This is a genomic window from Micropruina sp., from assembly GCF_047602085.1.
In the GTDB taxonomy this organism is placed as follows: Bacteria; Actinomycetota; Actinomycetes; order Propionibacteriales; family Propionibacteriaceae; genus Micropruina.
This window is the reverse complement of the sequence record NZ_JASGID010000007.1, coordinates 517,112-563,033: the sequence shown is the minus strand read 5'-3', so window position 1 is coordinate 563,033 and position 45,922 is coordinate 517,112. Positions and strand designations below refer to the sequence as shown.

39 protein-coding genes and 1 pseudogene (1 of these 40 only partly in view) are annotated in these 45,922 nt (G+C 67.9%); 11 read left to right on the top strand and 29 right to left on the bottom strand.

What is annotated here, in order from left to right; translation table 11 throughout:
- A partial coding sequence (locus QM721_RS15060; RefSeq protein ID WP_415123426.1) for a PucR family transcriptional regulator ligand-binding domain-containing protein occupies window positions 1-1,116 on the bottom strand: 1,116 nt, incomplete at its 3' end.
- A gap of 450 nt (window positions 1,117-1,566) precedes the next feature.
- On the opposite strand from QM721_RS15060, the gene gabT reads away from it, so the two are divergent.
- The 6 genes from gabT to QM721_RS15030 are packed head-to-tail and all read left to right on the top strand — an operon-like array spanning window position 1,567 to window position 9,583.
- Window positions 1,567-2,922, top strand: coding sequence for a 4-aminobutyrate--2-oxoglutarate transaminase (gene gabT, locus QM721_RS15055; RefSeq protein ID WP_415123424.1), 1,356 nt, complete (start codon window positions 1,567-1,569; stop codon window positions 2,920-2,922).
- A gap of 33 nt (window positions 2,923-2,955) precedes the next feature.
- Entirely contained in the window at window positions 2,956-4,314 is a 1,359-nt protein-coding gene (locus tag QM721_RS15050; RefSeq protein ID WP_415102336.1) for a flavin monoamine oxidase family protein, read from the top strand.
- On the top strand, window positions 4,311-5,198 hold the full coding sequence (locus QM721_RS15045; protein WP_415123422.1) for a universal stress protein: 888 nt from the start codon (window positions 4,311-4,313) through the stop codon (window positions 5,196-5,198). Before QM721_RS15050 ends, QM721_RS15045 begins: the two co-directional genes overlap by 4 nt.
- A complete protein-coding gene (locus QM721_RS15040) occupies window positions 5,195-6,736 on the top strand; it encodes an APC family permease (RefSeq protein ID WP_415102332.1) in 1,542 nt (513 codons plus the stop codon). Before QM721_RS15045 ends, QM721_RS15040 begins: the two co-directional genes overlap by 4 nt.
- Complete coding sequence (locus QM721_RS15035) at window positions 6,733-8,196, top strand: NAD-dependent succinate-semialdehyde dehydrogenase (RefSeq protein WP_415123420.1); 1,464 nt, start codon at window positions 6,733-6,735, stop codon at window positions 8,194-8,196. The genes QM721_RS15040 and QM721_RS15035 overlap by 4 nt, the downstream gene beginning before the upstream one ends.
- A gap of 19 nt (window positions 8,197-8,215) precedes the next feature.
- Window positions 8,216-9,583, top strand: coding sequence for an aldehyde dehydrogenase family protein (locus QM721_RS15030; protein WP_415123418.1), 1,368 nt, complete (start codon window positions 8,216-8,218; stop codon window positions 9,581-9,583).
- 64 nt (window positions 9,584-9,647) lie between these two features.
- Here QM721_RS15030 and QM721_RS15025 read toward each other — a convergent pair whose 3' ends face one another.
- On the bottom strand, window positions 9,648-10,805 hold the full coding sequence (locus QM721_RS15025; RefSeq protein ID WP_415123416.1) for a trans-sulfuration enzyme family protein: 1,158 nt from the start codon (window positions 10,803-10,805) through the stop codon (window positions 9,648-9,650).
- A 416-nt stretch (window positions 10,806-11,221) separates the two neighbouring features.
- Window positions 11,222-11,749 (bottom strand): DUF1697 domain-containing protein, encoded by a 528-nt coding sequence (locus tag QM721_RS15020; protein ID WP_415123414.1) that lies wholly within the window; start codon window positions 11,747-11,749, stop codon window positions 11,222-11,224.
- Window positions 11,750-11,814: 65 nt separating this feature from the next.
- Here QM721_RS15020 and QM721_RS15015 point away from each other — a divergent pair, with 65 nt between their 5' ends.
- Window positions 11,815-12,684, top strand: a complete 870-nt coding sequence (locus QM721_RS15015; RefSeq protein WP_415123412.1) for a 3-methyladenine DNA glycosylase — start codon at window positions 11,815-11,817, stop codon at window positions 12,682-12,684.
- 282 nt (window positions 12,685-12,966) lie between these two features.
- Here QM721_RS15015 and QM721_RS15010 read toward each other — a convergent pair whose 3' ends face one another.
- The 14 genes from QM721_RS15010 to hisI all read right to left on the bottom strand — a co-directional run bounded on the left by QM721_RS15010 (window position 12,967) and on the right by hisI (window position 29,395).
- Complete coding sequence (locus QM721_RS15010) at window positions 12,967-13,992, bottom strand: CU044_5270 family protein (RefSeq protein ID WP_415123410.1); 1,026 nt, start codon at window positions 13,990-13,992, stop codon at window positions 12,967-12,969.
- A gap of 2 nt (window positions 13,993-13,994) precedes the next feature.
- On the bottom strand, window positions 13,995-14,492 hold the full coding sequence (locus tag QM721_RS15005) for an RNA polymerase sigma factor (protein ID WP_415123408.1): 498 nt from the start codon (window positions 14,490-14,492) through the stop codon (window positions 13,995-13,997).
- Window positions 14,493-14,595: 103 nt separating this feature from the next.
- Window positions 14,596-15,171: an SgcJ/EcaC family oxidoreductase gene (locus QM721_RS15000; protein ID WP_415123406.1), complete on the bottom strand. Its 576-nt coding sequence runs from the start codon at window positions 15,169-15,171 to the stop codon at window positions 14,596-14,598.
- Window positions 15,172-15,514: 343 nt separating this feature from the next.
- Complete coding sequence (locus QM721_RS14995; protein WP_415123404.1) at window positions 15,515-16,987, bottom strand: glutamate synthase subunit beta; 1,473 nt, start codon at window positions 16,985-16,987, stop codon at window positions 15,515-15,517.
- Window positions 16,980-21,494, bottom strand: coding sequence for a glutamate synthase large subunit (gene gltB / locus QM721_RS14990; RefSeq protein ID WP_415123461.1), 4,515 nt, complete (start codon window positions 21,492-21,494; stop codon window positions 16,980-16,982). Before gltB ends, QM721_RS14995 begins: the two co-directional genes overlap by 8 nt.
- Window positions 21,495-21,798: 304 nt before the next feature.
- Window positions 21,799-22,860: a prolipoprotein diacylglyceryl transferase gene (gene lgt / locus QM721_RS14985; RefSeq protein WP_415123402.1), complete on the bottom strand. Its 1,062-nt coding sequence runs from the start codon at window positions 22,858-22,860 to the stop codon at window positions 21,799-21,801.
- Between the two features lie 66 nt (window positions 22,861-22,926).
- The gene (locus tag QM721_RS14980) at window positions 22,927-23,556 is read right to left on the bottom strand and encodes an SCO family protein (RefSeq protein WP_415123400.1); all 630 of its coding nucleotides are present in this window, start codon (window positions 23,554-23,556) and stop codon (window positions 22,927-22,929) included.
- On the bottom strand, window positions 23,553-24,374 hold the full coding sequence (gene trpA / locus QM721_RS14975; protein ID WP_415123398.1) for a tryptophan synthase subunit alpha: 822 nt from the start codon (window positions 24,372-24,374) through the stop codon (window positions 23,553-23,555). Before trpA ends, QM721_RS14980 begins: the two co-directional genes overlap by 4 nt.
- A complete protein-coding gene (gene trpB, locus QM721_RS14970) occupies window positions 24,371-25,609 on the bottom strand; it encodes a tryptophan synthase subunit beta (RefSeq protein ID WP_415123459.1) in 1,239 nt (412 codons plus the stop codon). The genes trpA and trpB overlap by 4 nt, the downstream gene beginning before the upstream one ends.
- A gap of 371 nt (window positions 25,610-25,980) precedes the next feature.
- On the bottom strand, window positions 25,981-26,763 hold the full coding sequence (gene trpC / locus QM721_RS14965) for an indole-3-glycerol phosphate synthase TrpC (RefSeq protein ID WP_415123396.1): 783 nt from the start codon (window positions 26,761-26,763) through the stop codon (window positions 25,981-25,983).
- 2 nt (window positions 26,764-26,765) lie between these two features.
- Window positions 26,766-26,972: an HGxxPAAW family protein gene (locus tag QM721_RS14960; protein WP_415123394.1), complete on the bottom strand. Its 207-nt coding sequence runs from the start codon at window positions 26,970-26,972 to the stop codon at window positions 26,766-26,768.
- 27 nt (window positions 26,973-26,999) lie between these two features.
- Complete coding sequence (locus QM721_RS14955; protein ID WP_415123392.1) at window positions 27,000-27,482, bottom strand: hypothetical protein; 483 nt, start codon at window positions 27,480-27,482, stop codon at window positions 27,000-27,002.
- Window positions 27,483-27,536: 54 nt separating this feature from the next.
- Complete coding sequence (locus QM721_RS14950; protein WP_415123390.1) at window positions 27,537-29,048, bottom strand: anthranilate synthase component I; 1,512 nt, start codon at window positions 29,046-29,048, stop codon at window positions 27,537-27,539.
- On the bottom strand, window positions 29,045-29,395 hold the full coding sequence (gene hisI, locus QM721_RS14945; protein ID WP_415123388.1) for a phosphoribosyl-AMP cyclohydrolase: 351 nt from the start codon (window positions 29,393-29,395) through the stop codon (window positions 29,045-29,047). Before hisI ends, QM721_RS14950 begins: the two co-directional genes overlap by 4 nt.
- Window positions 29,396-29,491: 96 nt before the next feature.
- Between hisI and QM721_RS14940 the strand changes: the two genes are divergently transcribed.
- Window positions 29,492-30,121 carry a TIGR03085 family metal-binding protein gene (locus QM721_RS14940; RefSeq protein ID WP_415123386.1) on the top strand — a complete coding sequence of 210 codons (630 nt, stop codon included), beginning with the start codon at window positions 29,492-29,494 and terminating at the stop codon, window positions 30,119-30,121.
- Window positions 30,122-30,238: 117 nt separating this feature from the next.
- Here the strand turns inward: QM721_RS14940 and QM721_RS14935 are convergent, their stop codons facing one another.
- The 6 genes from QM721_RS14935 to QM721_RS14910 all read right to left on the bottom strand — a co-directional run bounded on the left by QM721_RS14935 (window position 30,239) and on the right by QM721_RS14910 (window position 36,038).
- Window positions 30,239-30,646 (bottom strand): hypothetical protein, encoded by a 408-nt coding sequence (locus QM721_RS14935; RefSeq protein ID WP_415123384.1) that lies wholly within the window; start codon window positions 30,644-30,646, stop codon window positions 30,239-30,241.
- Window positions 30,643-31,014 (bottom strand): DUF6973 domain-containing protein, encoded by a 372-nt coding sequence (locus QM721_RS14930; RefSeq protein WP_415123382.1) that lies wholly within the window; start codon window positions 31,012-31,014, stop codon window positions 30,643-30,645. The genes QM721_RS14935 and QM721_RS14930 overlap by 4 nt, the downstream gene beginning before the upstream one ends.
- Entirely contained in the window at window positions 30,980-32,419 is a 1,440-nt protein-coding gene (locus tag QM721_RS14925) for a hypothetical protein (RefSeq protein ID WP_415123380.1), read from the bottom strand. Before QM721_RS14925 ends, QM721_RS14930 begins: the two co-directional genes overlap by 35 nt.
- 415 nt (window positions 32,420-32,834) lie before the next feature.
- Window positions 32,835-33,140, bottom strand: coding sequence for a hypothetical protein (locus tag QM721_RS14920; RefSeq protein WP_415123378.1), 306 nt, complete (start codon window positions 33,138-33,140; stop codon window positions 32,835-32,837).
- Window positions 33,141-33,909: 769 nt separating this feature from the next.
- Window positions 33,910-35,123 (bottom strand): IS3 family transposase gene (locus QM721_RS14915; RefSeq protein WP_415123376.1). Its coding sequence is split into 2 segments (ribosomal slippage): window positions 33,910-34,848 and window positions 34,851-35,123, totalling 1,212 coding nucleotides; the frame shifts between segments, so codons are not numbered across the junction.
- 480 nt (window positions 35,124-35,603) lie between these two features.
- Complete coding sequence (locus tag QM721_RS14910) at window positions 35,604-36,038, bottom strand: hypothetical protein (protein WP_415123374.1); 435 nt, start codon at window positions 36,036-36,038, stop codon at window positions 35,604-35,606.
- 99 nt (window positions 36,039-36,137) lie between these two features.
- Here QM721_RS14910 and serC point away from each other — a divergent pair, with 99 nt between their 5' ends.
- Together serC and QM721_RS14900 are read left to right on the top strand one after the other, a co-directional pair.
- Window positions 36,138-37,217 (top strand): 3-phosphoserine/phosphohydroxythreonine transaminase, encoded by a 1,080-nt coding sequence (gene serC, locus QM721_RS14905; RefSeq protein ID WP_415123372.1) that lies wholly within the window; start codon window positions 36,138-36,140, stop codon window positions 37,215-37,217.
- 14 nt (window positions 37,218-37,231) lie between these two features.
- The gene (locus QM721_RS14900) at window positions 37,232-38,401 is read left to right on the top strand and encodes a phosphoglycerate dehydrogenase (RefSeq protein ID WP_415123370.1); all 1,170 of its coding nucleotides are present in this window, start codon (window positions 37,232-37,234) and stop codon (window positions 38,399-38,401) included.
- Window positions 38,402-38,610: 209 nt separating this feature from the next.
- Here the strand turns inward: QM721_RS14900 and gatB are convergent, their stop codons facing one another.
- The 3 genes from gatB to gatC are packed head-to-tail and all read right to left on the bottom strand — an operon-like array spanning window position 38,611 to window position 41,914.
- A complete protein-coding gene (gene gatB / locus QM721_RS14895) occupies window positions 38,611-40,098 on the bottom strand; it encodes an Asp-tRNA(Asn)/Glu-tRNA(Gln) amidotransferase subunit GatB (RefSeq protein WP_415123368.1) in 1,488 nt (495 codons plus the stop codon).
- On the bottom strand, window positions 40,095-41,621 hold the full coding sequence (gene gatA, locus QM721_RS14890) for an Asp-tRNA(Asn)/Glu-tRNA(Gln) amidotransferase subunit GatA (RefSeq protein ID WP_415123366.1): 1,527 nt from the start codon (window positions 41,619-41,621) through the stop codon (window positions 40,095-40,097). The genes gatB and gatA overlap by 4 nt, the downstream gene beginning before the upstream one ends.
- Complete coding sequence (gene gatC / locus QM721_RS14885) at window positions 41,618-41,914, bottom strand: Asp-tRNA(Asn)/Glu-tRNA(Gln) amidotransferase subunit GatC (protein WP_415123364.1); 297 nt, start codon at window positions 41,912-41,914, stop codon at window positions 41,618-41,620. Before gatC ends, gatA begins: the two co-directional genes overlap by 4 nt.
- 109 nt (window positions 41,915-42,023) lie before the next feature.
- Between gatC and QM721_RS14880 the strand changes: the two genes are divergently transcribed.
- Window positions 42,024-42,644, top strand: a complete 621-nt coding sequence (locus QM721_RS14880; RefSeq protein ID WP_415123362.1) for an amino acid-binding protein — start codon at window positions 42,024-42,026, stop codon at window positions 42,642-42,644.
- Window positions 42,645-42,946: 302 nt separating this feature from the next.
- Here the strand turns inward: QM721_RS14880 and QM721_RS14875 are convergent, their stop codons facing one another.
- The 3 genes and pseudogenes from QM721_RS14875 to QM721_RS14865 form a co-directional block, all read right to left on the bottom strand.
- Window positions 42,947-43,156, bottom strand: a complete 210-nt coding sequence (locus QM721_RS14875; RefSeq protein WP_415123360.1) for a hypothetical protein — start codon at window positions 43,154-43,156, stop codon at window positions 42,947-42,949.
- A gap of 214 nt (window positions 43,157-43,370) precedes the next feature.
- A pseudogene (gene ligA / locus QM721_RS14870) lies at window positions 43,371-45,469 on the bottom strand (NAD-dependent DNA ligase LigA).
- A 317-nt stretch (window positions 45,470-45,786) separates the two neighbouring features.
- A protein-coding gene (locus tag QM721_RS14865; RefSeq protein ID WP_415123358.1) for a hypothetical protein crosses the window boundary here: on the bottom strand, window positions 45,787-45,922 show its final stretch. It continues 317 nt past the right edge of the window; 136 of the gene's 453 nt are visible here — the last part of the coding sequence; the start codon falls outside the window, past its right edge; it ends in the stop codon at window positions 45,787-45,789.

Here is a 45,922-nt window from a genome sequence, read left to right as displayed (position 1 = left end):
CTCGAACAGCGCGGCGAACTCGTCCAGCAGCGCCTGCTCCGCGTCGGCGACGGCGATCACCAGGCCGTCGGGTCCGGGGCCGTGGAACACGGAGTGGTCCGCGGACTGCCGTTCCAGCCAGTCGGACGCGACCTGGGCGCGCGCGGCGGGGACGGTTGCGACGGCCACCACGACAGGTTCTGGCGGCAGCGGCGTCCAGAGCTCGCGGACGACCGGCGCGGCCACACTCGGGTCGTCGGTGAGCAGGCTCCGCACCAGTCCGCTGCGCAGAGACTGACGGGCCTGGTTGAGCCGGACTGTTTGCTCCAGGGCGAGGCCGGCCATCGCGATCACCGAGGTGACGACGCCGCGGCTCTCCGAGTCCAGGCCGCCGGCAGCGATCGCGATCGCGCCGCGTAGCTGCCCGCCGGGTCCGAGCGTCTGCAGGGTGAAGCTCGCCCCTGCGGCCTCCAGCGACGACCCGGCCCGGACGCCGCGGCGCAGCATCGCACCGACCTCGCCAGTGACCTCGCTGAGTGCGGCGGGCGTGAGTCCGCCCGCTGGATGATCCCGGACGAGCGTGCCCGTAGCGTCGAACAGGCCGACCCACGACTCCAGCTGCCGCGCGAGTTCGGCGAGGGTCGCGCCCAGGCCGTCCGGTTGCAGCGCCGCCAGCGAGATCGCCCGTTGCGCGGCGAGTGCCCAGCTGCGCCGGGCGTAGGCCTGCGCAGCGACGGCCTCGGCATTCGCCCTGGCCAACGCGATGAACGGCGTCCGGTACGGCACCTCGAACAGCGGCATCCGCTGGTCGGTACAGGCGTGCAGCAGGGCATCCGGAATGCCGTCACGGACCACTTCGGTGCCGAAGCCGAGCCCTCGGACGCCGCGCCGGGCCAGCCGTGCGACATAGGACCGATACGGGTCCGGGTCGTCACCGTCGAACTGGGTGCCGGTGGTAAGCAGCAGCAGGTCGTCGGTGAGGAAGGGTGTCGGATCGGCCAGGTCAGAGCCGTGCACCCAGCGCAGCGGTGCGTCCAGCACGCCGGGCGGCAGCTCGTCCTCCGTTGTAGCCAGCCGCAGGCCCAGGTCGCGGCGATTGAGCAGCGCACGCAGGGTCGGTTTCGGTACGGCCGCCATGGCCACCCCCTCCAGGAACACGCCGATCAACGATCAGCGCTGGTTGAGCGTGTCGAAACCCTCGCAGGTGTTGAGCGTGTCGAAAACATCGCAGGATGAGTGTGTCGAAACCATCGCAGGATGAGTGTGTCGAAACCATCAGAAGAAGAGGGTGGTGAAAACCTCAGAAGAAGGGGGGGGAAAAAACACGCGGGGTAGGGGGGTGAAAAAAAACGAGAACCACCGAAAAAAAGAGGTGTGAAAACACACGACCAGCGAAACACACGGGTCTAGACACGCCCGACCAGCGGAACTCACGGGTCTCGACACGCTCGACCAGCGGAACTCACTGGTCTCGACACGCTCGACCAGCGAGAGTCGGCACCCCATGTACGTTGTGTACAGGAATATCCCCTCAATATACATTGTGGCGAATATCGCCACGGAGGTGCGGCGCCCTAGGCTCCGGACATGTCACTTGGACTCGACACCCATGTTTCGCTGGGCGGACCCACGCTTGCGCAGCATCGCCGCCTCGTCACCTCGATTCCAGGACCCCGCTCGCAGCAGCTGCTGGCCCGGAAAGCGGCTGCGGTCGCAGCCGGGGTGGGACACACCGTGCCCATCCAAGCGGTCGCAGCCGGCGGCGGCGTGGTCGTCGACGCCGACGGCAACTCGCTGATCGACCTGGGGTCCGGCATCGCGGTCACCACGGTCGGCAACGCGCACCCGACGGTGGCCGCCGCGATCGCGGCGCAAGCCGCGCAGTTCACCCACACCTGTTTCATGATCTCGCCGTACGAGGGTTACGTGGCGGTCGCCGAGGCGCTCAACCGGCTCACGCCGGGCGACTTCGACAAGCGCAGTGCACTGTTCAACTCGGGCGCCGAGGCGGTCGAGAACGCGGTCAAGATCGCCCGCAAGTTCACCGGCCGGCAGGCTGTGGTCGCCTTCGATCACGCCTATCACGGCCGCACCAACCTGACCATGGGGCTGACCGCGAAGTCGATGCCGTACAAGAGCGGTTTCGGCCCGTTCGCCGCCGAGATCTACCGGGCACCGATGTCGTATCCGTACCGGGACGGACTCTCGGGTGCCGAGGCGGCGTCCCGGGCGATCTCGCTCATGGAGAAGCAGATCGGTGCCGACAATCTCGCCGCGGTCATCATCGAGCCGATCCAGGGCGAGGGTGGCTTCATCGTCCCGGCCGAGGGTTTCCTTCCGGCAGTCGTCGACTGGTGCCGCGCCAACGGCGTGGTGTTCATCGCCGACGAGGTGCAGTCCGGTTTCGGACGCACCGGGGTGATGTTCGCCAGTGAGACGTTCGGCATCGTCCCCGACCTGATCACGACCGCCAAGGGCATCGCGGGCGGCATGCCGCTGGCCGGGGTGACCGGCCGCGCCGACATCATGGACGCTGCCCACACCGGCGGTCTGGGCGGTACCTACGGCGGGAACCCGGTCGCCTGCGCGGCGGCACTCGCCGCGATCGAGGCCTTCGAGACCGAAGGGCTGCTGGCCCGCGCCACCGAGATCGGTGACCTGCTGCGGTCCCGGCTGACGGCGCTGCAGGCGTCCGACCCGAGGATCGGCGACGTGCGCGGGCAGGGCGCGATGATGGCGATGGAGTTCGCCGATCCCGCCACCAAGGCCCCGGACGCCGCGCTCACCGCCGCCGTGGCCAAGGCCGCGATCGCCGAAGGTGTGATCGTGCTGACCTGCGGCACCTACGGGAACGTGATCCGGTTCCTGCCGCCGCTCACCATTCCCGACGATCTGCTGCACGAGGGCCTCGACATCGTGGCCGCCGCGCTCGCCGCCCACTGACCCGGGCGTCAACAACGAAGGAGAACCGCGCAATTGAATGAGATCACCCGTGACGTCGTCATCGTCGGTGCCGGCGCCGCCGGCCTGACCGCGGCCAACGAACTGAGCAGGTCGGGCCGATCGGTCGCCGTCCTGGAGGCCCGCGACCGGATCGGTGGACGGCTGTGGACCGACGTCCTCGACGGTGCCATGCTCGAGATCGGCGGCCAGTGGGTCTCGCCCGACCAGGACGCACTGATCGAGACGATCGACGAACTGGGACTCCAGACCTACCAGCGCTACCGCGAGGGCGACTCGGTCTACATCGGCCCGGACGGCACCCTGGTCCGGTTCACCGGCGACGTCTTCCCGGTGGGTGCCGACACCGCACGGGTGATCGCCGAGGTCACCCAGCGCCTGGATGCGATGGCCGCCGAGATCGATCCCGACCGGCCCGAGGCGCATCCGAAGGCGGCCGAGTGGGACGCGATCACCTGGGAGGCGTGGCTGCGGGCGCAGACCGACGACGACGAGGCCGTCCGGAACCTCGCCTTCGCCACCGGCTCGGCGATGCTGACCAAACCCACGCACGCCTTCTCGCTGCTGCAGTCGCTGCTGATGGCGGCTTCGGCCGGCAGCTACTCGAACCTGGTCGACGCCGATTTCATCCTGGACAAGCGGGTCGTCGGGGGCCTGCAGCGGGTGCCGCTGGCGCTGGCCGAACGGCTGGGCCCGGACGTGTTCCTGAACCAGCCGGTGCGGACGCTCGCCTGGGGTGAGGACGGGGTGACCGCGATCGCCGACGGCGTCACCGTGCATGCCCGCAGGGCGATCCTGGCGCTCGCACCGGTGCTCTATCCGCGGATCTCGTTCGTTCCGCCGCTGCCGCGATTGCAGCACCAGATGCACCAGCATCTGTCGATGGGTTTCGTGATCAAGGTGCATGCCGTCTACGACCGGCCGTTCTGGCGCGAGCAGGGCCTCTCCGGCACCGCGTTCAGCCCCTATGAGCTTTCTCATGAGGCGTACGACAACACCAACCACGGCGACGAACGCGGCACCCTGGTCGGGTTCGTCTCCGACCGGAACGCCGACGACGTCTTCCAGGTCAGCGCCGAGGAGCGCAAGCGGCGCATCCTGGAATCGCTGTCCCACTACTACGGACCCGAAGCGCTCAACCCGATCGTCTACTACGAGAGCGACTGGGGCAGCGAGGAATGGACCCGCGGCGCCTACGCCGCCAGCTTCGACATGGGCGGACTGCACCGCTACGGCGCAGACCTGCGCACCCCGGTCGGCCCGATCCGGTTCGCCTGCAGCGACCTGGCCGGCGCAGGCTACCAACACGTCGACGGCGCCATCCGGATGGGGCGCCTGGCGGCCCGGCAGATCATTGAGGAGGCCACCGCATGAGCCCCCGCATCGTCGTCGGCTACACGGCGACCAAACGTGGCCGCGACGCGGTGGCCTTCGGCGCCCGGCTGGCCGCGGCCACCGGGTCGGTGCTCGATGTGGTCGTGGTTCTGCCGGCGACGGGACGCAGCGTGATCACGCCCCCGGACGCCTCCTACGACCGGCACCTGCACGACCTCGCGCAGCAGTGGCTGGCCGACGCGATCGGCCGGGTTCCGGACGCGGTGACCGCCCGTCCCCACGTCCATGCCGCTGACTCGTTCGCCCAGGGGCTGATCGAGTTTGCCCACGACCGCGGCGCCGACTACCTCGTGGTCGGTGCCGGCGGCGGTGGGCTGCGCGGGCGGCACCGGCTCGGGCCCACCAGCACCGAGCTGCTGCACTCCTCCGACGTTCCGGTGGTGCTGGTGCCGCGCGGCGCCCGCAAGCTCGCCGCCGACACCGCGGTCACCCGGCTCACCGTCGCGGTCAGCCCGCGTCCCGGTGACGAAACGTTGATGTCCGACGCGGCGGCCCTGGCGTCCGCGACCGGGGCGCCGATCCGCTTGCTCTCGCTGCTGCCGATCGATCTACCGAGACCGACCGGAGACGCCGCCCGCCCGCCCGCCCGACCGACCGAGGCCGATGAGGTGCTGGCCGCGACCAACACCAGCCTGCCGCCGGGCATGGCCGCCGAGGTCGTCGTTGCCGACGGCGACAGCATCGAGGCCGCGGTCGCCGCTCTGGATTGGCAGCCCGGCGAACTGCTGCTCGCCGGATCCGGACGGCTCGCCCAGCCGCGCCGGCTGTTCCTCGGCTCCACCGTCGCCAAGATGCTCCACGAAGTCCCCGTCCCGGTGGTCGTCGTTCCCCGTGCCCATCACCAGGAAGGGGACGGCGCATGACCAGCGACACCTCCACCACCGAGTCGGCCGACCACGGCATCTCCCAGAAGGGCCTGAGCGCCGGCAGCGTCGGCCTGATCGGTGCCGTGGTGATCGGCATCTCGTGCATCGCGCCGGCCTACACCTTCACCGCCGCAGTCGGGCCCACCGCGTCCGTGGTCGGGCTGCAGGTGCCGGCGGTGATCCTGGTCGGCTTCCTGCCGATGCTGCTGGTCGCCTTCGGCTACCGCGAACTCAACCGTGAGATGCCCGACTCGGGCACCTCGTTCACCTGGGCCACCCGGGCGTTCGGCCCGTGGATCGGCTGGATGGCCGGCTGGGGGCTGGTCGCCGCGACCATCCTGGTGCTGTCCAACCTGGCCGGCATCGCCGTCGAGTTCCTGTTCCTGCTGATCTCGCAGCTGACCGGCAACGAATCCATCGCTGAGCTCGCCGGCGTCACCTGGATCAACATCGTGGTCTGCCTGCTGTTCATGCTCGGCGCGACCACCATCTCCTACCGCGACATGCAGACCACGCAGAAGCTGCAGTACTTCCTGGTGAGCTTCCAGATGATCGTGCTGCTGTTCTTCGCGATCGTCACCATCGTCCAGGCCGTCAACGGTCGTGGCTTCGACTCGACCGCGTTCCAGTTCTCCTGGTTCAACCCGTTCGAGCTGACCTCGTTCAGTACGTTCGCAGCCGGGTTATCGCTGTCGATCTTCATCTTCTGGGGCTGGGACGTCACCCTCACCATGAACGAGGAGACCAAGGATCCGGAAAAGACGCCGGGCCGGGCCGCCACCGTCACGGTGTTCACCATCGTCAGCCTCTACCTGCTGCTCGCCGTGGCGATGATCATGTACTCCGGCGTCGGGGACGGCGAGTTGGGGCTGGGCAACGTCGAGATCCAGGAGAACGTGTTCTTCCACTTGTCCGGGCCGATCCTGGGACCGCTGGCGTTCCTGGTCTCCCTGGCGGTGCTGACCAGCTCGGCCTCGTCCCTGCAGTCGACCTTCGTCTCCCCCGCCCGGACGCTGCTCGCGATGGGCCACTACGGTGCACTGTCGCCGAAGTTCGCCGCCGTCAGCCCCCGCTTCTTCACCCCCGGGTACGCGACCATCGCGTCCTCGATCGTCGCGTCCGCCTTCTACGCGGTGATGCGGGTGCTCAGCGAGGACGCGCTGTGGGACACGATCACCGCGCTGGGCATGATGATCTGCTTCTACTACGGCCTGACCGCGTTCGCCTGCGTGTGGTATTTCCGCAAGCAATGGTTCGATTCGGCGCGGCTCTTCTTCTTCACCCTGTTCTGCCCGCTGCTCGGCGGGGCGATCCTGCTGATCCTCTTCGTCACCACGCTGGTCGATTCGCTGGATCCCGGTTACGGCAGCGGGTCGAACGTCGGGGGTATCGGCCTGGTCTTCATTCTCGGGGTGGCGGTGATTCTGGTCGGCGTGGTCGTGATGATTTGGCAGTCCATCAAACGCCCGGCCTTCTTCCGCGGCCAGACCCTGTCGATGGACGCGCCCGCCAGCCTACGAAAGGTACGCCGATGACCGCGACCGAACAGACCCTGCTCAGCCAGGTACCGACCGGCTTGTTCATCGGCGGTGAGTGGGTGGCCGCCGAACAGGACCGCACTCTGGCGGTCGTCGATCCGGCCACCGGCAGTCCCCTGCTGGAGATTGCCGACGCCTCCCCGGCGGATGCGCTGCGGGCGCTCGACGCCGCCGTCGCCGCGCAACAGGAATGGGCGGCCACTGCGCCGCGCCGGCGCAGCGACATCCTGCGGCGGGCGTTCGACCTGGTCCACGAGCACGCCGACGACCTCGCGCTGTTGATGACGCTGGAAATGGGCAAGCCGCTGGCCGAGGCTCGCGGCGAGGTGACCTACGGCGGCGAGTTCCTGCGCTGGTTCAGTGAGGAGGCGGTGCGGATCTCGGGCCGCTACGGGCTGAACCCGGAAGGCACCGGACGGATGCTCGTCTCGCAGCGTCCGGTCGGGCCGTGCCTGTTCATCACGCCGTGGAACTTCCCGTTGGCGATGGCCACCCGCAAGATCGCCCCGGCTTTGGCCGCTGGCTGCACGGTGGTGGTGAAACCGCCGGCCCTGACCCCGCTGACCACGCTGTACTTCGTGAAGCTGCTGGTCGAGGCGGGGCTGCCCGCCGGCGTGGTGAACGTGTACACGACCGACGCGTCGTCGGCGACGACCGCTCCGCTGATCACCGACCCGCGGCTGCGGAAGCTGTCCTTCACCGGTTCCACCGAGGTCGGACGGCGGCTGCTCGCCCAGGCGGCGGACCGCGTCCTGCGGGTGTCGATGGAGCTCGGCGGCAACGCGCCGTTCCTGGTCTTCGACGATGCCGATCTCGACCAGGCGGTCGACGGTGCGATGCTGGCCAAGTTCCGCAACATCGGGCAGGCCTGCACAGCTGCGAACCGGTTCATCGTGCACGAGTCGGTGGCCGAAGAGTTCGCCGCCCGGGTGGCGGCCCGGGTGGCCCGGATGAAGGTCGGACGTGGCACCGAGGACGGCGTCCAGATCGGTCCGCTGATCGACGGCCGCGCGGTGGCGAAGGCCGATGAGCTGGTCCGGGACGCGGTCGACCGCGGTGCCACCGTGCTGACCGGCGGGAACGTGCTGCCCGGCCCCGGCACCTTCTTCGAACCGACCGTGGTCGCCGGCGTCCGCTCCGGTAGCTCGATCCTGCACGAGGAGATCTTCGGCCCGGTGCTGGCGATCGCCACCTTCGCCGACGAGGACGAGGCCGTCCTGCTCGCCAACGACACCGACTACGGCCTGGTCAGCTACGCCTTCACCCGCGACCTGGCCCGGGGCCACCGGCTGATCGACCGGTTGGAGACCGGCATGATGGGCCTCAACGTCGGGGTGGTCTCCAACGCGGCGGCCCCGTTCGGCGGGGTCAAGCAGTCCGGCATCGGCCGCGAGGGCGGGCCGGAGGGCATCCATGAATTCCTGTCCACCAAGTACACGCTGATCCCCGCCGACTGAGCGGAACGAAGGGACCACCATGAGCGACTACACCGTCGTCAATCCGGCCACCGGGCAGACCCTGGCGAGCTACCCGACGGCTACCGACGCCGAAGTCGAGGCCGCCCTCGCCGCCGCCGACGCCGCCTACCGAGGCTGGGGACGAAGCTCCTCCCCCGCCGAGCGGGCCGAGTTGCTGCGGGCCGTGGCTCGCCTGCACCGGGAACGCCGCGACGAGCTGGCTGCGATCATCGTCCGCGAGATGGGCAAACCGATCGAAGCCGCGCTGGGTGAGGTCGACTTCGCCGCCGACATCACCGACTACAACGCCGACCACATCGACCAGATCACCGCCGACCAGCCGCTGACCATCGACGGTGACGGCACCGCGGTGATCCGCCGTTCGCCGCTGGGGGTGCTGCTCGGCATCATGCCGTGGAACTTCCCCTACTACCAGGTCGCCCGGTTCGCGGCGCCGAACCTGGCGATCGGCAACACCATCCTGCTCAAGCACGCCCCGCAGTGCCCCGAGTCGGCGGCGGCGATCGCTGCGATCTACGCCGAGGCCGGGTTCCCGGCCGGCGCCTACGCCGACCTGCGGCTGACCAACGAACAGGCGGCGGCCGTGATCGCCGACCGCCGCGTTCAGGGCGTGTCGGTGACCGGATCGGAGCGCGCCGGCGCCGCGGTCGCCGAGGTCGCCGGACGGCACCTGAAGAAGGTCGCGCTGGAACTCGGCGGATCCGACCCGTTCATCCTGCTCAGCACCGACGATCTGGACGCCACCGTGCAGGCCGCCGTCGATGCCCGGCTGGACAACACCGGCCAGTCGTGCAACGCCGCGAAGCGGTTCATCGTGGTGGACGACCTGTACGAGGCATTCCTGGAGAAGTTCGCCGCCGGCATGGCGGCGGCGACGCTCGGTGATCCGTTCGCCGAGGACACCGTGCTCGGTCCGCTGTCCTCGCTGGCCGCCGCCGAGCGGCTGGAACAGCAGGTGGACGCCGCGCTCGGCCAGGGCGCGACCCGGGTCGTCGGTGGAGACCGGGACGGTGCCTTCTTCCCGGCGACCGTGCTGACCGGTGTCACCTCCGAGATGGACGCCTACCGCGAGGAGTTCTTCGGCCCGGTCGGTGTGGTCTACCGGGTCGCTGGCGAGGACGAGGCCGTCGAGGTCGCCAACGCCACCTCGTTCGGCCTCGGCTCGTACGTGTTCACCACCGACGCCGACCAGGCCGCCCGGGTGGCCGACAAGATCGAGGCCGGCATGGTCTACGTCAACCTCGTCCTGGCTGATGAGCCGGCGCTCCCCTTCGGCGGCGTCAAGCGCAGCGGCACCGGACGCGAGATGGGCCTGCTCGCCGCCGACGAGTTCGTCAACAAGAAGCTGATCCGCATCGGCGCCTGATTGAGCGCTGGTCGAGTCCGTCGAGACCTCGAAGCCGCCGCTGCGGCAACGGGTTCCGACACGCTCAACCGGCGCTGGTCGAGAGCTGCGTCACGCTGCCGAGGGCCTGTTGCAGATCGGCCCACAGATCGGCCACGGCCTCTAGCCCGACCGAGAGCCGCACCAGGTTCTCGGGCACCGCCTCGGGTTCGGCCGGAATCCGGCGCCGGCGTTCGATCAGCGACTCGACGCCGCCCAGGCTGGTGCCCGGCACCCACAGCCGGACCCCCGCGACGAGGGCGTCGGCCGCCGCCCGGCCACCGGCCAGTTCGATCGACAGCATGCCGCCGAAACCTCTCATCTGCGTTTTCGCACGCCCGTGCCCCGGGTCGCCCGGCAGACCCGGGTAGCGCACCAAGCTGACAGCCGGGTGCTCACTGAGCCGCCGCGCCAACACCCCGGCACTGGCCTGCTGCCGCTCGATCCGCACCGCCAAGGTGCGTAGGCCGCGCAGCGCCAGCCAGGCCTCCATCGGCCCCAGAATGCCCCCGTGCAGCCCGCGGTGCGCACGCAGCCGCAGTTCCAGTTCGTGGTCGGCGGTGACCAACAGCCCGAGCACCACGTCGGAATGCCCGGCCAGGTACTTGGTGCCCGAGTGCAGCACCACCGCGGCACCCAGCGCGAGCGGGTTCTGCAGCAGCGGGGTGGCGAAGGTGTTGTCGACCACGACCCGCACCCCGAGCCCTCCGGCCGCCGCGGTCAGGGCCGGCAGGTCGGCCACCTGCATCAGCGGGTTGGTCGGCGACTCGATGAACAGCCAGTCGGCACCGTCCAGGCTGGCCAGCACCGCGTCGGTGTTGCTGACATCGACCAGGGTGAGGCTGAACCGGCCGGCAGCGGCGAGTTGCTGGCCCAGCGACAGCATCGCGCCATAGCAGGCGTCGGCCATCACCACCCGCGACCCCGGCTCGACCAGGGCGAACAACGCCGAGCCGGCCGCCATGCCCGAAGCGAAGCACAGGGCGGCGCCACCCTCCAGTGCGCCCACCGCCGCCTCCAGGTCGCGCCAGCAGGCGTTGTTCATGCGGCCGTAGACGCCGTCGTCGAAGCTGCCGAACGGTTCGGCCGACACGTAGGTCGAGGAGAGTTCAACCACAGGGCTGACCGGCGCACCGGCCCGGCGTGGCGGACGCCCCGCGACCACCGCCATAGTCTCGGCCGACCAGGGCTGTTGCTGATTCATCGTGACCTCCTGGTGCCATCTCACCAGATCGAGGCCGGCTCAGTTCGCCTTGTCCCACCAGCGCGGCACCCGGAGCGCACACCGAATCTGTCACCCGGCTGCTGACTGATCGGCACGTCGATCGCAAACCGGTCCGACCCCGGCAGGTAGTCCTTCTGCAGCCAGCGGCCGTAGGGTCGCCGCCCGGCTCTGGACGATCTCGACCGCGTTCGCCAGCCGGCGATCGGGCAGCCCGCCGGCCGGACGACGAAGGCCCTGTCTATTCGCTGGTCGAGCTTGTCGAGACCTCTCCTATGCCGCTGCGGCAAGGGGTTTCGACAAGGTCAACCAGCGCTGGGCGGATTGATCAGTACTTCCCGATTGAGAGCACTCCTATTGAGGTCTCGACAAGCTCGACCAACGAAAACAGCACGTCCCTACAGTTTCGCCGCCAGCTTGCCGACGGTGTTCACGTTGCGTCCCGTCACCAGCAGCGGCCTGGCCAGGCGGGGCAGCTTGGTGGCCAGTGGCGAGCGGGCCATGCCACCGCCGAAATCGACCCACAGCTCGTGCCCGGCCAGCCGCACGCGCTCGTCGACCGCCACCTCGGCCAATCGCTGCTCCAGCTCGGCCGGCGCCGGGCCGTCCATGAAGTAGACGATCACGTGCGAGGGGTTGCTGTCGGGGAACGGGTTGGTCTCGACGAGCCGCCGCAACTCAGACTTGGAACGCAGCAGGACCTCGACGTTGAACCCGGCGTCGGCGGTGATAGCCCGCTCGAGTCGCTCGCGCACCGACTGCCGTGAGCCCTGTGCGGTGAAGGTCAGATTGCCGGAGGCCAGCAGGGTGGCGACTTCGGTGAAGCCGGCATCGTTGGCGGACTTCTTCAAGGTCGCCATGGTCAGCGTGCGGCCACCCACGTTCACCGCTCGCAGCAGCCCGGCCCAGCGTTGGTCGTGCGTCATCGAGCCATGGTGGCGGCAAACTCCGCTGCGCGCCAGTGTGGCCACGAGGTGCCTACACTGACCCGATGGACCAAGCGGCAGCGCATCGGGCTCGGCTGGCCCCCTACATCGAGCCGCACCTGGAACGGCGGCGCCGCCAGGTGAAGCACCCGGTTCACGACTTTCTGTTCACCTACTACACCTACCGGCCCGCCCAGTTGATGCGCTGGCAGCCCCCGGGTCCGTTCGACGCCAAGCACGGTGCGCTCGCGGCGTCCACCTTCGCCCTGCTGCGGGCCACGGACGCCCGTCGCGGAAACTTCGGCTGCTTCGGGCTACACGAGTGGGCGATGGTGTATCGCAGCGACCGCACCCGACACCCCCAACCGCTGCGGCTGGGCGCCGCCGCCACCAACCAGGTGGTCGAGGCACACCGACTGAACTGCAGCCACTTCGACGCCGTCCGCTTCTTCACCGAAGCCGCGCTGCCGCTGAACACCCTGCGCCCCGGGCCGGGCGACCGGGCCGACTTCGAACAGCCCGGCTGCCTGCATGCCACCATGGACCTGTACAAGCACGCCTACCGGCTGGCCGAGGTGGTCGGCTCCGACCTGATCGCCGACGCCTTCGAACTGGCCTGGAACGTGCGCATCGCCGACATGCGTGCCGCGCCCTACGACCTGTCGGGCACCACTCTCGACCCCGACCGCAGCCAGTGGACGCCGATCTGCATCGAAACGCCCGACGGCAAGCGCGAATACGCCGAACTGCAGCGCGCGTTCACGGCGCGGGCTGCGATTGTCAGGCGGCGTCTTGCCGAGGCGTGTGCGCCGTATGCGCAGGCCCAGAGCACAGCCGCGGTGCTGGGCAACCCGTCCGCCCCTGTCGTGCACGACCTCTCACGGCAGACCACGCCACACTCCCCAGAAAGCGCAACGCTACGCACAAGTCGGTAGCAACGCGTCGTCGAGGGAAACGCTGGTCGAGCTTGTCGAGACCCCGGACCTGCCACGCCAACAACGGTTTCGACAAGCTCAACCAACGAAGTCCACACTTCCCCACGCGCTGGTCGAGCTTGTCGAGACCCCGGACAAGGCACGCCAGCAACGGTTTCGACAAGCTCAACCAACGAAGTCCACACTTCCCCATTCGCTGGTCGAGGTTGTCGAGACCCCGGACAAGGCACGTCAACAGCGGTTTCGACGTAGCTCAACCAACGAAGTCCACACTTGCCCAGCTCACGGTTCGCGGCACACCGAACCGGACGCCTCCATGGTGCACACCATCCGCACCGCTGTGCGCACCAGCGTCGGGTCGACCCGATCGACCAGGGTGCGGCTGACCGCGGTTTCGATGGTGGCGTCCGGGGTGGTGAAGACGTAGCGCTCACCGATGAACTCGGCGGTGCCACGGTCGAACACCAACTCGTGGCGCTGCCCGTTCCGGTTCGGCTCCGGGCGTCCCAATGCAACGCCAGGACGGCCGTCCAGCGTCACGTCGTGATTCACCACGTCGACCCCGGGAATCGTCTTGAGCACCTGCAGCAGGGCAGCCCGCAGTGCAGCGGGCGCGTAGCCGGTGCGCAGGATGTCGGCTGCTCCGGTGAACGCTGCCTCGTCGTCGGAGGCTCCGCTGCCCTGCCCCCGTCGGTACAGCTCGGCGCGCAACTGGTCGGGGTCGGTCGGCAGCGTAAACACGAGCGAACCCTCGTCGCGCGGTGACAGGTTCGAGGTCCATCGCTCCGGCGAGCCCCACCCGACGTCCGGCAGTGTGGTGGCGGGGCCGCTGACCTGCCGCACGTAGGGGCCGGCCCGGTCTTCGAACCAGGTGGGCCGCGAACCGTCGACCGCGACGTATTCGACTCGTCGCACGTGGCGCAGCACTGACACCGCATCGGGGTCACCCCACCCTCCCTCGCCGATGATGTCGCTGGTGATGGAGTTGCTGGTGACCTTCCAGTACTGGTCGGCCCTGGCCGGCGGGTCGTACGCGGCCGCGATCGCCCGGTCAAGCAGATCCTGGGCCTCTGCCGTCGCCGTGCCGTGCCACAGCCCGGGCAGCACGAGCATCGCCACCGCGACAATTGCCGCCGTGGTCAGGGTGACGAGGCGCACCCATGGCCGGGATCGGGCCACGGGCGTCCGCATCGGTTCGTGGTCATCGGGCCCGATCAACGCGCGCAGTTCGGCGCGCCCTCGGGCCGAGAGTTCCACCCGTTCGCCGCCCAGTGGATCGGCACGCCGCAGTGTGGTCGATACTCTCATCGCTAGGCCCTCCCTTTGGTCAGTTCCCGGCGCAACGCTGCCCGGGCGCGGTGCAACCTAACCCACAGGGTGCCCACGGAACAGTGGCACAGCGCTGCGCAGTCGCCAGCGTCGAGGTCATCCCAGTACCGGGCCATCAACAACTCCCGCTGGTCCTCGGGCAGTCGCCCCAACGCGGCCAGCACATCGTCACCGGCCGGTAGCACAGGTGCACCCGTGCGGTGCTCGGCAACCAGCCGATCGTGCAGGGCGCTCGCCCGGCGATTCGCCCGGTGGTGGGCCTGCACCAGGTTGCGTGCGGTCACGAACAGCCAGGCACGGGTCGGCGGTTCTGCCGCGCAGCGCTCCCACGCGATGCGAAAGACCTCGGCGGTGATGTCTTCGGCCACTGCACGGTCGCCGGTTCGTCGCTGTGCGTAGCCGATGATCGGCCCGTACTGACGCCGATACAGCGCCGCAAACAGCGCTCGTGACTGTTCGGGTACGGTGGCACCGGTCACGCCGGCCTGTCTGGCCGAGCCGACCGATGGATCGTAGATTGCTTCCACACCCTCTACATGTCGCGGGGCGGCGCGAACCTTACGCGCCCGGACAGCCCAGGTGTCAGTCGTCGACCAACTCGGCGGCGGCGACTTCTTGCGGCGAGGGGCCCTTGATGTAGCTGGTGGCGGTCAACCGCCCATCGCGAGACACGTTGGTGTCGGCCGATAGCACGATGTCGATGTTGGTGCAGCTCACGCCGAGCCAGGTGCCGTCGGCGATCTTCACCAAGGTGGCCTCGATCACGCCACGCCGCGGATCGACCGGCTCCCCCTCGGGGTCAACCTGGCCAGTGAGCTGCCACTGCGCCATCACCACGGCCGCGGCGTCACCGAGCATGCGTTGCTTCACCTTGGTGAGGGTGATGGTGGCGTTGGCGAAGGCATTGCGAAAGCCGAACCGCTGCGCCTTGACGATCGAGTGCCGGCCCGTCCACCACAGGCCGACCACGTTGACGAAGTCGGCGTCCTCGACGAAAAGCCGTCCGATGGCTTCGGCGTCTTTCGCCGCCCAGGCGCGTATGTACTCCTCGACCAGATCGGTGGGCTTGGCCAGCGGGTGCACCGCCGGCGAGATCGCCGGAAGCGGTAGAGGAATGATCTCAGCCGCTCGTTTGAGCAACTTCTTCAGCTTTGCCACCCACGGCTCCTTCCGCTGGTAAGAGTGCAAGCCTCGCGTGCGAGAACCCCACGGTCAACCAGATGATCAACGGTGATCGGGACGATCGAACTGATCAAGACCGACCCAGAGCGTTTCGACGGTCGTCCGACACTGATCGACGCAGTCGACCCGGTTGCCCGCCGCGATCGAGGGGCGAACAATCGGCAAACGCCGGCTTTGGCTGGTTGTGCGTGTCGAGACCCCTAGCCAGAGCGCTCCGTCTCAGGTCTCGACACGCTCGACCAACGAAAACTCAACGCTTCCCCAGTGAGCACTCCGTCTCAGGTCTCGACACGCTCGACCAGCAATAATCGCGCTCTTCCTAGGCCATCATCGGGCGCTCGGTGGGCAGGATCGGCTTGGGCAGCCGAGACCGGCCCTGCAGGTAGGCATCCACCCCGTTGGCGCACGAGCGACCCTCGGCTATCGCCCAGACGATCAGCGACTGGCCGCGGCCGGCGTCGCCGCAGGCGAAGACCCCCGGCACCGAGGTGGCGTAGTTCTCGTCGCGCGCGACGTTGCCGCGGGGGTCGAGGTCGACACCCAACTGCTCGACCAGTCCGGCCTTCTCAGGCCCCACGAAGCCCATGGCCAGCAGCACCAGTTCGGCGGGAATCACCCGCTCGGTGCCGGGCACCGGCTCGAAGCGTCCGTTGCTGAAGGCGACCTCCGACAGCTTCAGCGACTTCACCTTGCCGTCGGCGTCGCCGACGAACTCACTGGTCGACACGGCGTACACGCGCTCGCCGGCCTCTTCGTGCGCCGAACTGACCCGAAAGGTCATCGGGTAGGTGGGCCACGGCTGGTTCGCCGGACGCTGCTCGGGCGGAATCGGCAGAATCTCGAGCTGGGTGACCGAGGCGGCCCCCTGCCGGGTGGACGTGCCGAGGCAGTCGGCGCCGGTGTCGCCGCCGCCGATGATCACCACGTGCTTGCCGGTGGCGGTGATCTGGTTCTCGACCGCCTTGCCGACCGCGACCCGGTTGGCCTGCGGCAGAAACTCCATCGCCTGGTGAATGCCGTCAAGTTCGCGGCCCGGCACCGGCAGGTCGCGCGGCACCGTCGAGCCGATCGCCAGCACCACCGCATCGAAGCGGTCGAGCAGGTCGTGGCCGGAATGGTCATCGGCACTGCCGATGTTGCGGCCCGGCTTGAACACGGTGCCCTCGAGGCGCATCTGCTTCAGCCTGCGGTCGAGCACCTCTTTCTGCATCTTGAACTCGGGAATGCCGTAACGCAGCAAGCCCCCGATCGCGTCGGCGCGCTCATACACCACCACGGTGTGCCCGGCCCGGGTGAGCTGCTGGGCGGCGGCCAGACCGGCCGGGCCGGAGCCGATCACCGCGATCGTCTTACCCGTGTGCCACTCGGGGGTGACCGCCGTGACCCGGCGGTCGCTCCAGGCCCGATCGATGATCGCCACCTCGACGTTCTTGATGGTGACCGGATCCCGGTTGATGCCCACCACGCAGGCGGTCTCGCACGGTGCTGGGCACAGCCGTCCGGTGAACTCGGGAAAATTGTTGGTGGCGTGCAACCGGTCGGTAGCGCCGCGCCAGTCGTCGCGCCAGACCAGATCGTTCCACTCGGGGATCAGGTTGCCCAGCGGGCAGCCCTGGTGGCAGAACGGAATGCCGCAGTCCATGCAGCGTCCGGCCTGCAAGCCGATGATCGGCAGCACGGCCTTGCCGGGCGACTCGGGGTAGACCTCGTTCCAGTCGTGCACCCGCTCGGCAACCGGACGGCGCTCGGCCACCTCACGCGGGGTGGTCATGAAACCTTTGGGGTCAGCCATGAGCGGCCTCCATCATCATCGCGGTGGTGGCCTCTTCGTCGAGCCCGGCCTTTTCGGCCTCTTCGCGGGCGGCGAGTACGCGGGCGTAGTCGCGAGGCAACACTGTGGTGAACCGGGCGGCCAGGCCGGCATCGTTCAGCAGCCTCTCGGCAACCGCCGAGCCGGTCTCGTGGTGGTGCTTCAGCAGCAGTTCGCGAATACGCGCCAGGTCGCTTGGGGTCGGCTCGTGCGGGTCGACCATCTCGGTGTTGAGCCGGTTGCGGTCAAGGTCGAGCACGTACGCGACGCCCCCCGACATGCCGGCCGCGAAGTTGCGCCCAGTGCCGCCCAGGATCAGCGCCACACCACCGGTCATGTACTCGCAGCCGTGGTCGCCGACACCCTCGACCACCGCGGTGGCACCCGAGTTGCGCACGCAGAACCGCTCCCCCACCTTGCCGCGAATGAACACCTCACCCGAGGTGGCGCCGTAGGCGATCACGTTGCCGGCGATGATGTGCTCCTCGGCCACGAACGCCGCGTCGTCGGACGGCCGGACGGTGAGCCGTCCGCCTGAGAGGCCCTTACCGAAGTAATCGTTGGTGTCGCCGACCAGGCGCAGCGTGATGCCGGCCGGCACAAAGGCACCGAAGCTCTGCCCGGCCGTACCGCGCAGGGTCAGGTCGATGGTGTTCTCGGGCAGGCCCCTGCCCTTGGTGGCCTTGGTGACCTCGTGGCCGAGCATGGTGCCGACCGTCCGGTCGACGTTGCGCACCGCCAGATCGGCCCGCACCAACTCGCCGGAGGTCAGCGCTGGCTGGGCCAGTGCGATCAGCTTGACGTCGAGCTTGGTGTCGAGCCCGTGGTCTTGGCCGGTGATGGCGTGCAGCGGGCCTTCGGTGTCGACCCAGTGCAAGATCGGCTCCAGATCGAGGCCTTGGGCCTTCCAGTGCTCGACCGCTCGACGTGACTGCAGCACCTCGACGTGCCCGATCGCCTCCTGAATGCTGCGAAAGCCGAGGGACGCCAGCAGCTCGCGCACCTCTTGGGCGATGAACTCGAAGAAGGTGACCACGTATTCGGCCTGGCCGGAGTACTTCGCCCGCAGCTCGGGGTTCTGCGTGGCGACGCCCACCGGACAGGTGTCGAGGTGGCAGACCCGCATCATGACGCAGCCCGACACCACCAGTGGCGCGGTGGCGAAACCGAATTCTTCCGCCCCCAGCAGTGCGCCGATCACCACGTCGCGGCCGGTCTTCAACTGGCCGTCCACCTGCACCACGATGCGGTCACGCAGGCCGTTGAGCAGCAGGGTCTGCTGGGTTTCGGCCAGGCCCAGCTCCCACGGCCCACCGGCGTGCTTGAGCGAGGTGAGCGGTGCCGCGCCGGTGCCACCGTCATGGCCCGAGATCAGCACCACGTCGGCCTTGGCCTTCGACACCCCCGCCGCGACCGTGCCGACCCCCACCTCGGCAACCAGCTTCACGTGCACCCGGGCGACCGGGTTAGCGCACTTGAGGTCGTGAATTAGCTGCTTGAGGTCTTCGATCGAGTAGATGTCGTGGTGCGGCGGTGGGCTGATCAGCCCGACCCCTGGCGTGGAGTGCCGGGTCTTGGCCACCCACGGGTACACCTTCTGGCCGGGCAGTTGGCCGCCCTCGCCGGGCTTGGCGCCCTGGGCCATCTTGATCTGAATGTCGGTGGCGTTGGTCAGATAGTCCGAGGTCACCCCGAACCGTCCCGACGCCACCTGCTTGGTCGCCGAGCGACGCTCGGGGTCGTACAGCCGGTCGACATCCTCGCCGCCCTCACCGGTGTTGGACTTGCCGCCCAACCGGTTCATCGCGATGGCCAGGGTCTGGTGCGCCTCGAGCGAGATCGAACCGTACGACATGGCGCCGGTGGAGAACCGCTTGACGATCTCGCTCACCGGCTCCACTTCGTCGATCGGCACCGGCTTGCGGTCGGAGCTGAACTCGAGCAGGCCACGCAGTGTCATCAGCCGCGTGGCCTGGTCGTTGACCCGCTCGGTATAGGCCTTGAAGATGTCGTAGCGCTTGGCCCGGGTCGAGTGCTGCAGCCGGAACACCGTCTCGGGGTCGAACAGGTGCGGTTCGCCCTCGCGGCGCCACTGGTACTCGCCCCCCACGTTGAGCGTGCGGTGCGGCAGGCTGATCCGGTCTGGCGGGTAGGCCATCGCATGCCGGGCGGCGATGCCGGCAGCGATCTCAGGCAGGCCGATGCCCTCGATGCGGCTGGGCGTGCCCGCAAAGTAGGCGTCGACGAACTCCGAGCTCAAGCCCAGCGCCTCGAAGATCTGCGCCCCGGTGTACGACGCGATGGTCGAGACACCCATCTTCGACATCACCTTCAGCACACCCTTGCCGAGCGCCTTGCGGACGTTGTAGACGGCCTTCTCGGGCTCGACCTTCACCAGCCACTCGCGACGGGCCAGGTCTTCGGCCGACTCGAACGCCAGGTACGGGTTGACCGCCGCGGCGCCGTAGCCGATCAGCAGGGCCACATGGTGCACCTCGCGCACATCGCCGGCCTCGACGATCAGGCCCACCTGGGCGCGCCTCTTTTCACGAACCAGGTGGTGGTGCACCGCCGCTGTGAGCAGCAACGACGGGATCGGCGCCAGGTCGGCGTTGCTGTGCCGGTCGGAAAGGATGATCGTGCGGCAGCCACGCTCGATGGAGGCGGTGACCTCGGCGCACAACTCGGCGAGCTTCGCCTCCAACCCGGCCGCCCCCTCTTCGACCGGGTACAGGCCCCGCACCACGTGGGTGTCGTACTCGGGCATCTGGCCGTCGCGGTTGATCCGCACCAGCTTGGCCAACTGGTCGGAATCGAGCACCGGATAACCGATCACGATGTGCTTGCACGAGTCAGGGCCCGGCTGCAGCAGGTTGCCTTCGGGCCCGAAGGTCGAGCTGAGCGAGGTGACCAACTCTTCGCGAATGGCGTCCAGCGGCGGGTTGGTGACCTGGGCGAACAGTTGAGCGAAGTAGTCGAACAGCAGCCGCGGACGCTCGCTGAGCACCGCGAGCGGCGTGTCGGTGCCCATCGAACCGATCGGCTCGGCCCCGGTGTTCGCCATCGGAGCCAGAATGATCTTGAGTTCTTCGTGGGTGTAGCCGAACACCTGCTGACGGCGCAGCACCGATGCGGCGCTGTGCACCACGTGCTGCCGCTCGGGCAGGGCGTCGAGGTCGACGCGGCCCTGTTCGAGCCATTCGGCGTAGGGGTGCTCGGCGGCCAGCGACGATTTGATCTCGTCGTCGTCGATCAGCCGGTGCTCGGCCATGTCGACCAACAGCATGCGTCCGGGCTGCAGCCGGCCCTTGGCAATCACCTTGCTTTGCGGAAGGTCGATCACGCCCGCCTCGGAGGCGAACACCACCAGGCCGTCGTCGCTGACCCAATAGCGGCCCGGACGCAGCCCGTTGCGGTCGAGCGTAGCTCCGATCAGGGTGCCGTCGGTGAAACAGACCGCGGCGGGGCCGTCCCACGGCTCCATCAGTGAGGAGTGGAAGGAGTAGAAGGCCTTGCGGTCCGGGTCCATCTCGGTGTTGTTCTCCCAGGGTTCCGGGATCATCATCATCACCGCGTGCGGCAGCGAGCGTCCGCCCAGGTGCAGCAGCTCGAGTACCTCGTCGAAGGAGGCCGAGTCGGAGCCGCCGTCGGTGCAGATCGGGAACAGACGGTCGAGGTCACCGGGGATCAGATCGCTGGCCAGCAACGCTTCTCGTGCCCGCATCCAGTTGCGGTTGCCCTTGACGGTGTTGATCTCGCCGTTGTGGGCGATCAACCGGTACGGGTGCGACAACTCCCAGGCCGGGAAGGTATTGGTCGAGAACCGGGAGTGCACCAGCGCCATGGCCGAGGCGATCCGCTCGTCGCTCAGGTCAGGGAACACCTCGGCCAACTGCTGGGTGGTCAGCATGCCCTTGTAGACGGTGGTGCGGGCCGACAGCGAGGCGAAATACACCCCAGCCTCGTTGCGGGCCCGCTGGCGCAGCGGGTATGCGAGCCGGTCGAGCCCGATGCCCTGTTCACCGCCGGGCGAGGCGAGGAACAACTGCTCGAAGACCGGCATCACCTCGCGCGAGATGGGGCTCAGGGTGTGATCACGGGTGGGTACGACGCGCCAGCCCAGCACGTCCAGACCCTCTTCGACCGCGATGTACTCGATGGTGCGCTTGGCCTGGGCGCGCTTCACCGGGGACTGCGGCAGAAAAGCCATGCCCATGGCGTACCCGCCCGCGACGGGCAAGTCGAAGTCGACGACGGCGCGCAGTAGGGCGTCCGGCACCTGCAGCAGCATGCCGGCACCGTCGCCGGCGAACTCGTCGGCACCGGTGGCGCCGCGGTGATCGAGGTTCTCCAAAGCCGTCAGGCCCTTGACCACGATGTCGTGGCTGGCCTCGCCACTCAACTGGGCGATGAAGGCCACCCCGCAGGCGTCATGTTCGAACGACGGGTCGTACAGGCCTTCCGCGGGCCTCGTGGGCATGGTGGTCATGGCCATGTGCGTTCTCCTCATCTTCCGGCAGGGTAGTCGAGGGCCGGAGGGTGCCAAAGCCTCGCCGTCCGGCGTCAACGCTGCAGGCGCTGGAAGCATACAGAACCAGCGATCTCGCGCGGGCTACGACATGTTGCATGGTGGACGAGGCCACCTGCTGCGATCGGCTCGACTTAACCCGGCAGCCATCCTAGGGAAGTACCGATCACTACGCCCCCCGTTGGTTGAGCTTCTCGAAATCCCCAGCCACAGCGGCATGACCCAGGTCTCGACACGCTAGGCCGGCAAGAAGTCAGGCCATCTCTCAGTCTGCGCTGGCGTTCCCGGTGGCCGACGCCGTCGGCCCGTGGTCGGTCTGCTCGCTTGTCTGCTCGACCTTGATGTTTGCTTCGCCGTCGGCCGCATCCAGTTCGGTGGCTTCACCGGCACGCCCGCCAACGAGGCCAGCCTCGGCGGCGTCGGTATCGGTGTCGGCGTCGTGGGTCTGGTTCGACTGGGCTGCAGAGATTCGCTCCAGCTCGTGTCCGGGCAGGTATACCGACGGCTCACGTCCGGGTTTGCGCTTCACCAGCCAGATCAGAGTGGCCACTCCGGCCAGGCAGATCATTGCTGCCACAAACTGGTTGAACCTGATCGGCCCGAAGGTGTCGTAGCTGAAGTCGAGCCGAATGCCCTCGGTGAAGAACCTGCCGAACCCGTACAACGCGATGTAGAGCGCGAACACCTTGCCCCGGCCCAACCGGAAACGCCGATCGGCCCAGATCAGCACGCCGGCCACCAGCACATTCCACAGCGATTCGTAGGCGAAGGTGGGGTGAAAAGTCGCGTACTGCTCGTAGCCGGGCAGCCGGTGCGCGGGGTCGATCTCGAGCCCCCAGGGCAAATCGGTCGGCAGGCCGTAGAGCTCCTGGTTGAACCAATTGCCGAACCGGCCCAGTGCCTGACCCACCGCGATGCCGGGCGCGAGCGAATCGGCCAGCGACGAGAACCGGACCCCGGCGCGCCGGCACATCAGCCAGGCCGCCAGCGCGCCGCCGCCGATCGCCCCGTAAATGGCGATGCCGCCCTCCCAGATGCGTAGCACGCTCCACGGGTCGATGCCGGGGGCGAAGTAGTCACCCAGATGAGTCAGCACGTGGTAGACCCGGGCGCCGACGATGCCCAGCGGAATGGTCACCACGACGATGGTCTCGAACTGCTCGGCCGTGCCGCCTCGGGCCTGCCAGCGGCGATTGCCGATCGCCCAGCCGGCGACCATGCCGGTGATCAGGCACAGCGCGTAGATGTGTAGAAAGAACGGCCCGAGTTGCCAGCCGCTGGTCGGCGGCGAGGGTATCGACAACAGCACCCGATCATCCTGCCCCATCGAGCCAAGAAGCAGTGCGCACGAGCTCTTCCGCGAGAAGCGCCGGCCGGTCAGAGTGCGTCCGCACTACCCCTGCGCGGCCGCGAACTTCTCGAAGTCGTTCTTGAAGGAGCCAATCGAGGTGCCCTGGGTCCACACCAGCCGGCCCTTGCGGGCCGCGTCGAAGCCGATCACCTGGGTCGAGTGGGTGACTTCGTAACCGTTGCCCGACTTGGTGGTGCCCTCGACCACGACCCCCATCGTGGTCGCGATCGACCGAACCTGCTCCAGCGGTGCGGTGAGCCCGATGAACGTGGGGTCGAAGCGAGCCAGATAGTCCTTCAGCACCTCAGGCGTATCACGGTCGGGGTCGACCGAGATGAGCAGCACCTGCACCTTGGCCCTGGTCTCGGGCGACACCCGGTTCAGAGCGCTGGCCAGGTCGGCCATCGTGGTCTTACAGATGTCGGGGCAGTTGGTGTAGCCGAAGAACACGATCAGCACGGGCTTGTCGCTGCCGGTGCGCAGGTCGAATTTCGCTCCGTTCGAATCGGTGAGCACCGCTTCCGGCATGGTGTACGGCTCGGTCAGCTCCACCCCGTCGTAGCTGGACGCGCTCGCGCTGCCCACGGGGCGCACGTCAGCGGCCGACCCGGCGCAGGCAGCCAGCACCAGGGCGGCGACGGCCGCCAGCAGCGTGCGGGCCGCCGACCTCATCGCCGGACGCCGGCCACCAGGTCGGCCAGCAGTACCTTCAACCCGCTCAGATCGCCGGGGGTGCCCGCGTCGTCGGCGTTCACCAACTGCTTGACGAAGGCCGAGCCGACGATCGCCGCGTCGGCGAACTCGCACACCCGGGCGGCCTGGTCGCCGTTCGAGATGCCCAGCCCGACCCCCACCAGGGTGTCGGGCGCGAGCGCGCGAACCCTGGCGACCAGATCGGGAGCCAGCGACGAGGTCTGCTCGCGGGTTCCGGTGACGCCCATCACGGCGGTGGCGTACAGCCAACCGCGGCAGGCGGCGGCCGTGGCGGCGATGCGCTCGTCCGACGACGACGGCGAGACCAGAAAGATGCGGTCCAGCCCATGCGCGTCCGAGGCGGCGAACCAATCCGACGCCTCGTCGGGCACCAGGTCGGGGGTGATCAGCCCCGCTCCCCCGGCGGCGGCCAGGTCGCGGGCGAAGGCGTTCACACCGTAATGGTCGACGAGATTCCAGTAGGTCATCACCACAGCCGGTGTGCCGGTGTTCGCCACCGTCTCGACCGCAGCGAAGACGTCGCGGGTGCGCACACCGCGCTCCAGCGCCCGGGTTCCGGCCCGCTGAATCACCACCCCGTCCATCACCGGGTCGGAGTACGGCAGGCCGATCTCGATCAGGTCGGCACCCGGCTGGTCACCCTCACCGCACAGCGTGCGTAGCACCAGTTGCGAACCGGGCAGGTCGGGGTAGCCCACCGGGTAGTAGGCCACCAGCGCCTTGCGCCCCTCGGCAGCGGCCCGCTGCAGTGCGAGCCCCGAGATGCCGGCGCTCACAGCTCGCCCCCCACGCTGGCGTCGGCCGAGCCGTCGATCCCGAACCACCGAATGGCTGTGTCGACGTCCTTGTCGCCACGACCCGACAGGGTGACCACGATGATTGGCGCGGCCTCGGGGTCGGCATCGGCCAGCCGCCGGCCCAGCCGCATGGTGCCGGCCAGGGCGTGGGCCGACTCGATGGCGGGCATGATGCCCTCGGTGCGAGTGAGCAGCAGAAAGGCTTCCATCGCCTCGGCATCGGTGACCGGCTCGTAATGCGCTCGCCCAGTGGCCGCCAGCCACGAGTGCTCCGGCCCGACGCCGGGGTAGTCGAGTCCGGCCGAGATCGAGTGCGACTCTTTGGTCTGGCCGTCCTCATCTTGCAGGATGTAGGTGCGCATACCGTGCAGCACCCCCACCGAGCCGCCGAAGATCGCCGACGCATGCCGTCCGGTCTCGACGCCGTCGCCGCCGGCCTCGAAGCCGTACAGCTCCACCGACGGCTCGTCGACGAAGTCGGCGAACATGCCCATGGCATTCGAGCCGCCGCCCACACAGGCGGTCACGGCGTCGGGAAGGCGTCCGTGACGTTCGAGCACCTGGGCTTTGGTCTCGGTAGAGATCACCCGCTGAAACTCGCGCACCATTTTCGGGAAGGGGTGCGGGCCGGCCACGGTGCCGATCAGGTAATGGGTGTCGTCGACGCTGGCGACCCAGTCGCGCATGGCGTCGTTCATCGCGTCTTTCAGCGTCTGGCTTCCCGATTCGACCGCGATCACCTCGGCACCCAGCAGTTGCATGCGGGCCACGTTGAGCGCCTGCCGATCGGTGTCGACCTTGCCCATGTACACCCGACAGCTCAGGCCGAGCAGTGCCGCCGCGGTGGCGGTGGCGACGCCGTGCTGGCCGGCGCCGGTCTCGGCAATGACCCGGGTCTTGCCCATTCGTTTGGTCAGCAACGCCTGGCCGAGCACGTTGTTGATCTTGTGCGAGCCGGTGTGGTTAAGGTCTTCGCGCTTGAGCAGAACCGTGGCGTCGCCGCAGTGCCGGGCGAACCGCTTGGCTTCGGTCAGCGGCGTCGGGCGGCCGGAGTAATTGCGCCGCAACTCGTCGAGCTCGAGCCAGAACGCCGGGTCGAGCATCGCCTTGTCGAACTCGGCCTCAAGTTGGGCCAGTGCAGCGTACAGGGCTTCGGGGACGTACTTACCCCCGAAGAGCTCGAAATGCCCGGCGGCATCGGGTAACGACACGATCGATCCTGTTCTTCACGGGTGCTGACGCCCCACTCTACGCACTCCGGCGCGGCAGGGATCGGTACCTCTCGATCGGCGACCGGGCGAGCCCGCGATCGTGCCCCCGCCGCCGAAGGTGATCCCAGCGCCGGGCTGGTCGAGCTTGTCGAGACCCCAAACAGAGCGCTCCCAATAGGGGTGAGGGGTTTCGACAAGCTCAACCAACGATGGTCGGGTTGATCAGCACTTCCCTGAAGAACCGCCGACCTTTCGCTGGTCGAGCTTGTCGAGACCCCAAACAGAGCGCTCCCAATAGGGGTTTCGACAAGCTCAACCAACGACGCAGGTTTCGACAAGCTCAACCAACGATGGTCGGGTTGATCCGCGCTTCCTTAACTGCCTGCGGCGATGAAGTCTTGAACCGCCCGGCGGGGGTCGCCGTGCCTCACCAGCGCCTCGCCGACCAGGATCACGTCGGCACCGGCATCCGCGACCAACCGCACGTCGGCGGTGCCGAGAATGCCCGACTCGGCCACCTTGACCACCCCGTCAGGGATCAGCCCGACCAGCCGCTCGAACTGGTGCAGGTCAACCTCGAGGGTGTGCAGGTTGCGGTTGTTCACCCCGAGCAGGTCGGCGCCGGCACCCAGGGCACGTTCGACCTCGTCGGCGGTGTGCGCCTCGACCAAGGGGGTCAGCCCCAGCATCCGGCACACCCCGATCAGGTGGGCGAGTTCGGCGTCGGTCAATGACGCCACGATCAGCAGGGCCAGGTCAGCCCCGGCGGCGCGGGCCTCCCAGAGCTGGTAGTCGGTGACGATGAAGTCTTTGCGCAGCACGGGTGTTTCGACGGCGGCACGCACGGCCACCAGGTCGTCCAGCGTGCCGCCGAAGCGACGCCGCTCGGTGAGCACCGAAATGGCCGACGCCCCGCCCGCCGCGTACTGCACAGCCAGGGCCGCGGGGTCGGGAATGACGGCCAGCGCCCCCTTGCTCGGGCTCGACCGCTTCACCTCGGTGATGATCGCCAGCCCGGGTGACCGGAAGGCCGGCAGCGGGTCGCGGGCCGGGGCCGTCACGGCCACCTGCGCCGCCAGTTCGTCGAGGCTACGGCGCGACTGACGCTCGGCGAGATCTTCACGAACGCCGGCGACGATCTCGTCCAGCACCCCCATGCTCAGGCCTGGCCCATGCCCATCTTGCGCATCACGCCCCCGACCAGGGCGCCGCCGAGAATCACCACGATCGACACCCAGAACAGCAGCCAGTTCGGCCCCATCAAGAAGGCGACGGCACAGATCAGGAACCCGACCAGCGCGATGATGCTGCCCGCCCACGCGGCCGGGGTTCGGCCGTGGTGATAGTGCTTGCCGCCCTGGCTCATGGTGCGCTCCCGTCGATAGTGGTGGGCCTATTCTTGCCGGTCGCGTAGCGTGTCGCCACCTGCGCCACGCTCGGCTGCTTCCAGGGCTTCGCCGGCCGTGGGGTCTTCGCCGGCATCCAGCGCCTTCCAGGCGTCGAGCGCCGGGTCGGGGGTGGCGGACGGGCGGGTGGCCGGCGCCGGCGAGAACAGCGACAACACCGCCCCCAGACCGGCCAGCAGCACGGAACCCAGGTAGACCCAGCGCCAGGGGGTGCCGGCGACCGCCGAGTCGGTCAGCGTGCTGCCGCCCAACGACGCCGGCGCCGCGGCGGTAAGGGCAACTGCCGCCGCGCCGGCCAGTAGCAGCGCCACCAGGACGACGACCACCCGCCGCACCACGGTGCGAAGAAGCCTGCTCAAGAAGGCGCCGGCCAGTGCCGCCAGCACCAGGGCCGCGGCTCCCCCGGACGTCGCCGCGGCACCCGACTGCGTGCTGCTGCCGGCCGTCCACCAGGACTGGCCGCAGGCCACGAGTGCCACCGCAGAGCCCGCCCAGAGTAGAACCGATGCCCCAACGCGCACGGTTCAGGCCCCGTTCACCCGGCGCAGCCGGTGCGCACCCTCGATGGCGCGGAGCACGGCAGCCGCCTTGTGCTGCACCTCCTGCTCTTCGTTGGCGGGCACCGAATCGGCCACGATGCCCGCTCCGGCCTGCACATGGGCGACGCCGTTCTGCACCACCGCGGTGCGAATCGCGATCGCGACATCGGAGTTTCCGGCGAAGTCGAAGTAGCCCACCCCGCCGCCGTACAGGCCACGCCGGGCCACCTCCAGTTCGTCGATGATCTGCATCGCCCGCACCTTGGGTGCCCCTGACAGGGTGCCGGCCGGAAAGCACGACAAGGTAACGTCGAGGGCACTGCGACCGGGCGCCAGCCGGCCCACCACCGCGGCCTCCAGATGCATGATGTGGCTGTAGCGGCGCACCTTCATGAACTCGACCACCTCGACGGTGCCAGGCTCGCAGACCCTGCCCAGGTCGTTGCGTCCCAGGTCGACCAGCATCAGGTGTTCGGCGCGCTCCTTGGGGTCGGCGAGCAGTTCAGCCTTGAGCGCGGCGTCCTGCGCGACGGTGCGTCCGCGCGGCCGAGAGCCGGCGATCGGGTGGGTCTCGGCACGTCCATTCTGTACCGTGACCAGTGCCTCGGGGCTGGAGCCGACCACGGCAAGCCCGGGCAACCGCAGCAGGTACAGGTAGGGGCTGGGGTTCGTTCGCCGCAGGATGCGGTAGATGTCGAGCGGGTCGGCGTCGGTGGCCAGGTCGAAGCGCTGGCTGGGCACGATCTGGAACGCCTCGCCGGCCTTGATCTCTTCCACCGCCGCCTCGACGGCCGCCATGTACTGCTCCGGGGTGCGCTGGCGAAGCACCGTGGGGGCCTCGGCGGCCTCGTCGCGCACGGCGACCAGCGGAACCGATGGCCGGGTCAACTCCCCTGCCATTGCCTGCACCCGGTCGCGGGCATCGCTCCAGGCCAACTCGACGCGTTCGGGCGAATCGTCGAAGTTGAACGCGTTGGCCAGCAGCCACACCTCGCCGGTGTGGTGGTCCAAGATGGCCATGTCGCTGACCATCATCATCACCAACTCGGGCAGGTTCAGGTCATCCGGGTTGCCGTCCGGCAGCACCTCGAGGCGCCGGACGACGTCGTAGGCCAGGTAGCCGACCATCCCGGACGTCAGCGGCGGCAGGTTCTCGTCGGCCGGGGTGTGCAGGATCTGCAGGGTCTCGGCGAGCACCTGCAACGGGTCACCGCCGGTCGGCAGACCTTCGAGGGGGCGTCCGGTCCAGCGTGCCTCGCCGCCGGACTCGGTCAGCGTCGCCACCGAGTGGACGCCGACGAACGACCAGCGCGACCACATGCCGTTGTCAGCCGACTCGAGCAGGAAAGTGTGGTCGCGGTCGCCGCACAGCCGGTGGTACAGCCCGACCGCGGTCAGGTCGTCGGCGAGCAGCCGGGTGTAGACCGAAATGACCCGGCGTGTACGGGCCAGGTCGAGAAACTCGCCCAGGTCGGGGGTGACGGGCAGGCTGGTCATCGGCCCTCCTCGCTCAACAGGGTACGGTCGGTGAAACAGCTTGTCGTGCCGGTGTGGCAGGCCGGACCGGTCTGGTCGACCAACACCAGCAGGGTGTCGCCGTCGCAGTCCAGCGACACCTGCAGGACGTGCTGGACGTGGCCGGACGTCTCGCCCTTCACCCAGTACTCATTGCGGCTGCGCGACCAGTAGGTGCCGCGCCGGGTGGCCAGGGTGCGGGCCAGCGCTTCGTCGTCCATCCAGGCCAGCATCAGCACCTCGCGCGACGTGGCGTCCTGGACGACGGCGGGCACCAGTTGGTCGGCGTTGCGCTTGAGCCGTGCGGCGACGGCGGGGTCGAGACTCACGCGGTCATTGTGTCAGGGCCTTCGGGTGATCTGCCCTGGGGCCCAAGCTGCGTAGGGCCACTCAGCACCTACGCAGACACGCATTAGTCTGAGCGAATGCCAGCCGTGAACGAGCGAGCCCGGGTCGAACGGGCCCACACCTGCGACGCCCTGCTGGCGGTGGCGCCTGAGGCGCCCACCCTGTGCGAGGGCTGGGCGGCCAACGATCTGCTCGCCCACCTGATCATCCGCGACGGTGAGGTGACCAACGCGATCGGGGCCGTCATTCCGGCGTTCGCCGGCCGCTACGAGGCCCGGGTGGCTGAGTTGAAGAGCAGCGACTATGCCGAAGTGGTGGAAAAGCTGCGTCAGGGCCCGCCGAGCGGATCACTGTTCGCGATTCCGGCCGTGGACGCGGTGGCCAACTCGACCGAGTTCCTGATCCACGGCATGGACGTCCGGCGCGCCAACGACCTGCCCGAACCGGCCCGTGACGACGAGTTCCAGTCCTGGGCATGGTCACAACTGGCCCGCGTCGGCAAGCTCATGCTGCGCCGTCCCCCGGTCGCGCTCGCCCTGGAATGGTCCGGACGCCCCGAGCGCGTCGTCCGGGCAGGCTCCGGCAATCGCGTGGTCACCGTCATCGGCGAACCGAGCGAACTGCTGCTCTACGCCTTCGGACGCCGGGCCGCGGCCGACGTCCGCTACGTCGGGCTGGAATCGGCTGTCGAGGAAGCGCGCCGCTGAAGCCAATCGGGGCAACCTCCGTCGCTGGTCAGGTCGGCGCAGTAGGTCAGGGCACGCGCCACCGGTTGACGGAGTGCGGTGACATTCCCGAGACCGCTCTGCGCAAGCCCGTCCGGCCTACTCGAAGCCAAGGTCGACACTTCCCCGCACCGTCTTGTCGGACATTTCGGAGTAGCGAACGCCGAACAACTGACCGGCCCACAGACAGTCCAGCCCACCAGTTTGATCTGATGTCGCCTCAGGAACATGCGTGCAATCCAGCGCCAAGACTTCCTGCTTGAGCTTTGCGAAGGATGGGTGGGTCCACTCGACATAGGCGCTATCGCCGCTGTCACAGCCGACATATCCAGTCAATACAACTCCCGGAACTCGTCGCGCTAACTCATCCGCCCCCTGCAGGAGCGCCGTCTTCTCCTGACCATCACAGCCTCGCTCACGCCCTTCTCCGATCAAGGAACAGCCCGCCAACATGGTCAGGCCAACACACATCACTGCGGCCGTAAATCCAACGATCTGGCGACTCATTTCAGCACTCCGAGACGCCACTTGACCGAGCCAATTGCGCGCAGATAGCTGGCCACCTGCCGCATCCGTGCATGCACGGACATGTGACGATTGCGCCTAGCAATCGCTAACAAGGTGTTCTGATGAGAAACCCCGTAGTTCCTTGCTATGCTATTGTTGTAAAGGTCACTTTTTGAAGCTTTCGAACCCCAATCACCCCCACCTCTCTCATGCGCATCTCCAATAGCGCGTGCCGCACCACGCCCCACAAACGCTGCAATCATCGCCTGACACATGAAGTGTCGGACGGCATTCTGAATTCCTTTGCCATGCTTTCCCCCCAACTTCTGAGCCTCAGTATTTGCCACCTCTGAGATCAGAGTCATCATGCCGCAACTCGAGAGATACTGGAAACAGACTAGCGGGGTTGTGGGTGACTGCTTGTTTGGGTTGGCCGTATTCGTCGAAGTCGGTCCACGTGTCGGTGGTGGTGACTGCTGTTCCGTCGTGGGCTTCCGATCCGGTCGGGATGGTGATGATGCTGGCGATGTCGCCACGCAGCCCGGAGATCGCTAGCTCGGCCTTGGTGACGCCCGCGGTGGTGGTGAGGGTGAGGCCGAGGTTCCCGGAGCCGAGTTCGGCATACCGGGTCGTGGTAGTGACACCGCCGCGGGTGTCGTCGGTCCAGGTGGGGTTGTCGTCACCGTCGGTGTAGTGCCGTTGCAACGTTTGGCTCGTCACACCGCCGGCGCTGACGTTCTGGGTCCAACGGCGCCCCGCACCGTCGAGACTGAACGCGGTGGTGGTGCCGTCCTGGGTGATCTTCCAGGACGCGTCCGTGTCGTAGTAGTCGAGGGTGATGGTCTTGTTGGCCGTATTTGGGGTGTCGGCGGCGGGCATGCTGGTTTGCCGGCCGAGCGGGTCGTAGGTGTAGCTGCCGGTGCCGTTGGCTCCGGTGGTGGGTCGGTCGGCCGCATCGAAGGCCCGGGTTTGGGTGGTGCCGCCGCTGGTTGCGCAGGCCCCGCCGCTGCCGGGGTTGCGGCTGGTTTGGCTGGTGCGGTTGCCGTGGCTGTCGAACCCGTAGAGCCGGACGGAACATTGACCGGCACGGGTGTCGCTGACAGAGGTCAGGCGACTGGCGCGGTCGTAGCCGTAGCTGAGGTCGGAGGCCGGGATGGCCACGGTGGGTGAGAAGCCGGCCCCGAACGCGGTTGCTTTCTCGTTCACCACCTGACCAAGGGTATTGCTGGCGGTCGTCCAGCCGAACCAGGACTGGTCAGCGATTCCCCCCACCGTTCCGTTGACCATGACCCCGGTGGGCGTCCCGGTCACGTCGAACTGGATACGGCGAATGACCCGTCCCGGCAGCCCTTCAGTGATGAGTGCTCCACCTTGATCATGGGCGGCGGTGGAGGAGTACCAGGCGCCACCGTTGAGCCGGGTCTCGACCATAGTGACCAAGCCACGTCGTTCCTGCTGGTTGTCGGCATTGGTGCCGTCGTAGGTGTATCTCGTTTCGCCCTGCGCGTCGGCGAGGCCGGCGACCCGGCCAACCGTGTCGTAGCTGGTGGTGGCGGTGTCAGTGATGGCGCCGACCGTATTGGTGTAAGTGAGTTGCCGACCCCAGTCATCGAAGGTCGTCGCCGTGTTCCCTGCGGTCGATGTGGTGCCCGTCACATGGCCAGTGGCGTCGTCATACCCGGTGGTGACCGCGGGAACGGCCTGCGAACCGGTCAGGTTCGTGGTCGTAGTGCTGGTGAGCTTGCGGTCCTTGCTGAACCTGGTCGAGATCATGTCGTATGGGCGGCAGGCAGGCCAGTCTGCCGACCAAGCTCGTCATAGCTGTAGCTGCCGGCACCGTTGCCGCCCGTCGTGGGCCGATCGGCGGCATCGAAAGCCCGGGTCACCGTGGTGCCACCGCTGGTCGCGCACGCTCCCCCGCTACCAGGTGCCGGCTGGTGTGGCTGGTGCGGTTGCCGTGGCTGTCGAAACCGTAGAGCCGAACCGTGCACTGACCATTCCGCACATCGTTGACCGAGGTGAGACGCCCCGCCCCGACATAGCCGTAACTCAAATCCGAGGACGGGATCGCAACGGTCGGTGCGAAACCGACGCCCACCGGGCTCGTCTTCTCGTTCACCACCCTGCCCAGCACATTCGAGGATGTCGTCCAAACCAAGCCTGATCCGCGATGCCGCCTGGTTGTGGCTCAGTCAGCATTGTGCTGTGCCCTCAGCTTCTCGAACTCAGCCGCGATGCGCAGCAGACGCTTGCGGTTGAAGCCAAGCAAGCCGGCGAACACAACTCGTTTCACCGGGAACTCCGGAACCGTTCGCTTGATGAACGTGATGCCCAGGCTGGGCATCGGGCCAAATGAGACTTCCTCCACCAAGATGCGCTTCACATCCGACCACGCCAACACCTTACCAAACGGAATACGAACACCACGATCATTCCAAATCGTTATCCGATTGCGACAATCAGACAGCCAGAGTCCAAGAAATGTGATTGTCATGGGTAGGCTATACCATGGGGAGTTGGTGCCACATCCGTCTGGCATGCAGTTTGCGAAGTAGATGAATAGTGTGCAGATCAGGAATATTGCCCAGCCCCAGCCGCCGTAGTGCCATCCCGAGAGCTTGTGGCTGGAAATCCAGCTGAGCATTACGTCGCTGCTGTCATCGCATTTGTCGGACTCGGTAGTAGGTGGATGTGATCGTCCCGGCGCGCACGTATCCGTCAGTGACCCAGCGAAACCCACGGCCCTGAATTCCAGAGCGCCACGCCAGGCGAGGACTCCGCCAGTAGGAGGGCCGTGAACCGCGCGAACCGGTGAAGTTCCGATAGGCCTGGGTGTATCGGGTCCGGCCACGGAAGTTGTTGCGCCACCCGATCTTGCCGGACTTCGCGTACCGCAGAGCACCACCAAGCCCTAGCCCTGCCACCGTGGATATCGCGTCACCGGCGTAGCGCCGCCAGTGCCTCCGCGCGGTCGCCCAACTGACTCCACCGTGCTGAGACATGTGCTGATGGGTTCGCACCACATAGGCCCCCGCCTGCATAATTCCGCATGCAAGTAGGCCAATCCCGGCCGAAGGCTCACGCCAGCCGCCCTTGGGAACCCGCACCCGAGCCACACCCGCCGATAGATCAGCAGTGAACCGACCCGTCGCCGGATCCGCCGTCACCAACGTCCGCTCATCGGTCAACGCGGAAACCTCAACCGGGCTACCCGATTCCTTCGCCTGAGGTTGACCCCAAAATCCGGACAGGTGGTTGTTTGGTCAGGCGGCCTGGAGGGCCGGCTGGTCGGTCTGTCGGGCCAGGTGGTGTTCGTACTGTAGTGGGCTGAGGTAGCCGGTCTTGGAGTGGCGCCGGCGGGCGTTGTAGAACCCGTCGATCCAGGCATAGACGCCGCGGCGGGCCTCGACGATCGTGGCGAACACGTGCCGGTGGTAGTACTCGTTCTTCAGCGTCGACCAGAACGACTCGGCTGCTGCGTTGTCCCAGCACACCCCGGTGCGTCCCATCGAGCGCAGCAGGTCGAGCTGGCCGGCCACCTCGGCGATCTGCTGGCTGGTGTACTGACAGCCCCTATCGGCGTGGAAGATCACCTTCCCGGGCAGCTCACCGCGCAGAGCGACGGCCTGACGCAGCGCGTCCTCGACGAGATCGGCCCGCAGGTGGTCGGCGATGACACGGCCCAGGACCCGGCGGGTGTGGCCGTCACGGACCGCGCACAGGTAGGCCCAGCCCTCACCAGTGGACAGGTAGGTGATATCGGAGAACCAGGCGACATCGCGGTGTCCCTTGTCGAAGTGGCGCTTGACCAGGTCCGGTGCCGGGTCGGGGTTCGGGCCGGGCACCGTGGTCGGCGGATGCCAGGTCCGGGGACTGATCCCGGCTATCTTGGCTTGCCGCATGAGCTTCGCGACCGTCTTGCGCGACACCGTCTCCCCAGCCTCCTGCAAGTCGGCGCGGATCCTCGGCGCCCCATACGTGTGATCGGAAGCCTTGTGGAACTCGACGATCTTGCCGGTCAGCTCGGCCCGCCGCTGCTCGGCGCGAGTCGGGCCGCCGCGACGACGCTTGCACCACTCGTAGTAGCGGCGCCGGTCAACCCCGAGCAGCCGGCACATCCGGCTGATCGTGTAGTTCGCCTTCTCCGCGTCGATCACCTCGAAGCACTCCTGCCGGGAGTGTTCTTCGCCGCGAAGAAGGCTGCGGCTTTTCCCAGGAACTCGTTGTCCATCCGCAGTTCGGTGTTCTCGTGCCGCAGCCGTTCCAGCTCGGCCCGCTCCGACACGTCCAACGGCGCCTCCGGCGGCGCACCGATCCGGTCCCGCTCGGCCTGGACCCAACGGCCCAACAGCTGCGCACCCACGTTGATCTCGGCCGCGACCGCCGCGATCGTGCGGCCGGTGTCGATCACCAGATGCGCAGCCTCACGCCGATACTCCGGGGTGTAACTCTTCCGCTTCTTCGAAGTTCCCATCAAGGACATCCTCTCCGGCGGTCTCCGACAAGGGAACCCGCCAAGACGGTGTCCGGGTTACGGGGTCAACCTCACGCCTGCCGCATCGCATCCGACTCACTCAACAAACCAGCCGCCGGTTTCGGCGACGGAGTCGGCGTCGGATCCGCATTCGCAACACCAGAACCGAAAATAGTCGCAACCAAAGCCAGAAACACAGACAAAACAATCGCGCGCTTGCGCATAACCAGAAAACCCCCGCAGCTCGACAACTCAAATCCCACGACGCGCCGATGCAGACCAACCAACCAACACAAAAGGGATGAGCACGAACTCACAGGGGGTGCGAGGCAAACAAATCTACCCGCCACACGCGTCAACGGTGACGCGAGAATCAAACCAGAACACCAGCACGGCGCGCAACCCAAAGGCGGCAGATCTGATATCGGGGGTGGGCAGGCGACCTGGCGTGACTTCAGAACTCGGACCCGGATGGGTGAGGGACTACTTCTTCGTGCCATCCGGAGGCCGGCCCAGGACCCACGCAAGCCATGCCGCGGTCGCCACCACTACGCCGGACACGTCGGCGGCCACGTCCCAAATATCACCGTCGCGACCCGGCAGCAGCCAGGCTTGGACGAGTTCACTGATCACCGCGTGGGCGGCGAACACCAGGGCCGGCCACCAATGCCGGACCACCAGCATCGCCAGCAAGGTGGGCGCGGCGAAGCCGAAGAAGTGCAGCACCTTGTCCGAGTTCGGGAACCATTCCGAAGCCCCCGGCTCACCCGGTGTGTACAACCCGTACAGGTGGGCGATGAGCGCCAACACCAGCGCAACGACCAGAGCGATCCGTAGCCATCGCGGGCCGGACGGCGCGCCCGCGCGGACGCCCGCGCATCCGACGTGACGTGTGACGGGATTCGACCGGGTGGGCACCGGCCCAGTGTGCCAGGGCCGCCGACGGGCAGCCGTCCGGGCCTGACCGAAAACGGCGGACTGGCGAAGCCGGGCGCGCAACGCTGAAAGAATCGACTCATGCGCGTCTACAACTTCTCTGCCGGCCCCGCCATGCTTCCCGAGCCCGTTCTGCAGCGGGCTAAGGACGAGCTGCTCGACTGGGACGGCTCCGGGATGTCGGTGATGGAGGTGTCGCACCGCAGCAAGGAGTTCATTGCCTGCGCCGAGCACGCCGAAGCCACCCTGCGCGCCGTCATGGGCATTCCGGACAACTACAAGGTGCTGTTCCTGCAGGGCGGTGCGTTCGGGCAGTTCGCTGCCGTCCCCTTCAACCTCGCTGCGGACGGCGCAGCCGCCGACTACGTGAACACCGGCGACTGGTCGGCCAAGGCGATCGCCGAGGCCAACAAGTACGTCACCGCCCGGGTGATCGCCGACGAGAAGCCGGACAACTACATCCGCGTGCCCGCCGAGGGCTCATTCCAGGTGAACGCGGACGCCGCCTACCTGCACTACACGCCGAACGAGACCATCCGCGGCGTCGAGTTCGGCTACGTCCCGGACGCCGGCGACGTCCCGCTGGTCGCCGACCTGAGCTCGACGATCCTGTCCCGTCCGATCGACGTGTCGAAGTTCGGGCTGATCTACGCCGGCGCCCAGAAGAACATGGGGCCGTCGGGGATGTGCGTGGTGATCGTCCGCGACGACCTGCTGGAGCGCGCCCGGCCCAGCACCCCGGCGGTGTGGAACTACGCCAAGATGGCCGCCAACGGCTCGATGCTGAACACCCCGCCGACCTTCGGCTGGTACCTGCTCGGCCTGGTCTACGAGTGGGTGCAGGCTCAGGGCGGACTGCCCGCAATGGCGCAGCGCAATCAGGCGAAGGCCGACGCGCTGTACGGCTTCATCGACTCCTCGGACTTCTACTCCAACCCGGTGCAGCCCGACAGCCGGTCGTGGATGAACGTGCCGTTCCTGGTCGCCAAGCCCGAGCTGGAGAAGACCTTCGTCGCCCAGGCCGCTCAGGCCGGTCTCACCAACCTGGCCGGCCACCGAAGCGTCGGTGGTATGCGGGCTAGCATCTACAACGCCATGCCCCTGGAGGGTGTCCTGGCACTCGTCGACTTCATGAAGGAGTTCGAGCGCACCAACGGCTGACGCTCACCACAACCATGCCTTTTCGCATTCGTACCCTGAACGCCATCAGTCAGGTCGGCCTCTCGAGGCTGCCCGGCGACCGCTACATCGTCGGTCACGATGTCACCGCTCCGGACGCCCTGCTGGTGCGCTCGGCTAGCCTGCACAACCAGCCCATCGAACCGTCGGTGCTGGCGGTGGCCCGGGCCGGAGCCGGCACCAACAACATTCCGATCGCCGAGTTCAGCAAGCTCGGCGTGCCGGTGTTCAACACGCCGGGCGCCAACGCCAACGCGGTGAAGGAGCTGGTGGTGGCCGGGTTGTTCCTGGCCGCCCGCAACATCGTGGACGCCGCCGCGTTCGCCCACCGGCTTGAGGGCGACCACGCCACGATGGACAAGATGGTCGAGGCCGGCAAGAAGAACTACGTCGGCTTCGAACTGCCTGGCCGCACCCTGGGCGTGATCGGCCTGGGTGCGATCGGCGTCGAGGTGGCCAACGTGGCGTTGTCGCTGGGCATGAACGTGCTCGGCTACGACCCGGGCATCACCGTTCAGCACGCCTGGGCACTGTCGTCGCAGGTCGAGCACGTCACCGACCTGAACGAGCTACTGAAGCGCTCCGATATCGTCACGCTGCACGTGCCGCTGGTTGCGGGCACCAAGGGCCTGATCGGCGCCGAGCAGTTCGCCGCGATGAAGTCGTCGGCGGTGCTGCTCAATTTCGCCCGAGGCCCGATCGTCGACGAGCCCAGCCTGCTGCACGCGCTGGAGAGCAACCAGATTCGCGGCTACGTCTGCGACTTCCCCACTCCGACGCTGAACAAGCGGCCCCGGGTCGTCACGTTGCCGCACCTGGGCGCCTCGACCAACGAGGCCGAAGAGAACTGCGCCCGGATGGCCGCCGACGAACTGCGCTGGTACCTCGAGGACGGCACCATTCAGAACTCGGTAAACTTTCCAGACGCCCGGCTGCCGCGCGGTGCGACGACCCGCCGGCTGGCGATCAGCAACAGCAACGTGCCGAACATGGTGGGCCAGATCTCGACCATGCTGGCCGGGGCCGGGCTGAACATCTCCGACCTGCTGAACAAATCGCGCGGTGAGCTGGCCTACACGCTGGTGGACGTCGAGGGTGTGGTGCCGACCGACCTGCTGGACAGCATCAAGGCGATCGACGGGGTGCTGAACGCGCGGCTGATCTGAGCCACGCAGGCACCGGGACTACCCGGGGAAGTACTGATCGACGCAACCAGCGCTGGTTGAGCTTCTCGAAACGAGACCAACCAACCAGCACAATCGGAGAGGCGAACTCACCAGACCGCCAGCGCGGGCAGCAGGCCGGTCACATCGGCCAGGACGTCGGTGACGTCGCCGTCGCGTCCCGGCAGGTGACCAGCCCAACCATCGAAGCGTCAGGTCAGCCGATCCAGGATGAGTTCGCGTACCCGGGCGGCATCGGCCTGGCCGCGCATCGCCTTCATCACCTGCCCGATCAGCGCACCGGCGGCCTGCACCTTGCCGTCCCTGATCCGCTGGGCGACCTCAGGGTTCGCAGCGATCGCGGCATCGACCGCCTGAGTGAGTGCGCCGTCGTCCGAGACCACCGCGAGCCCGCGGGCTTCGACTACCTCGCCTGGCGCGCCCTCGCCTGCCAGCACGCCGTCGATCACCTGCCGGGCCAGCTTGTCGTTGATCGTGCCGGCGTCGATCAGGCCTTGGAGTTCGACCACCTGAGCAGGGGTGATGCCGACCTCGTCGAGTTCGACCCCGGCGGCATTGGCTCGCCGGGCCAGCTCACCCGACCACCACTTGCGCGCCGCCGCCGGGGCTGCGCCTGCCGCCACGGTCTCGGCGATCAGGTCGAGGGACCCTGTGCCCAGCACGTCGCGCAGTTCGAGTTCGGTGAAGCCCCACGCGGCCACCAGCCGGCGTCGACGCTGCTCGGGCGGTTCGGGCAGGGTGACCCGCAACTGCTCCACCCACTCGGGCGACGGCGCGATCGGCACCAGGTCGGGCTCGGGAAAGTAGCGGTAGTCCTCCGCCTGCTCCTTCGACCGCCCCGGCGAGGTGCTGCCGGCGTCCTCGTGCCAGTGCCGCGTCTCTTGCAGCACGCGGCCGCCCGAAGCGAGCACCGCGCCCTGCCGCTGAATCTCATAGGTCAGCGCCCGCTCGACCGAGCGCAGCGAGTTGACGTTCTTGGTCTCGGTGCGGGTGCCGAGCACGTCCGCCCCCCGGGGGGCCAGTGACACGTTGGCGTCACAGCGCAGCGAACCCTGTTCCATGCGCACATCCGAGACGCCCAGGGCGCGCAGCAACTCGCGCAACTGGGTGAGGTAGGCCCGTGCCACCTGGGGAGCAGCCGCCCCCGTGCCTAGCACCGGCTTGGTCACGATCTCCATCAGCGGCACGCCGGCCCGGTTGTAGTCGAGCAGCGAGTAGTCCGCGCCTTGAATCCGGCCGGTGGCACCGCCCACGTGGGTGAGCTTGCCGGCGTCCTCCTCCATGTGCACCCGTTCGATCTCGACCCGGTAGCCGACCCCGTCGACGTCGACGTCAAGATGGCCGTCGAAGCAGATCGGCTCGTCGTACTGCGAGGTCTGAAAATTCTTCGGCATGTCGGGGTAGAAGTAGTTCTTGCGGGCGAACCGGCACCACGGCGCGATCGAGCAGTTCAGCGCCAGGCCGATGCGGATCACCGACTCGACGGCCTTGGCGTTCAGCACCGGCAGCGAACCGGGCAGGCCGAGGCACACCGGGCAGGTCTGGGTGTTGGGGGCGGCGCCGAACGCGGTGGAACAGCCACAGAACATCTTCGAGGCCGTGTTCAGCTCGACGTGCACCTCAAGGCCGAGCGCCGGCTCATAGCCGGCCAGCACCTCGTCGTAGGGCAGCAGACTCATCGGGCTCCCCCGTTCTGTGCGGCACCGTGCTCACGGGCCCACAACTGGTCGGTGAGCACGCCGCCAAACTGGCCGGCCAGCGCGTGCTCGAGCGCCGCGCCCACCCGGTACACCCGGTCGTCGGCCAGCACCGGTGCCATCACTTGAAAGCCGACCGGCAACCCGTCCTCGGGGGACAGCCCGCACGGGAACGAGCCGGCTGCGTTGCCCGCCATATTGGACGGGATGGTGCACAGGTCGGCGGCATACATGGCCAGCGGGTCGTCGGTGCGCTCACCGATGCGAAACGCGGTGCTGGGGGTGGATGGCGACACCAGCACGTCGACGGTTGAGAAGGCGCGCTCGAAGTCGCGGGCGATCAGCGTGCGAGCCTTCTGCGCCGAGCCGTAGTAGGCGTCGTAATAGCCCGACGACAGCGCATAGGTGCCGATGATGATGCGCCGCTTCACCTCAGCGCCGAAGCCGGCGTCGCGGGTCAGCGCCATCACCTGCTCGGCGCCGGCCGTGCCGTCGTCGCCGACCCGTAGGCCGTAACGCATGGCGTCGAACCGGGCCAGGTTCGAGCTCACCTCACTGGGCATGATCAAGTAGTAGGCGCCCAGCGCGTAGCGGAAGTTGGGGCACGACACCTCCACGATCTCGGCGCCCGCCTCGGCCAGCGCGGCGAGGGCTGCGCCGAACCGCTGCTCGACTCCCGGCGCGTACCCCTCACCGGACAGTTCCTTCACCACGCCCAGCTTCATGCCCGACACGTCCGCGGCCCGGGCGGCCGCGACGACGTCCGGCACGGGGGCGTCGATCGAGGTCGAATCCCTCGGGTCCCAGCCGGCGATCACCGCGTGCAGCAGTGCGGTGTCGAGCACCGTGCGTCCGCACGGCCCGGGCTGGTCGAGGCTCGAGGCCATCGCGATCACGCCGTAGCGGGACGTGCCACCGTAGGTGGGTTTCACCCCGACCGTTCCGGTGACCGCGGCCGGCTGCCGAATCGAGCCCCCGGTGTCGGTGCCCAGTGCCAGCGGTGCCTCGAACGCGGCCAGGGCAGCCGCCGACCCGCCCCCCGAGCCACCGGGGATGCGCTCCAGATCCCACGGGTTGTGAGTGGCGAAGTAACCGGAGTTCTCGGTCGAGGAGCCCATCGCGAACTCGTCGAGGTTGGTCTTGCCCAGCACCACCAGACCGGCGTCGAGCACCCGCTGGGTCACGGTGGCGTTATAGGGCGGATGCCAGCCCTCGAGAATCCGCGAGCCGGCAGTGGTCGGTGCTCCGGTGAGGCAGAACACGTCCTTGACCGCCAGCGGCACACCGGCCAGCGGGCCCAACGCTTCGCCCGCGGCTCGCCGCGCGTCCACTGCGTCGGCAGCGGCCAGGGCACGCTCACCGTCGACGTGCAGAAAGGCCCGGACATCGCCGTCCACCGCTTCGATGCGGTCGAGATGGGCCTGGGTGATCTCACGCGAACTCGCCTGACCGGACCCGATCAGCCCGGCCAGCTCGGCCGCCGTGCTGCGCTGCAGTTCGCTCACTGCCCCTCCCCCAGAATGCGGGGCACCCGAAACCGGTCGTCCTCGACCGCTGGCGCGGTGGCGAGTACCGCCTCGACCGGCAGGGACGGCCGAACTTCGTCGGCCCGGAACACGTTGGTGAGCGGCAGGGCGTGCGACATGGGTGGCACATCGTCGCCGGCCACCTCGGTGACCTGCGCGACCGCCTCGAGGATCACGTCGAGTTGCGGTGCCAGTTTCGCTGATTCCTCGGGCGACAAAGCAATTCTCGCCAGGGCCGCCAGTCGTGCCACATCGCTAGTGGTCAGGGCCACCGGTGCACCTCGCTCTCGTTCGACCGCCCATCTTAAGCCGTCGCCACGACTCGCCCGGACGCCGGGTGCAATGCGAGCACCTGTAACAAATGTGCGACAGACTGAAGCGGTGTTTCTGTTGCGCGTAGCACTGCCCGACCGGCCCGGATCGCTGGGCGCCGTGGCGAGCGCTCTGGGCACGGCCGGTGCTGACATTCAGGCCGTCGAGATCGTGGAGAAGTACGAAGGCTTCGCCGTCGACGACTTCATGGTCGAGGTGCCGCTCGGCACCCTTCCGGACGCGTTGATCACGTCATGCACGAGCATCGAGGGGGTCGAGGTGCTGTGGTTCTCGCACTACCCCGAGGGCTGGGGCTTGCAGGCCGACATGGCGGTGCTCGACGACATGACCGCCAACCCCGAACGTGCCGAAGAGATTCTCACCGAATCGGCCCCGGCGGTCTTTCGGGTGAACTGGGCCGCGCAGGTCGCACAGTCGGACGGCCGCATTCTGGCCCGCACCGGCATGGCGCCCGCTGTCGACGCCCTTCCGTTGGACGCGCTGGGTCGGCTCGACCAGGCCCGGATCGCCGAGTTGCCCGACGAATGGCTGCCCGGCTGGCCCGAACTGCTGATCGCCACCGCACCGCTCAAACAGGGCAGGGCGTTGGTGCTTGCCCGCAAGGGCGGCCCGCCGTTCATCAAGTCGGAACTGGCCCGACTGCGGCATCTGGCGGCGCTGGCGAACTGAGCCTCGCTGCCGCTTCGGAAACGCCGAATTTTGCTGGTCGAGCCTGTCGAGACCTCGTCATATTCCGCTCTGCCAACAGATTTCGACACGCTCAACCAGCCCCCATCAAACGCTGGTCGAGCTTGTCGAGACCCCCACACGCACCGCCGTCACAACAGGTTTCGACACGCTCAACCAGCCCCCATCAAACGCTGGTCGAGCCTGTCGAGACCCCACACCCACCGCCGTCACAACAGATTTCGACACGCTCAACCAGCGGTTGGCGCGTTGGTGGGCGTCTCCCTGACTCGAGCGGCGAAGGCTCAGCTAGCCCCGCTCATCATGGTGAAGATGTACCAGCCGTACAGAAACAGCACCGCGGCGACGGCGAAGAAGCCGAGCCCGACAAACCAGCGCATGCGCTTCTTCTGCCGGGTGGACGGCACATTCACCGGCCCCCATTCGCCCAGCTTGGGCCACACCCGCGGCGGCGCGCCCGCGTTCAGGTTCAGCTTGCTGTTCAGGCCCTCCACGTGGGCCAGTCTAACCAGCCGGGTTCCAGCCTCGATCGGCTGGCCCGTTACCGCGGCCGAGGCCGGCCGTCGGTCTGACGCTGAACTCGGCGTCGCTGAACCCCTCGACCAGCAACCTCGGCACTTCGAGTCGACCTTCGGCAAGCCCGGGGAACAGTGCCCTGCCACACTCCGGCCGCCATCGAAGGCCGGCGATACCGGGCGTGCGACGTGTTCACGAGTCTCGGGCCATCGCCAAGGCCGCCTCGGGCCCTTGCCTGAGCAGAGCCTCGAACCCGTCCGCGTCGAGAATCGGACGCTTCAGCGCGACCGCCTTGTCGTACTTGCTGCCGGCGTTCTCGCCGACGACCACGAAGTCAGTCTTGCCCGACACCGACGCGGCGGAGCGCCCACCCCGCGACGTGATCGCCTCGGCGGCACTGTCGCGGGTGTAGCCGGGGATGGACCCGGTCACCACCACGGACAGCCCGGCAAGGGTCTGCGGCTGTTCGTCGCTGCTCTCGGCCTGCTCGTCGTAGAGTTCGCAGCCCGCCTCCTGCCATTTGCGGACGATCTCGGTGTGCCACTCGACCGTGAACCAGTCACGGATCGCCGCCACCAGAGTGGGACCGATTCCCTCGACGGCCGCCAACTCATCCTCGGACGCCGTCCGCAGCGCCTCGATGCTCGGGGAAGGCCGGCCGCCACATCAGGTGCCACTCCCTTGCCGATGTGCCGAATTGACAGCGCCACCAGGAACCGCGCGAACGGCCGACTCTTGGCGTCGGCGAGGTTGGCCAGCAGCTTCTCACCGTTCGCGGAGAGGTACCGGCCCTGCGGATCCTCACCCTTGCTCGGGCCACGGGTGAACATCGGTACCGTCACGAGCTTCTCGGCGTCCAGGGTGAACAGGTCGCCCTCGTCGATGAGCAGCCCAGCGGACAGCAGCGCATCGGCGGCCTGCCAACCCAGCACCTCGATGTCGAGGCCCTGCCTGGAGGCCAGGTGGAACAGCCGCTCACGCAGCTGCGCCGGGCAGGAACGCGTGTTGGGGCAGCGCAGGTCGGCGTCCCCCTCCTTCTCAGGGGCGAGTTCGCTGCCGCACGCGGGGCAGTGCGTCGGCATCACCCACTCGGTCTCGGTGCCGTCGCGTAGGGCGACCACAGGCCCGACCACTTCGGGGATCACGTCGCCGGCCTTGCGCAGCACCACGCTGTCGCCGATCAGGACGCCCTTGCGCTTCACCTCGGACGCGTTGTGCAGGGTCGCCTGCTCGACGGTGGAGCCTGACACGAACACCGGCTCCATCACCGCATACGGGGTGACCCGGCCGGTGCGTCCGGTGTTCACCCTGATCTCCAGCAGCTTGGTGGTGACCTCTTCGGGCGGGTACTTGTAGGCGATCGCCCAGCGCGGGGCTCGCGAGGTGCTGCCCAACTCGTCCTGCTGGGCGCGGTCGTCGACCTTGATCACCACGCCGTCGATCTCGTGTTCGACACCGTGGCGGTTCTCGCCGTAGTGCTCGATGTAGGCCCAGGCGTCCGCGATCGTCGGCACCACCCGGTAGTGGCTCGAGGTCGGCAGACCCCACGCCGCCAGCAGTTCGTAGCCGTGTGACTGGCTGTCAATGGTCAGGCCGGCGACCTCGCCGAGCCCGTGACAGAGAAACTGAAGATTGCGGGACGCCGTCACCCGGGCGTCCTTCTGCCGCAGCGAGCCGGCTGCCGAGTTGCGCGGGTTGGCGAACGGCGCCTTGCCGGCCGCCACCAGCCCGTCGTTGAGCCGTGCGAAGTCGTCGGGTCGCATGAACACCTCGCCGCGCACCTCGACCACCTCGGGCACATTGCCGGACAGCTGGGCCGGGATGGACGCGATGGTGCGCACGTTGGCGGTGACGTCCTCACCGACCCGGCCGTCGCCGCGGGTGGCAGCCGAAACCAACCGTCCGCCCCGGTAGACCAGGTCGAGCGCGAGCCCGTCGATCTTCAACTCGCACAGCCACGCGGTGACCGTCAGTTCTTTGGTTGCTCGGGCGGCCCACTTCTCGAACTCCTCGTGCGAGAACACGTTGTCGAGGCTCATCAGCGGCCGCAGGTGGGTGACCGGTGCGAACGTCGCGGAGGGCGCCCCGCCCACCTTCTGGGTCGGCGAGTCCGGCGTCCGCAGCTCGGGGTGCGCGTCCTCGATCGCCTCGAGCTCACGCATCAGGACGTCGAAGTCGCCGTCGCTGACCGTCGGTGCGTCGGTGATGTAGTACCGGAAGCGGTGCTCTTCGATCTCTTGAGCCAACGCGGCATGCCGGGCACGGATGTCGTCTGCGATCACGGTGGAAATCTATCCCCCGGGCCCGACAGTTCCGATCGGCTACCGAAGCGGTGATTTTTCGCCGGTCGAGCTTGTCGAGACCTCAAACTGAGTGCCCTGACTAGGGGTTTCGACACGATCAACCAAGCGGTAGGCGCATTGATCAGCACTCCCCTACGTCGCGGGCCGCGATTGAGTGGACGACCAACTCTCGGACGATCGCGGTTGCCGGCTGGAGAAGACGCTGCGTATGCACGTTGAGCGTGCTCAGCTGCTGCGAGCGCGCACCTACTCGTCCGACTGGGAGGTGTGACGTTCCTGTCCGGGCTTCGCCGCCGGCCCGGCCCTCAGCGGAAGGCGCCGGCGACCATCACCACGATACCGATGCCGCCCATCACGAAGCCCAGGTACTGCAGCGGCACGAAGAACAGTGAATGCCGGTTGGTGAGGGCGGCTCGTACCTTCGCACTCTCTTGATTCAGT

Excerpts from the sequence above, each read along its gene's own strand:
- QM721_RS14995 (WP_415123404.1), bottom strand. The coding sequence starts at position 16,987 with ATGGCTGACCCCAAAGGTTTCATGACCACCCCGCGTGAGGTGGCCGAG.
- QM721_RS15035 (WP_415123420.1), top strand. The coding sequence starts at position 6,733 with ATGACCGCGACCGAACAGACCCTGCTCAGCCAGGTACCGACCGGCTTG.
- QM721_RS14980 (WP_415123400.1), bottom strand. The coding sequence starts at position 23,556 with ATGAGGTCGGCGGCCCGCACGCTGCTGGCGGCCGTCGCCGCCCTGGTG.
- gltB (WP_415123461.1), bottom strand. The coding sequence starts at position 21,494 with ATGACCACCATGCCCACGAGGCCCGCGGAAGGCCTGTACGACCCGTCG.
- serC (WP_415123372.1), top strand. The coding sequence starts at position 36,138 with ATGCGCGTCTACAACTTCTCTGCCGGCCCCGCCATGCTTCCCGAGCCC.
- QM721_RS14935 (WP_415123384.1), bottom strand. The coding sequence starts at position 30,646 with ATGAGTCGCCAGATCGTTGGATTTACGGCCGCAGTGATGTGTGTTGGC.
- QM721_RS15045 (WP_415123422.1), top strand. The coding sequence starts at position 4,311 with ATGAGCCCCCGCATCGTCGTCGGCTACACGGCGACCAAACGTGGCCGC.
- gatB (WP_415123368.1), bottom strand. The coding sequence starts at position 40,098 with ATGAGTCTGCTGCCCTACGACGAGGTGCTGGCCGGCTATGAGCCGGCG.
- QM721_RS14960 (WP_415123394.1), bottom strand. The coding sequence starts at position 26,972 with ATGAGCCAGGGCGGCAAGCACTATCACCACGGCCGAACCCCGGCCGCG.
- QM721_RS15025 (WP_415123416.1), bottom strand. The coding sequence starts at position 10,805 with ATGAATCAGCAACAGCCCTGGTCGGCCGAGACTATGGCGGTGGTCGCG.
- QM721_RS15030 (WP_415123418.1), top strand. The coding sequence starts at position 8,216 with ATGAGCGACTACACCGTCGTCAATCCGGCCACCGGGCAGACCCTGGCG.
- QM721_RS14940 (WP_415123386.1), top strand. The coding sequence starts at position 29,492 with ATGCCAGCCGTGAACGAGCGAGCCCGGGTCGAACGGGCCCACACCTGC.
- lgt (WP_415123402.1), bottom strand. The coding sequence starts at position 22,860 with ATGGGGCAGGATGATCGGGTGCTGTTGTCGATACCCTCGCCGCCGACC.
- QM721_RS14930 (WP_415123382.1), bottom strand. The coding sequence starts at position 31,014 with ATGATGACTCTGATCTCAGAGGTGGCAAATACTGAGGCTCAGAAGTTG.
- QM721_RS15015 (WP_415123412.1), top strand. The coding sequence starts at position 11,815 with ATGGACCAAGCGGCAGCGCATCGGGCTCGGCTGGCCCCCTACATCGAG.
- QM721_RS15010 (WP_415123410.1), bottom strand. The coding sequence starts at position 13,992 with ATGAGAGTATCGACCACACTGCGGCGTGCCGATCCACTGGGCGGCGAA.
- QM721_RS15020 (WP_415123414.1), bottom strand. The coding sequence starts at position 11,749 with ATGACGCACGACCAACGCTGGGCCGGGCTGCTGCGAGCGGTGAACGTG.
- QM721_RS14920 (WP_415123378.1), bottom strand. The coding sequence starts at position 33,140 with ATGACAATCACATTTCTTGGACTCTGGCTGTCTGATTGTCGCAATCGG.
- trpC (WP_415123396.1), bottom strand. The coding sequence starts at position 26,763 with ATGGGGGTGCTGGACGAGATCGTCGCCGGCGTTCGTGAAGATCTCGCC.
- QM721_RS14950 (WP_415123390.1), bottom strand. The coding sequence starts at position 29,048 with ATGACCAGCCTGCCCGTCACCCCCGACCTGGGCGAGTTTCTCGACCTG.
- QM721_RS15040 (WP_415102332.1), top strand. The coding sequence starts at position 5,195 with ATGACCAGCGACACCTCCACCACCGAGTCGGCCGACCACGGCATCTCC.
- gabT (WP_415123424.1), top strand. The coding sequence starts at position 1,567 with ATGTCACTTGGACTCGACACCCATGTTTCGCTGGGCGGACCCACGCTT.
- QM721_RS14900 (WP_415123370.1), top strand. The coding sequence starts at position 37,232 with ATGCCTTTTCGCATTCGTACCCTGAACGCCATCAGTCAGGTCGGCCTC.
- QM721_RS14925 (WP_415123380.1), bottom strand. The coding sequence starts at position 32,419 with ATGATCTCGACCAGGTTCAGCAAGGACCGCAAGCTCACCAGCACTACG.